General features: G+C 72.0%; 40 protein-coding genes and 1 tRNA gene. 21 read left to right on the forward strand and 20 right to left on the reverse strand.

Features of this window, described 5'->3' with window-relative positions; genetic code table 11:
• Positions 1–63 precede the first annotated feature (63 nt).
• The 3 genes from ACG2DA_RS02875 (at position 64) to ACG2DA_RS02885 (ending at position 4740) form a co-directional block, all read left to right on the forward strand.
• Complete coding sequence (locus ACG2DA_RS02875; RefSeq protein ID WP_395253959.1) at positions 64–2133, forward strand: hypothetical protein; 2070 nt, start codon at positions 64–66, stop codon at positions 2131–2133.
• A gap of 117 nt (positions 2134–2250) precedes the next feature.
• Positions 2251–2901: a (d)CMP kinase gene (gene cmk / locus ACG2DA_RS02880; protein WP_395253960.1), complete on the forward strand. Its 651-nt coding sequence runs from the start codon at positions 2251–2253 to the stop codon at positions 2899–2901.
• Between the two features lie 63 nt (positions 2902–2964).
• Positions 2965–4740, forward strand: a complete 1776-nt coding sequence (locus ACG2DA_RS02885; RefSeq protein ID WP_395253961.1) for a hypothetical protein — start codon at positions 2965–2967, stop codon at positions 4738–4740.
• 142 nt (positions 4741–4882) lie between these two features.
• On the opposite strand, the gene ACG2DA_RS02890 is transcribed toward ACG2DA_RS02885, so the two are convergent.
• Positions 4883–7915 carry a hypothetical protein gene (locus ACG2DA_RS02890; RefSeq protein WP_395253962.1) on the reverse strand — a complete coding sequence of 1011 codons (3033 nt, stop codon included), beginning with the start codon at positions 7913–7915 and terminating at the stop codon, positions 4883–4885.
• A 296-nt stretch (positions 7916–8211) separates the two neighbouring features.
• Between ACG2DA_RS02890 and ACG2DA_RS02895 the strand changes: the two genes are divergently transcribed.
• Positions 8212–10722 (forward strand): cytochrome c biogenesis protein CcdA, encoded by a 2511-nt coding sequence (locus ACG2DA_RS02895; RefSeq protein ID WP_395253963.1) that lies wholly within the window; start codon positions 8212–8214, stop codon positions 10720–10722.
• Between the two features lie 244 nt (positions 10723–10966).
• Here ACG2DA_RS02895 and ACG2DA_RS02900 read toward each other — a convergent pair whose 3' ends face one another.
• From ACG2DA_RS02900 to ACG2DA_RS02915, 4 genes are all read right to left on the reverse strand, one after another.
• Positions 10967–12730: a beta-galactosidase gene (locus ACG2DA_RS02900; protein ID WP_395253964.1), complete on the reverse strand. Its 1764-nt coding sequence runs from the start codon at positions 12728–12730 to the stop codon at positions 10967–10969.
• Positions 12731–12798: 68 nt separating this feature from the next.
• A complete protein-coding gene (locus tag ACG2DA_RS02905) occupies positions 12799–13662 on the reverse strand; it encodes a hypothetical protein (protein WP_395253965.1) in 864 nt (287 codons plus the stop codon).
• A 33-nt stretch (positions 13663–13695) separates the two neighbouring features.
• The gene (locus tag ACG2DA_RS02910; RefSeq protein WP_395253966.1) at positions 13696–13935 is read right to left on the reverse strand and encodes a hypothetical protein; all 240 of its coding nucleotides are present in this window, start codon (positions 13933–13935) and stop codon (positions 13696–13698) included.
• Complete coding sequence (locus ACG2DA_RS02915; protein WP_395253967.1) at positions 13932–14873, reverse strand: hypothetical protein; 942 nt, start codon at positions 14871–14873, stop codon at positions 13932–13934. Before ACG2DA_RS02915 ends, ACG2DA_RS02910 begins: the two co-directional genes overlap by 4 nt.
• Positions 14874–15010: 137 nt before the next feature.
• Here ACG2DA_RS02915 and ACG2DA_RS02920 point away from each other — a divergent pair, with 137 nt between their 5' ends.
• Positions 15011–15925: an alpha/beta fold hydrolase gene (locus ACG2DA_RS02920; RefSeq protein WP_395253968.1), complete on the forward strand. Its 915-nt coding sequence runs from the start codon at positions 15011–15013 to the stop codon at positions 15923–15925.
• Between the two features lie 65 nt (positions 15926–15990).
• On the opposite strand, the gene ACG2DA_RS02925 is transcribed toward ACG2DA_RS02920, so the two are convergent.
• The gene (locus ACG2DA_RS02925) at positions 15991–16770 is read right to left on the reverse strand and encodes a class I SAM-dependent DNA methyltransferase (protein WP_395253969.1); all 780 of its coding nucleotides are present in this window, start codon (positions 16768–16770) and stop codon (positions 15991–15993) included.
• 409 nt (positions 16771–17179) lie between these two features.
• Between ACG2DA_RS02925 and ACG2DA_RS02930 the strand changes: the two genes are divergently transcribed.
• The gene (locus ACG2DA_RS02930; RefSeq protein WP_395253970.1) at positions 17180–17605 is read left to right on the forward strand and encodes a hypothetical protein; all 426 of its coding nucleotides are present in this window, start codon (positions 17180–17182) and stop codon (positions 17603–17605) included.
• A gap of 85 nt (positions 17606–17690) precedes the next feature.
• On the forward strand, positions 17691–18503 hold the full coding sequence (locus ACG2DA_RS02935) for a hypothetical protein (protein ID WP_395253971.1): 813 nt from the start codon (positions 17691–17693) through the stop codon (positions 18501–18503).
• 154 nt (positions 18504–18657) lie between these two features.
• On the opposite strand, the gene ACG2DA_RS02940 is transcribed toward ACG2DA_RS02935, so the two are convergent.
• The 6 genes from ACG2DA_RS02940 to ACG2DA_RS02965 form a co-directional block, all read right to left on the reverse strand.
• Complete coding sequence (locus ACG2DA_RS02940; protein ID WP_395253972.1) at positions 18658–20040, reverse strand: AAA family ATPase; 1383 nt, start codon at positions 20038–20040, stop codon at positions 18658–18660.
• Between the two features lie 357 nt (positions 20041–20397).
• Positions 20398–21345, reverse strand: a complete 948-nt coding sequence (locus ACG2DA_RS02945; protein ID WP_395253973.1) for a DUF5996 family protein — start codon at positions 21343–21345, stop codon at positions 20398–20400.
• 338 nt (positions 21346–21683) lie between these two features.
• Positions 21684–22355 (reverse strand): hypothetical protein, encoded by a 672-nt coding sequence (locus tag ACG2DA_RS02950; protein WP_395253974.1) that lies wholly within the window; start codon positions 22353–22355, stop codon positions 21684–21686.
• 6 nt (positions 22356–22361) lie between these two features.
• On the reverse strand, positions 22362–23381 hold the full coding sequence (locus tag ACG2DA_RS02955; RefSeq protein WP_395253975.1) for a hypothetical protein: 1020 nt from the start codon (positions 23379–23381) through the stop codon (positions 22362–22364).
• A gap of 154 nt (positions 23382–23535) precedes the next feature.
• The gene (locus tag ACG2DA_RS02960) at positions 23536–24837 is read right to left on the reverse strand and encodes a M16 family metallopeptidase (protein ID WP_395253976.1); all 1302 of its coding nucleotides are present in this window, start codon (positions 24835–24837) and stop codon (positions 23536–23538) included.
• Between the two features lie 125 nt (positions 24838–24962).
• Positions 24963–25529: a GNAT family N-acetyltransferase gene (locus tag ACG2DA_RS02965; protein ID WP_395253977.1), complete on the reverse strand. Its 567-nt coding sequence runs from the start codon at positions 25527–25529 to the stop codon at positions 24963–24965.
• A 205-nt stretch (positions 25530–25734) separates the two neighbouring features.
• Here ACG2DA_RS02965 and ACG2DA_RS02970 point away from each other — a divergent pair.
• Positions 25735–25807: transfer RNA gene (locus tag ACG2DA_RS02970), tRNA-Met, on the forward strand.
• Positions 25808–25814: 7 nt separating this feature from the next.
• Here ACG2DA_RS02970 and ACG2DA_RS02975 read toward each other — a convergent pair.
• Positions 25815–28640, reverse strand: coding sequence for an MMPL family transporter (locus tag ACG2DA_RS02975; RefSeq protein ID WP_395253978.1), 2826 nt, complete (start codon positions 28638–28640; stop codon positions 25815–25817).
• A 405-nt stretch (positions 28641–29045) separates the two neighbouring features.
• Here ACG2DA_RS02975 and ACG2DA_RS02980 point away from each other — a divergent pair, with 405 nt between their 5' ends.
• Complete coding sequence (locus ACG2DA_RS02980) at positions 29046–30035, forward strand: N-acetylmuramoyl-L-alanine amidase (RefSeq protein ID WP_395253979.1); 990 nt, start codon at positions 29046–29048, stop codon at positions 30033–30035.
• Between the two features lie 65 nt (positions 30036–30100).
• Positions 30101–30868, forward strand: coding sequence for a hypothetical protein (locus ACG2DA_RS02985; protein ID WP_395253980.1), 768 nt, complete (start codon positions 30101–30103; stop codon positions 30866–30868).
• Between the two features lie 21 nt (positions 30869–30889).
• Here the strand turns inward: ACG2DA_RS02985 and ACG2DA_RS02990 are convergent, their stop codons facing one another.
• Positions 30890–31246 (reverse strand): hypothetical protein, encoded by a 357-nt coding sequence (locus tag ACG2DA_RS02990; RefSeq protein ID WP_395253981.1) that lies wholly within the window; start codon positions 31244–31246, stop codon positions 30890–30892.
• Positions 31247–31250: 4 nt separating this feature from the next.
• Entirely contained in the window at positions 31251–33800 is a 2550-nt protein-coding gene (locus tag ACG2DA_RS02995; protein ID WP_395253982.1) for an FG-GAP repeat domain-containing protein, read from the reverse strand.
• A gap of 97 nt (positions 33801–33897) precedes the next feature.
• Here ACG2DA_RS02995 and ACG2DA_RS03000 point away from each other — a divergent pair, with 97 nt between their 5' ends.
• Together ACG2DA_RS03000 and ACG2DA_RS03005 are read left to right on the forward strand one after the other, a co-directional pair.
• Complete coding sequence (locus ACG2DA_RS03000) at positions 33898–34296, forward strand: DUF5658 family protein (RefSeq protein WP_395253983.1); 399 nt, start codon at positions 33898–33900, stop codon at positions 34294–34296.
• A 133-nt stretch (positions 34297–34429) separates the two neighbouring features.
• The gene (locus ACG2DA_RS03005) at positions 34430–34618 is read left to right on the forward strand and encodes a hypothetical protein (RefSeq protein WP_395253984.1); all 189 of its coding nucleotides are present in this window, start codon (positions 34430–34432) and stop codon (positions 34616–34618) included.
• Between the two features lie 29 nt (positions 34619–34647).
• On the opposite strand, the gene ACG2DA_RS03010 is transcribed toward ACG2DA_RS03005, so the two are convergent.
• Positions 34648–35505, reverse strand: coding sequence for a pirin family protein (locus ACG2DA_RS03010; protein ID WP_395253985.1), 858 nt, complete (start codon positions 35503–35505; stop codon positions 34648–34650).
• Between the two features lie 196 nt (positions 35506–35701).
• Between ACG2DA_RS03010 and ACG2DA_RS03015 the strand changes: the two genes are divergently transcribed.
• From ACG2DA_RS03015 to egtB, 3 genes are all read left to right on the forward strand, one after another.
• Positions 35702–37144, forward strand: coding sequence for a UTP--glucose-1-phosphate uridylyltransferase (locus ACG2DA_RS03015; RefSeq protein ID WP_395253986.1), 1443 nt, complete (start codon positions 35702–35704; stop codon positions 37142–37144).
• 72 nt (positions 37145–37216) lie between these two features.
• On the forward strand, positions 37217–38050 hold the full coding sequence (locus ACG2DA_RS03020) for a lipopolysaccharide kinase InaA family protein (protein WP_395253987.1): 834 nt from the start codon (positions 37217–37219) through the stop codon (positions 38048–38050).
• A gap of 144 nt (positions 38051–38194) precedes the next feature.
• Positions 38195–39577 carry an ergothioneine biosynthesis protein EgtB gene (gene egtB, locus ACG2DA_RS03025; RefSeq protein WP_395253988.1) on the forward strand — a complete coding sequence of 461 codons (1383 nt, stop codon included), beginning with the start codon at positions 38195–38197 and terminating at the stop codon, positions 39575–39577.
• Here egtB and folB read toward each other — a convergent pair.
• Positions 39552–39950 carry a dihydroneopterin aldolase gene (gene folB, locus ACG2DA_RS03030; protein WP_395253989.1) on the reverse strand — a complete coding sequence of 133 codons (399 nt, stop codon included), beginning with the start codon at positions 39948–39950 and terminating at the stop codon, positions 39552–39554. The genes egtB and folB overlap by 26 nt on opposite strands.
• Positions 39951–40074: 124 nt before the next feature.
• Entirely contained in the window at positions 40075–40815 is a 741-nt protein-coding gene (locus tag ACG2DA_RS03035) for an SDR family NAD(P)-dependent oxidoreductase (RefSeq protein ID WP_395253990.1), read from the reverse strand.
• A 326-nt stretch (positions 40816–41141) separates the two neighbouring features.
• Between ACG2DA_RS03035 and crtI the strand changes: the two genes are divergently transcribed.
• The 6 genes from crtI (at position 41142) to ACG2DA_RS03065 (ending at position 51244) form a co-directional block, all read left to right on the forward strand.
• Entirely contained in the window at positions 41142–42683 is a 1542-nt protein-coding gene (gene crtI / locus ACG2DA_RS03040; RefSeq protein WP_395254000.1) for a phytoene desaturase family protein, read from the forward strand.
• Positions 42680–44254 carry an aldehyde dehydrogenase family protein gene (locus ACG2DA_RS03045; RefSeq protein WP_395253991.1) on the forward strand — a complete coding sequence of 525 codons (1575 nt, stop codon included), beginning with the start codon at positions 42680–42682 and terminating at the stop codon, positions 44252–44254. The genes crtI and ACG2DA_RS03045 overlap by 4 nt, the downstream gene beginning before the upstream one ends.
• A gap of 52 nt (positions 44255–44306) precedes the next feature.
• Positions 44307–45881: a phytoene desaturase family protein gene (locus tag ACG2DA_RS03050; protein WP_395253992.1), complete on the forward strand. Its 1575-nt coding sequence runs from the start codon at positions 44307–44309 to the stop codon at positions 45879–45881.
• 285 nt (positions 45882–46166) lie between these two features.
• Positions 46167–47984: a protein kinase gene (locus tag ACG2DA_RS03055; RefSeq protein WP_395253993.1), complete on the forward strand. Its 1818-nt coding sequence runs from the start codon at positions 46167–46169 to the stop codon at positions 47982–47984.
• A gap of 217 nt (positions 47985–48201) precedes the next feature.
• Positions 48202–50004, forward strand: a complete 1803-nt coding sequence (gene lepA / locus ACG2DA_RS03060) for a translation elongation factor 4 (RefSeq protein ID WP_395253994.1) — start codon at positions 48202–48204, stop codon at positions 50002–50004.
• Positions 50005–50095: 91 nt separating this feature from the next.
• The gene (locus ACG2DA_RS03065; protein WP_395253995.1) at positions 50096–51244 is read left to right on the forward strand and encodes a hypothetical protein; all 1149 of its coding nucleotides are present in this window, start codon (positions 50096–50098) and stop codon (positions 51242–51244) included.
• Positions 51245–51316: 72 nt separating this feature from the next.
• Here ACG2DA_RS03065 and ACG2DA_RS03070 read toward each other — a convergent pair whose 3' ends face one another.
• A complete protein-coding gene (locus ACG2DA_RS03070) occupies positions 51317–53728 on the reverse strand; it encodes an RND family transporter (protein WP_395253996.1) in 2412 nt (803 codons plus the stop codon).
• A 98-nt stretch (positions 53729–53826) separates the two neighbouring features.
• A complete protein-coding gene (locus tag ACG2DA_RS03075; RefSeq protein ID WP_395253997.1) occupies positions 53827–57600 on the reverse strand; it encodes a protein kinase in 3774 nt (1257 codons plus the stop codon).
• Positions 57601–57671 lie beyond the last annotated feature (71 nt).

Genomic DNA, 57671 nt, shown 5'->3' on the forward strand with positions numbered 1-57671 from the left:
GGGGCGCGGCCCCCGGCGTTCCCGCATTTCCCCCGTCGTCACCGCCCCCCGCCGCAGAGTCCCATGAAGTTTTCGCTCGACGGACTGAAAAACGCGAACTGGAAGCAGCTCGCCGCGGACCACGCGGAGAAGGCCGGTCTGGTCGTCGCCGTGCTCGTGGCGGGGCTCGTCCTCTACTCCGGCGTCTCGAAGGGACGCTACACGGAGAAGGACCCCAACGACGTGATGCAGGACCTGGACGCCCAGCGGCGGGCGTTGCAGGTCAGCTCCTGGACGGCGGAGCGGCGGGCGGAGGACATTCCGGAGTTCGACGTCGCCGCCGAGGCCGAACGCGTCATGGAGACGATGAACCCGGGCGAGACGGCCTGGCCGAAGTCCTTCCTGGTCCCGCTCTATCCGATCCAAGAAAAGGGCAGCGAACCGACCTGGCTGCCGGTCGAGGACGTGATCGTCGACTACCTCGCCCTGCCGGTGCGTCTGGTGCCGGAGGACGAGTTAAACGACCCGACCTCCGAGGACGGCAGCCTGCTGGACGGCGAAGAGGAGGAGCCGGGCGAGTTCGAACTGAACCTCAGCGGCGCCGGCGGGGTTCCCCGGGGCTTCGGCGGGTTCGATTTCGAAGGGTCGTCCAGTGAGGGGTACGGGGAAGAGCGGGATGGGTCGTACGGGGAAGAGCGGGATGGGTCGTCGGCGCAATACGGCGAGGGCGGATACGGCCGCGGGAGAGGCATGTTCGGCAGCGAAATGGATATGGAGAGCGGCATGCCGTTCTCCGGCGAGGAGGGCGAGTACGGCAACCCCGCCACGATCAACGCCCGCGGCAAGGGCGTGAAGATGGCGGCGGTCCGCGGCGTGTTCCCCTTCCGCCGTCAGGTGCAGGAAATGGCCCGCTCCATGAATATTTCCATCACCGAAGCGAAGGCCCGGTTGGAGTTCCTCGACCTGCAGGTCGAGCGGCAGCGGATTTCCTCCGGCGCCAACCCCTACAGCGAAGACTGGGAACCCGTCGACCGCGAGGCCGCGCTGGAACTGCTCGGCGAGGATCTTTACGCCTCCACGGGGCAGCCGATCGAGGTGGTCTCCCCCGCGCTGACGGACCCGTCGCTGACGATGCCGCTGTTCACCCCGGCCTACGGCACCTGGGATAAACGGCCGGCCTCGCACCCCCGCCTCAAGGAGTTCGACCTCACCCGCGAGGACCCGGTCCTGCGGCAAAAGATTGAGGAACGGCTCCGCGAGGAGGCCGTCGTGCAGGAAGAGGTGCAGGCCGCCGCCGGCCCGGAAAAACGCAGTTGGATTCCGCAGCGGGCCCAGCGTTACGACCGCGGCGCCGCGATGCGGGCGATCGTCGACCGCGGCCCGGCCGAAGGCGAGGAGAAGGACCCGGTGCGGGCGGCGCTGGAGCGGCTGAGCGCCGCCGACGTGCTGTTGCTCACCCGGTTCTTCGACGTCGCCGTCGAACCCGGGCAGGCCTACCGCTACCGGATGCGGGTGCAGGTCGCCAACCCGAACTTCGGCCTCGGCGCCGCGGACGTCTCCGACCCCTCCGCGCTGGAGGGCGAAACCCGCTGGACCCCCTGGAGCGAGCCCAGCGCGGTCGTCTCCATCCCGCCGGACGAACTGGCCTACCTCACCGCGGTCTACCCCAACGAGAACGGCGTCCTGCCGGAGGCCCGGCTGGAGGTGACGGAGTACTCCCGCGAGTACGGCACGCTCGTCGCCAAGGACACCCGCGTGGACGCCGGCGACCTGCTGGTGTTCGAGGAGCGCAACACCTACACGCTGGACCCGTTCAAGCAGGAGAAGAACGAGAAGGCGACCTACCCGTTCGTCACCGAGCACGTGGTGATCGGCGTGGACGCCCTGCCGGACGGAGCCGCCGCGTTCCACCCGGACCTGAACCTCGGCAACCGCAACCTGCCGCCGGGCCGCGTCCTGCTGATGCTCGACACCGGCTCCGTCCGGGAGATCGACGCCGGCCTGGAACTCCAGCGGCAGGCGGTGGCGAAAAGCGTGGCCCAGGAACGGGAGGGCTTGGGACCGCAGATGACCGACGTCAACGCCCCCAAACCGGATCCGGCCGACGAGTACCGAGAATTCGGCGAGTCGTACTTCCGCGGGTCAAGCGACTGAGGCGGTTGGGCGTCGGCGGGATCCCGTCCGGCCTGGGCGCTCGAGGACCGGGCGGACTCGGGTTTCGGGCGGATTCCGGTAAGCTTTCGCCCCGGATTCCGTTCCCGCGCTTCGCCCATGATCATCACCCTCGACGGCCCGGCCGGCTCCGGCAAAAGCACCGTCGCCCGCCGGCTGGCCGACGAACTGGGCTTCCGGTTCCTCAACACCGGGGCGATGTATCGGGCCGTCGGGCTGTTGTGCGAACGGGCCGGGACCGATCTGAGCGACGGCGAAGCCTGCGGTCGCACCGCGGCGGCGGCCCGGCTGGAGCAGACCGGCGACCGCCTGTCGGTCGACGGGGAGGACTGGACCGAACTGGTCCGCACCCCCGCCGCCGGCGCCGCGGCCAGCGCCGTGGCGGTGCACCCGCCGGTGCGGGCCGCGTTGGTCGCCCTGCAGCGAAAGGTCGGCGAGGCGGGCGACACCGTCACCGAGGGCCGTGATCAGGGCACGGTCGTGTTCCCGCATGCCGCTCTGAAGGTGTTCCTCACCGCCGACGCCGAGGCCCGGGCGGAGCGCCGCCGGTTGGAGCTGCTCGCCGCGGGTCGGGACGTGCCGCTCGCCGAGGTGCTGGCGGAGGTGACGGGCCGGGACGAGAAAGACGAACGGCGGGCCGCCGCCCCGCTGAAGCCGGCCGCGGACGCGGTGCGATACGACACGACGGACAAACCGCTGGAGGCGGTCGTGGCGGACCTGGTCGCCCTGGCCCGCCGGCGCGGCGCCTGATCCCCCGCGGCGCCTGATCCCCCGCGGCGCCTGATCCCCCGTGCTCCCGGTCGGAAGGCCGCCATGAACCGCCGTCAGTTCGCCCGCCGCTCGGCCGGCCTCGCCGCGCTGCTCGCTGCGTCCGGCCGCGGTTTCGCCCAGGACCCGCTCGCCCGGGGCGCGGAGGCCGAAGACCCGTTCGCCCCGGGGGCCGACCCGTTCTCCCCGGAGCCGGTCACGGGGGCGATCGTTCTGCCGGCCAGCCCCGCCGCGGCCTTCCGCCGGCCGGACGTGAAGCCGTTCCCGGCGGACGACCCGGACGAGGACGACCCGGCGGGCGACGAACCGGTCGCGACGCTGCCGCCGGACGATCTGCCGTCCGGCGGGCGGGCGCCGTTCGGCTGGCCGGCGTTCGCCGCCTATCCGGCGGGGCCGCGGGTTCCCGGCTGGGGCACGACGACGCTGCGGTTCCCCCCGCTGCCGGAGGGGCGCCGGACGACCGACGTCGCCGCGGTCCGGTTCGCCCTGGCGATGGGCGCCCCGGCCGCGGGCGCCGTCGGCGTGCATTCGCCGGTCACGGGCTCGCTGCGGGGCGCCGTCGACGTGCGGTTCGCCCCGCCGCTGCAACTGTTCTCGGTGCCGCTCTCCTCCGTTGGCGGAGAGGCGGCCCTCCGCGAGGGGCTGGCCCTGCGGGTCGTCGGCGGCCCGGAGACGCTGTGGGTCCTCGGCGCCGAGTACGACAGCGTGGAGATCGAGGCCGCCGTCGAGGAGGCGGACGCCGGGGCGCTCCACGTGCCGCTCGAATTGCGGCCGCACCTGCTCGTGCTCGGGGCGGACGACGCGTGGACGGAGTTCTTCCGTCGGCTGGACTCGCTGGCCACGTTGCAGCCGTTCGGATGGCGGGAGGGCGCCGTGCTGGACGGGCTGCTGGACCTCGCCGCGCTCCCGGAGCGGGCCGCGCTGCGGGAAACGGCCCGCCGTCATCTGGCGCTGTTCCTCACCGGCGGACCGGGCACCGCCGCCGTGCCCCCGCCCGGCCCGCTGGCGCCGCCGGGGGCCACCCTCGCGGACGCCCCGGACGCCGCTCCCTTCGCGGCCCTGGCCCGCCTCGCCCCGGACCACCCGCTGCTGGACGCCCTGCGGCAGCGCTGGCTCGCCGGCCCGCCGGTCGGCCCGACGCCGCCGGCCGGTCCGGTCCCGCCGGGAGCGGCCGAGACGTCCGCCGCCGCGGGGCTCCTCGCCGTCGCCTATCCGATGGCGGCGTTGGGGCGGGCGCGGGGAAATGAGGAACTGACGGCGGCGGCCCTGCGGGCACTGCGCAGTCGCCTCGCCGACCCTGAGGGGGGCGACGAGGACGACCCGGCGCCGCTCCGCGTCCGCCGCCGGATGCTCCGTCTGTTGGGGGCTGCCCGCACGCTCGCGGCCGTGGGCGAGAGGGAAGACGCCGCCGATCTGGTCGCCGCGTTCCGTCGGCTCGCTGACGCGGCGCTGAACCGTTTCATGTCGGAAGAGCCGTTCTCCGCCGAGCCGGCGGACGGTTCCAAACCGGCGCCGGGGCCGGGGCTGACGAACGCCGTGGGGGTCGCGGCGGCGTGGGCGATCGGCGTGAAGGCGGGGTGGCTGGGCGAGGAGCACGCCGCCGCCGCGGACGCCGTGCGGGAGGCGCTGACGGACCGCCTCACCCCGGACGGATTCCTGTTCGAATCCCCGCCGCCGGGCGGTCCGGGGGGCGTGGCGCTCGACACGACCGCGATGGGCCTCGCCGCCCAACTGATCGCCGCCCGGGAAACGACGCCCGCCGCCGCCCCGGCGCCGGTCCCCCTCACCGAGCCCGCCCCGGCCCCGCTGCCGTTGGATTGAGTGGCGAAAGAACGGTGCGGTTCGCCGCGGATTCCCTCCCATACCAGCCCGGAGCGCAAGCTCCGGCCGTGCGTCCGCCGAGGGCCTGACGGCCGATACTTGCGCATCGGGTTGGGAGACAGAGTCCGCAGGACCGCCGGCCCTACCGGCAGACGACTGCGGGGCGAACGGTCAGGGGGGAGGTCACCGCGGCTTTGAGGCCGCCGCGGGCGGTGACGGTCAGCTCCGGCCGGGCGGGGCCGGGGTCGACGGCCCGGGCGATGAAGGAGGCGGTCCGCACCTCGCCCGGTTCCAGTTCGCCCAGCAGACACCGCACGACCTTGCCGTGCGGATGCCGCAGGCGGTCGGGCACCGGGCAGTCGATCGCGACCGCCTCCGCGGGGCCGGCGCCCTCGTTGGTGACGGTGACGGTCAGCCGCACGTCCTCCCCGGCCCGCACGCCGCGGGGGCCGGCCAACACGACCCGCAGGCGGGGGGCCGCGGCGGTCGGTTCCGGCTCGGCGGGCGCCGCGGCCGGCTCGGGTTCGAGGGCGGGCTCCGGCTCGTCTTCGGGCTCCGGCTCGGGGCGGAGGATCTGGGCGGGCTGGATTGCCGGATCCGGCAGCGGCTGCGGTTCCCAAGCCGGTTCCTCGATCGGTTCTTCGAGGGCGGGTTCGTCGAGCGGCTCCTCCGGCGGGAGGTCGGCCGGTTCGGCGGGGAAGTCGAAGTCGTCCACCACCGGCGGGTCGGAGGGCCAGTCCGGCTCCCAGCGATCGACCGGCTCCGGCTCCGGCTCCGGTTCCGGTTCCGGTTCCGGGGGGGCCATGACGACGGTCGTCCCGGCGACGGCCCAGCGGCCGGTCACGCGGGCGTCGGTGGTGAAGGCGACCTCCTCGCCGTGCTCCCCGGCGCCCGCCCCGGGCAGCGGGTGCACGGTGACGGTCAGCTGCCGGACGGCCCCCGGCGGCAGCGAGGCGAGTTCCCAGGTGAGAATCCCCCCGCCGAGGCCGGGGCCGGCGGCGAGGTCGGCGGCCCCGTCGGCGGCCCCGTCGGCGCCGGGGAGGAAGGAGGCGGGAGGCGCGGCGTCGGTGACGCGGACGCCAGGGCCGACGGCCTCCTCCAGCACGGCGGTCGCGGGGGCGTCGCCCTCGTTCTTCACCCACAAATCATAGGTGTAGGGAGCGCCGAGCGTCGCCGTCCCGGGGGCCGACCGGGTGACGGTCAGCCCGGCGCCCGCCGCGGCGGGCACGCCGTCGGCCGGCAGGTCGGGGTCGGTGGGCTCCGCGCCGGCCGGCAGGCTGGCGGCGCCCCAGCGGTCGCCGGACGGGGCGTCGGCGGGGACATCGCCGAAATCGTCCGGGAAGCCGGGGTCGAACGAGGGATCGCTCGCCCCGCTATCGGCAGGGAGCGAACCGGGGGGCACGCCGATGTACTCCGGCGGCAGAGCGGGGGCGGCCGGTTCGCTGCGGCGGCGTTCCTCGTCCCACCCGCCGGGGTCGGCGGGCAGCGGGGTGCGGACCGGGGCGGCGACGGCCTCGGAGGGCGTCTCGTCGTCCGGGGGCTCGTAGCCGGGCAGGTCGTCGCCGAAGTCCGGCTCGGCCCGTCGCAGGTCGATCGTCAGCGCCGGCAGCGGGCGGACGTAGCTCTCCGGGGCCGGCTCGTGGGCGAACTCGCCCATCTCGTCGAGCCCCGCGAGCGGGTTGGGCAGGCCGCCGAACAGGTCGGCGTCGCTCTGTTGCGTGGGGTCGGACTGGCCGCGGGCGATCCGGGTGGCGTCCGGGTCCTCCGCCGCCGACGGGTCGCCGCCGAACAACTCCGCATCGAACAGCTCGTCGGCGGGGTCGTCGAAGTCGTCCCGCTCCGGTTCGAGGGCGGCGTCGGGCACGGGGGAGAGGGCCCGCTCGCCGGATTCCACCGTCTTCGGACCGAGGGAGGCGACCGGGCTGACCTCCGCGACGGCCGGTTCGTCCCATAGAAACAGCAGCGAGGTGAGGAACAGCCCGCACATCCCGGTGCCGATCCCGAACCACCAGGCGCGGTCGTCGTTGCGGCCGGTGGGGCGGAACAGGCTGTCGAACCGCGTCGCCTGGGCCTGCGTCCAGGCCAGGCCGCGACCGGTGCGGTCGCCGACGGCGGACAACTCCGCGGCGAACTCCTCCTTCGCCCCGGCGACCGCCGCCCCCGCGCCGGCGGCGGCGAGGGCCAGGGCGCTCCGCCAGTCGTTGCGGAACTCGCGGACCCAGGTCCGCACCGACGGCCACCGCCAGATCGGGTTGAGGTCCGCACAGGTCGGCACCGTGAAGGCGACGTGCGGGCTGAGGACCTCGGCGGCGCTGAACGGGATCCGCGTCGGCCGGCTCCGCAGGTCGCGGAACGTCAGCGTGACGGCCCGGGTCGCGCGGTAGTCGACGTGGCTGATCCACATCCCGACCAGGCGCGGGAAATCGACCAGCCAGAGCAGCGCCGGCTTGCTGTCCGTCGCGGCGTTCGGCCCGACGGTGTTGTACCGGTGCCCGTACGCCGTGAGGTTCTGCCGCAACTGGCGGCGGAACCGGCGGTAGCCCCGCAGGGCCCAGGCGACGGGGCCGTCCCGCCGGACCTCCCGCGGCGTCCGCAGGGAGTACCCGCGGCGGGCCTCGGCCGCGTCCAGGGCGGAGCGGGCGGCGACCGTCGGCGTCCGCCCGGCCGGAGCCGCGACGGGGGCCGCGGCGGGGCGGGGCGTGCGGGGGGCGGGGGCGTCTTCGTCCTCGTCCGGTTCGTACGCCGCCGCGGCCAGCGCGGGGTTCATCCGGGGCGTGCCGAGCCCCCGCCGGGCCGGAGAGATCCCGCGACCGGGGCTCGCGGGCTCGTCGTCCTCGTTGTCGTCGTCCCAGGCGGCGTCGGCGTCTGTCTCCCAACGCTCCTCGGGCCAGTCCCGTTCCTCCTCCGGCTCCGCGACCGGCGCCTCGTCGCGATCCCGGCGGCGGGCGCGGATCAGCTCGTCGCGGCGGCGCTCGTACTCGGCGAGGGCGTCCGCGAGGGTGCCGCCGTCGACCGGCTCCTCCGACGGGGCCGAGGCGGCGTCCCGGTCGGCGCGGGATTCGTATTCCGCCCACGGCTCCCGATCGTCGCGGGGCGGTTCCGGAACGTTCCGGGGGACGTCTTGCGGGCGCTCGGACCCGCCGGGGCGGCGACGGCGGCGGCGGCGGTCGGACACGGGCGGTCGTCCTTGACCGGGAGGAAAGCACGCCGCCGGTGAGGGCGACGCGGGGCGGTTCGACGGGCGGGTTCCTTCGCCCACGAACCGTTTCCATACCACATCCCCCCCGCCCGCGGAAGGGGGTCGTCTCGGGAGCCCGGGGCGGACGACGGCGGCGACCCGTCCCACGTCCGGGCGGGGGGCGACGTAGGAACGGACGCGTCGTCGTGCGGGGCGATCGGTCGTGACCGTCCGGGGCCGGCGATCTACACTGCGGTCCGCCCCCCTCGCCCCGGCTCTCCGGACGAAGTCCCATGCCCGCTCGCTCGCTCGTCGCGGTCGCCCCCCGGTTGCTGTCCGCCGTCCTCGTGCTCTGCGGCCTCGCGGTGGGCGCCTCGCCCGCGGTCGGGCAGAGCCTCAGCGACGTCTTCGACCTGCCGACCGCGAAGCAGGAACGGCTGAAGATCTCCGCGGAGTTCGTCGACGCCGACGGCGACGCCCTCGCCGAGGCCCCCGCGGCCGGGGAGACCGTCACGCTGGCGATCACCGCCCGCATCCCCGAGGGCTTCTACCTGCTCAGCCAGACGAGCCCGGCCGGCATGCCGGCGAAGTTCCGGCTGACGGAGACGGCCGGCCTCGAACCGGCCGGCGACGGCTTCACGCCGGGCCGCGAACCGAAAAGCGAACTCGACCCCGGCTACGGCGGGGTGGTGGAGAAGTTCACTGAGGAGGTCACCTGGACGCGGCCGTTCGCGGTCGCGGAGGACGCCGCCGGCACCCTGCGGATCGCGGGGGAACTGCGGGGCTCCTATTGCAGCGCCGGCGTCGGCGGGGCGTGCATCCTGCTGGGCAAGGGGGACGCGGCGTTCGAGGCGGAACTGTCCGCCGCCGAGATGACGCCCGGCGAGAACGAACCGGTCGCCGCCGCCGAGCCGGCCGCCCAGCCGGACTCCGCCGTCGAGTCCGGTGACGCCGAGGAGACGTTTGCGTTCGCGGAGATCCCGCAGGTTCGCGGCAAGGACGGGCCGGTCGCGCTGCACGCCTTCCTGCCGGCCGGCGCCGCGGTCGGGGAGACGGTCGACCTGACCGTCACGCTGACGATCGACGAGGCGTACCACGTCTACGCGATGACGGATCCCGGCTCCGTCGCTCTGCCGACGACCGTGGAGGTCGACGCCGCCGGATTGGCGCCGCGGGGCGAGTTCGCCCCCTCCGAGCCCGCCGAGACCGTGGAGCGGGCCGGCGGCGTCACGCTGCGGGAGCACCACGGCGAAATCACGTTCACCCGCCCCTACGAGGTGACCGACGCCGCCTACGGCCTGCGCGCTGCGGTCCAGTATCAGGCCTGCACCGATCAGACCTGTCTGCCGCCGAAGACCGTGCCGTTCACGCTCGGCGCTGCGCCGGCGGAGACGGACGGCGACGCGGCCGTCGCCGGGCCGCCCGCGGTCGTTCCGCCGGCGGGGCCCGCCGGGGACGTGGAAGCGGGCGAGGCGTTGGCTGATTCGTTTGTGTTGGAAAAGAGCTGGATCGAAGAGGCCGGCGTGTGGTGGGCGCTGCCCTGGGCCTTCCTGGGCGGGCTGATCCTGAACTTCATGCCCTGCGTGCTGCCGGTGATCGCGTTGAAGGCGATGAGCTTCGCCAAGCAGGCGGGCGAGAGTCGGGCGCGAGTGCTGGCGTTGAACCTCTGGTATTCCGCCGGCGTGCTGTGCGTGTTCCTGGTGTTCGCCCTGCTGACGCTGGGGCTCGGGGCGTTCATGAACGTCGAATCGTTCGGCTGGGGCGATCAGGTGAACTCCAACACGGGCAAGGTGATCTCGCTCACGCTGGTGTTCGCGCTGGGGCTGTCGATGCTGGGGCTGTACGAGATTCCCGTGCCCGGCCTGGTGGGCACCGCCGCCGGGGCGAGCGGACATCGGGAGGGCGCCCTCGGGGCCGTGTTGGGCGGCGTGTTCACCACCCTGCTGGCGACGCCCTGCACCGGGCCGTTCATCGGCGTCGTGGGCGCCTTCGCCGTGTCGCTGGCGGATTCCAACCCGCTCGGCAGCGTGGCGTTGTGGCTGGCGATCGGCCTCGGCTTCGCCAGTCCGTACCTGCTGATCGCCGCGGTACCCAGCGCCACCAAGCTCCTGCCCCGGCCGGGCGACTGGATGGTGCGGTTCAAAGAGTTCGGCGGCTTGCTGCTGCTCGGCACGGCCCTGTGGTTGCTCCAGGGCGTGCGGCCGCTGGAATTGTGGCTGCCGATCCTCGTCGGCCTGCTGGGCCTGGCGATGGGGTTGTGGATCGTCGGCCGGCTGATCCGGCACAACGACTCCTTCAACCGCAAATACGGCATGCGGATCGTCGCCGCCGGGGTGACGGCGGCGGTCGTTTATCTCGCCGTGCAGATCGCCCCGGAGGGCGGCCTCAACGCGACCGCCGTGGCGGAGCGCGAGGAGGGTTGGGAAGAATTCGACGTGGAGCGCCTGAACGAACTGCGGGCCGCCGGCCGCACGGTGCTGGTCGACTTCCGCAGCACGATCTGCCCGAACTGCGACATCAACGAGGCGACTGCGATCGACACCGTCGCGGCTCACGAGGCCTACCGCGAATTGGACATCGTGCCGATGAAGGGCTGGATCGACCTGTCGCCGGAAGCCTACGAGTGGATGAACAAGCTCGGCGGCATCGGCGTGCCGCACCTCGCCGTTTTCCCCGGCGACCGGCCGAACGACCCGGCGGTGTATAACGGCGTCATCACCCAGCAGGCGTTCCTCGACATGCTGGAGGAAGCGGCCGGCAAAAAGTTGCCGGGCGACCCCGTCCGCACCGCGGCCGCGAAGTAGCGGCCGAGGGAAGGAATTATTTATCCCGACTTCTTCCCGGTCCTCCCCTCTCCCTTGAGGGAGAGGGGCCGGGGGTGAGGGTGACGCACGGTTCGCCCGCTGCCGCTCTCTGCGGTGAGGTGTCTGACGGAGAGTCGGCGGACTGTGAACAGCGTTCGGGCATCACTGCCCCCTCACCCCCGACCCCTCTCCCCCAAAAGGGGGCGAGGGGGGACGAGCGGGTTGATGGCGTACGCGGCGGGCCTTACTGGTCCAGTTTCCGCACGGACACCCGGCGGATCAGGTACTTGTTATAAACGTCGCCGTCCGACTCCAAAATGAAGTTGAAGCCCCAGTAGTTCACGAACTGCGGGTCGTCGATCCGCCAGGTTTTCGTGTGCCATTGCGTGTTGTCCGGCACCGTGTACCAGCCGCCGGCGGTTTTGAAGCCGTCGGGAGATTCGTAGACGAGTTTGAAGCCGGAATTCACGTTCTCCGGGTTCCGCCGCACCTCGACGGTGATTTCGATCGGCGTCGACTCGTAGGAGAGGAAGTGCGGATCGACGATGAACACGTTCCCGCCCGGCACGTTGCCGGCCCGGGCGGAGCCGCCGTAGGCAACGACCGCCTCGGTGAGGCCGGCGGCGGAGCGGGTGTGCAGGCCGCGTTCGACGACCTCCTCGCCGAACTCCAGGAACACCTCGTCTGCCGCCGCGTACTCGGCCGGGCTGCCGGGGTCGTTCCCGCCCCAGGGGAAGGGCTCGCCGCGGTTCGCCTTCGCCCGGTCGATCAGGGCCGGCGGCGGGTCCAGCACGAGGGCGGGGGCCGTCGTCAGCTCCAACGAACGCTGCGTCGTCATGTGCCCGGTCAGCGGATCGACGACCCGGACGTCCCGGCCGAAGTCGTAGCGGTCGGACACGCCGGCGTCGCCCCAGGTGGCGAGGACCGGGCCGTCGGCGCCGTCGAACAGGAAGGCATGGTGGCGGTCGTTTAAGAGGACCCACCCGAGCGGTTGCGGGCGTTGGCCGAGTCGGTCGATGAGCGTGGCGAGCGCCGTATACGCCGGGCGGGCGACGCCGTTGCGGTCCAGCAGGCCCATCGGCCCGCTGTCGCCGTCGCGGCCCTCGAACCATTGAATGCACTCCACGCCGGAGGCGATCCCCATCACGTAGGCTTTGACCAGCGCATGGGCCTGGACGTCTGCCCCCTTATTCTCCGCGTTGACGCCGAGTTCGGTATAGACGATCGGCACGTCCGCCTTCGCCGGGTTCTGAGCGGCGAGCATCTTGCGCACGACCGGGACGACGTTCATGAACACCGCCTCCGTGCCGGCGTTTTCGGCGACGCCGTCCAGCGCCTCGTAGGGGTGCAGGACGATATAGTCGAAGTGGTCCTTCGCCCCCGCGAGAATCACTTGTTCCAGGTAGTTGATATGGGCCGACTTGGCCGCCAATCCGATTTGGCAGTCCGGGTCGACGGCCTTCGCGGCGTCGTGGGCGGCGACGACCAGTTTGGCGTAGTCGGCGGGCGTCTGGTCTTCGCCGGTGAAGTTCGGCGGTTCGTTCCAGACTTCGTAGCGCCGCACCCGGCCCTTCAGGCGCCTCGCTAATTGGGTGACGTAGTTCGACCAGCCCGCCACGTTGTTGACCGGCAGATGCCCCGGCGGGTCGGCCTCGTTCCAGCGGGGATTGCCGAGCAGCAGGGCGCCGTATTGAAAGCCCCGCTTGTCCAGATACTCCATCTGGGCGTCCAGCGCCGTCCAATCGAAGACGCCCGGCTCCGGCTCGACGGCGTTCCAACTCGTGTGGGGCGTGCGGTAGACGTGCAGGTCGATCGCCGCCATCTGCGGCATCCAGCGGGCAAGGTCCTCCGCCGACCGGCCGTTGACGTGGCAGGACCCAATCCCGAAGGGGCTCCACCCCACCGCGGCCCCGGCGGGCGGGGCCGCCGGGGCGGGGCGGTCGTCAATCACGCCGACGGCGGCGAGCAGTACGGTCGCGACGAGTCCCGCGGGACGGCGGCGGGGCATCACAATCTCCGGGCGAGGCGGAACGGGCGAGAGCTTCGACCCGTCATTCTATCCGCCCCCCCGCCGCGTTACCCGGCCGGGGCGTCGGGCCACAGGCGGCCGCTGAGGCGGTCGCAATGCCGCACGAGTTCCCGCAGCTCCGGGGTGTCCGGGGAGTCGCTTTGATAGAAGGCGACGCCGGGCATCTGGGGATAACGGTCTTTGATCTCCTCCGCCCGCTCCGTGAGCTGCTCCGGGGAGAGCCGCTGGCCATGGATGTGAGGCTCGTCGGTGATGTGGCCGAAGCTGAAGATCGTATTGTCCAGCGTGCCCGCCGCCGCGGCCTCCTCGCAGCGTCGCAGGCAGGTCGTCCAGGCGAGGTAGGCCCCCGGGCCGAAGCGTTCCGGCGTGTGGGTGTAACCCTCCACGATCGCCAGATCGACGACGCCGTCTTTGATTAATTTGACCAGCGGCTCGCGGAGGTCCGTGTACCAGACGCAGAGGAACAGGTCCGGGTCGGCCTCCTTGGCGGCCCGGAGTCCGTCGGCGAGGTACTGCTCCACCCCGGGCCGCTGCGGCGGGACCCATTCGTCGATCGCCACGCCGGGGCCGACGAATGGTTGCCCGAGGTGCGAGGAGGTGCGGGCCGGCGGGGCGAGTTCCGTCGTCCAATAATCGGAGTTCTCCGCGAACGGGTTTTGCGTGCCGTAGACCCAGCGGAGGCCGGTGCGACCGGTCAGTTCGCACAGGGCCGGGTCGAGCCAGCCGCTGGCGTCGATCGTCATGTGCCGGTACAGGCTCATGTCGCGGTGGAACTGCCGGGGCTGGAACCAGACCCGGTACGGCGGCCGCGGCCGCTGGGCGGGGCGGAGTTCCGAGGCGCGGGCGGCGCCGAGCCCCCCGAGGGTCAGGGCGCCGGCGGAGAGGCCGAGCAGGTCGCGACGATCGAGCATGGAAGTTCCGGGAGCGGACGGCGGGCGGAGAGGTTAGCGAACGGGAGCCTCCGGCGCCGCGATGCAGCGCAGGGCGTCGGCGGGCCGCAGGGACAGCCGGCCGTCGACCGCGGCCGGGCTGGCCCGGACCAGGCCGGGCGTTTCGTTGCGGACCTGAACCGCCAGATCGTCCCGGGACGCGGCCCGGTCGACGACGTGCGTCGCGCCGCTTTCGGCCGGGGCGGAGACCCGCCCGCCGGATTTGGGGGGCGCAGCGGGGCGAACGTCGGTCACCCGCCGGGGGGAAGGCCGCGGGCGAGGGCGGCCGTCGCCCAGGCGGCGCCCCAGTAGGAGGCCGTCTCCGTCACCCGGCCGCGGCCCTTCTCCTTCGTCCCCCGGACCGCCCAACTGCCGTCCGGCCGCTGCGAATCGACGAGGAACCGGCGGGCGGCGAGGGCGGCCGGGTCGCCCGGCGGCACGCCGGCTTCGAGCAGGGCGAACAGGGCGAGGCCGGTCCCCAGGGCGTCGCTCTGTTCGTCCGTCAGCCAGCCCCAACCGCCGTCGGGCCGCTGGTTGGTTTTCAGGTCGGCGATCAGGCGGTCCCGCGCCGCCGGCTCGTCGCGGGCGGCGGCGAGCAGCAGGCGGGCGGCGAGCGGTTCGACGCTGACGGGCGTCGGGGCCGCGTCGGCGAACGCGGCGGCCCGATCGACCGCCGGGTCGGCGGCGTCCGCCCCGTGCAGGGCGAGGGCGATCCAGAGGGCGGAGGCGACTTCGGTTTCCGCCTTCGGCCGCTTCTGCATGGGCAGTTGTCCGCCGGCGTCCCAGCCGCCGTCCTCCCGCTGGCCGTCCCGCAGCAGGGCGACCAGCGCCGCCCGCTGTTCGGCGTCCGGCACGGCGCCGGGGGCCAGCAGCAGTTGGGCGACGCCCTCCCGGTTGCCGGCGCCGGCGGGCGGGCCGTCGTCGGTCTCGGCGAGCGACGCCATCGCCGCCCACGCGGCCCGCTCCTCGAACCGCCCGTCCCCGGCCGCTCCGCTCTGGGCGGCGACCCCCAAGGCCCACAGCTGATTGCCGACGCGGTGGCAGGAGACGCAGTCCTTCTGCTCGATCCAGCGGTCCCCGGCCGTTTGCAGGTACGGGACGGCCCGCTCCACGGCGGCCCGGGCGGCGGCGGCGTCCGCGGGGGCCGATTCGTCGGGCAGAACAGCGGTCAGGGCGAGGAGGGCGGCGAGCACGGCGGAACCTCGGCGGAAACGGGCGGCGCCGCCTCATGATATCCGATCCCCAACCCCGGCGCGGCGCCGGGTGCGGTGGTGCGGCCGGGCGCGGATGGGAACGATGGGGTCGCCCGCCCGCTTTCCCCGGTCTTCCGATGCCGCGCTCGCCGCTCCCGACCTTCGTTCTGCTCTCGGCCCTGCTGGCCGGGGCGTCCCCCGCCCTCGCCGACGGGCCCGCCGTTCCCCCCGCCGGCTGGACGCAGGGCCGCGTGCTGACCGACGACGGCGCCCGCCTGAACTACTGGCGGACCGGCGGCGACAAACCGCCCCTGGTCCTGCTGCACGGCTTCTCCGACGACGGCCTGTGCTGGACGGAGGTCGCCTCCAAGCTGGAGGCGGACTTCGACGTGATCATGACCGACGCCCGCGGCCACGGCCTCTCCGACCCGCCGGCCGCCGACGACCCGATGGCCGCCCAGGTGCGGGATATCGGGACCGTCATCGAGGCGTTGGGACTGAAGGACCCGATCGTGATGGGGCACTCGATGGGCAGCGCCTCCGCGGCGGCGTTCGCCGCCGCCTCGCCGGACGTGCCGCGGGCCGTCGTGCTGGTCGACCCCCGCCTGACCCCCTGGCCGCAACGCCGCGGCGGCGGGAACGACGACGGCGACGCCGCCGACCGCGAACGCCGGGCGATGCGGCAAATCCTCGACCGCAACAACACGCCCTACGAGGACCTGCTCGCCCAGTGCCAGCGGCAATCCCCGGGCTGGTCGCGGACGGAGTGCGAATACTGGGCCCGCTCCAAGCGGCTCTACCACCCGCACCTGGCAAGGCGGAGCGGGGGCGAGCGGAAGTCGATGGGCGAGTTGTTCCAGACGATCACGGCCCCCACGCTCATCCTCAAAGCCGACGCCTCCGCCGAGGAACGGGCCGAACATCAGGCGGTCGCCGACGCCCTCGCCGCCGGCCGTCTGGTGCACATCCCGAACGCCGGCCACAGCGTGCACCGCGACGAACTGGAGCGGTTCCTGGCGGAACTCGACGCGTTCCTCGACGGGCTGAAATAGGCCCGAGCACGAAGCGTCCCGGACCCTCCGAGAAGCCGGGACGCCGGCGGCGCCGGATGCGGGGCTCAGTCGTCGTCGCCGTTGCCGGCGAAGCCGCTCAGCGGGCTGCTGCCGCGTTTGCGGGCGACGATCGCGTAGTAGTGCAGCGGCGTGCCCTCCATCGACAGCCGGTGCTGGTAGCGTTCGAGGTGGTGCACGTCGAGCCGCCCGGAGGCGATCAGCCGGCGGACGCACCGCGAGAAGCCGGAGCGGTCCGAATTGTCGAGGAACGTCTCCTTGATATTGAACGCCGCCCAACCGTCCGGCTTCACAAAGTCCAGCGCCCGCAGGAAGGCCTCCGGCGGGATGTCCCCGAAGCCCAGCGCCGCCACGGTGGTCAGGCAGTCGATCGACCACGCGTCGATCGCGTCGGCGGTCTCCTGGGGGAGGTTCGTGAAGTCGGCGACGAAGTAGTCGTCGTACAGCCCCGGCCGGTCGCGGTAGCAGGCCTCGCGGGCTTCGGGGATGATGTCCGCCCCGACCAGCCGGGCGACGCCGGAGGTCTTCAGCACGTCGCCCATCATCCCGTTGCCGGCGCCGAGGTCGAGCACCCGCAGCTCGGTCACGTTCCGCCCCACCGCCGCGAGGGTCTGGCGGAGCAGGTCGCCCACCTTCGCCGGGGAGCAGCACCGCAGCCGGTCGTAGAAGACCTGCTCGTACAGGCCGGGCCGGCGGTAGATCTCGTCGTAGTCGTGAAAGCGGAGCCGCACCGGCCGATCGCCCTCGACGACCTCGAACCGGACCTCGTCCTGGGCGAGATCGTCCGCGCTGGCGGAGGGGAAACGAACGTGATGACGTTGCGGCATAGCGTCGGACGGCGGCGGCTCGGCGCCGACGGCGCCGGAACCCTGCGGGCGCCGAGGGGGGAAAAGGCGTGAACGGGCGAGCCCCGACCTTACCGACCCCGGCCCGCATCCCAAACCCGCCCGCTCCGTCGGGTCCGACGCCTCCCCCCGCGGCCCGCGGGACCGGCGAGGCGTCCACAACAATTTCCCCACAGAGGCGTCTGGGACGGCCCCGCCGGCCGGCGGGGAGCCGGCCCAAGCGACGCTGGGCGTTTCTGCGGGGCGCGCAGATTATTTCACCCGTCACATTCGGGGGTCGAGCGGTCGCGGCCTGCCGTTGATAGGGGCGATCGGTCCCCTCCCGGCGGCCCGCGCCGTCACCAGTTCTTTCTCTCAAAAGGAGACTTCGATGAACTCCGGACATTCACGGATGCGAACGCTGTTAATCGCCGCCGCGGCCTTCGCCGGCGCGGCCCTGCTGCCGACCGCGGCGAACGCGCAACTCGGTTACGGCTACAACTCCGGCCTCCTGGGCAACCAATACGGCGCGGGATATAACTCCGGCCTCCTCGCCAACCAATACGGCGGCCTCGGCTATAACTACGGGGGTCTTGGATATAACTACGGCGGCCTCGGTTACGGGGGCTACGGCTACAACCCGTATGCGTCCTACGGCTACAACCCCTACGGGTTCGGCGCCTACGACGCCGGCGGTCTTTACGACAACGACTGGTACTACGACTACTACGACGGCCTCGGCTACGGCGGCTACGGCGGTTTCGGCGGCTACGGCGGCTTCCGCGACGACGACGTCTACGGCGGCTACTTCGACAGCCCGGAATCCTTCGACTTCTGAGAAGGACTGCGGCCTCTTTTGAGGCCCGCCTCACGCCCCGAAACCCGCACTTTCTCGAGAGCGCTCCCACACCAAGGCTTTCCCCATGATCTTGCAACACCGACTCGCCCGCTGGACCCTCGGCCTGAGCGTCGCCGCCTTCGCCGCGGCACCGCTCGCCGCCCAGGACGACGACCGGCCCTCCCGCGATCGCGACCAACCCCGCGTCCAACGCGACGGGGACCGCCCGGACCGCCCCGGCCGCCAGCGCGACGGCGAACGACGTGACGGCGAACGGACCGCGGAGCGGGAGGAGGCGATGACCCACTTCCTCGCCGGCTACTACGCCGGGTACGCCGACGGCTACGACGACGGCTCCGACGACTGGGTCCTCTACGTCACGGAGCGGCAGCGGCGCCAGCAGGAGCAACGCAAGTCCGCCGGCCGCGACCCGCAGCGGATGCAGGAAGGACGCAAACGTCTCCGCGAACGGCAGCGGGACCGCATGCGGTCCGAAGCCCGGGGCGTCCGCACCGTCACCGTCGAGGGCGAAATTATCGGAACCAAGACCGTTCCGATCCGCGGCACCGACGTCGAGCACCGCGTCGTGCGGATCGAAACCGAATTCGGCGACCGCCGCGTCGCCGACCTCGGGCCGGCCGACGCCACCGCCGACCTGGACCTCGCCGAAGGCGACACGGTCGAGGTGACCGGCCACCCGATCGCCGCCCGCGGCATGCTGGTCGTCGCGGCCCGGAAGGTGACCGCCGGCGACCGGACGGTCGAAATCGAATACCGCCGCCCCAACCGCCGCGACGACGGCGAATCGCGCGACGACGGCGAACTCCGCGACGACGGTGAAGACGCCGAGCGGACCGACCGCCCCCGCCGCCGCGGGAACCGTCCCGACCGGCGTTGATCCCGCCCGACGCGCGGCCGCTCCTCAGGTGAGGACGCCGCCGACGACGTGCGAACCCGCCCGTCCCCCGCACGGGGGCGGGCGGTTTTTCTTGTTGATGGGGGAGATTGGAAAACAGGCCGCCCGCCCCGGCGGGCAGCGCACGGCCGACCGCTCACGCCGCGTCCCGCGGGTCCTGCCCCGGCAGCGCCCAGACCCAGTAGGCCCCCGTGGCCCGCTGCGTCGGGTCGGAGGCGTCGCCGCGGGGGCCGTGGAACCGGTGTTTCCCCAGCCCCAGATCGCGGCGGGCCAGCTTCAGCGTGCTCCGCCCGATCCCCGCGGCCAAGCCGTCCCGCATCGCGTCGGAGGCCCGCTTCGGGCCGTCGGCCAGATAGTTCCGAATCCACTCCGTCGCCCGCTCCCGCTGGCTGGCCGCCGGGCCGGGCGGGCGCCGGCGGACGGCGCCGTACCGCACCGCGCCGCCCTCGACCCGGAAGGGAACCGCGGCCCGGTCCGGCGACAGGTTCGCCTTCGCCGACCGCAGCAACCGGCCGGCGGGGTCGGCCGGGTCGGCGGAGGCCAGCAGCACGCTGCGGGCCACGGCGGTCTGGGCGATGCTGCCGATCGGCCCCAGCACCTCCGGCCCGCGGCGGTCTTTGCGCAGATGCAGCACGGCGACGACCGCCGCCCCGGACTCCGCCGCGAGGGCCGCCAGCGGGTCCAGCGCCGCCCGCACGGCCCGCTCCCCGTTCCGATCCACCGACGCCGTGAACGCCGCCAGCGGGTCGATCACCGCCAGCCCCGCCGGCCGACCGGCCGCGGCGAGGGCCTCCAGCTTGGCCCGCACCCGCGGCAGATCCGCGGCGAGATCGAACCCCCGCCCCCCGGCGACCTCCCCGGCCACGGCGATCCGCTCCAAATCCGCCCCCGCCGCCTCCAACCGCGGCCGCACCGTGTCCGCGGGGTCGTCTTCGCCGCAGAACAACAAAACGTCGCGGGGCGACGGAATGTCGAATGTTGAATGACGAATGTCGAAACGCTCTGACGCCGCCCCCGTTTCGTCATTCCTCATTCGACATTCTTCATTCGTCATTCCCCCCTCCGTCACTCCCCCCGGGAACCCGCGGCCCGCGCTCACCCGCGCCGCCCAATCGAGAACGAGAAAGGACTTCCCCGTGCCCGGATCGCCGGCGAGGATCGTCAGCTTGCCGGCGGGGATGAGGCCGGGCCAGAGCCAGCGGACCGGCCGCGGGGGGATCGCCGTCAGCGTCGTCCACTCCCCGGCCGGGTCGGGGGGAACGACGGGGGCGGAGTCCGCGGCGGGGCGGCGTTTCCAGGGCGGGCCGTCGCCGGGCGGCCACTCGGCCTGCGGGACGAGGCTGTCGATCAGTTCCCAATCGACCCCGTCCCCGGTGGTCCCGGCGGTCCCGGCCCGCGGCGCCGCGTCCGGCAGCCCGGCCCGCAGGACGCGGCGGGTCGCGTCGTGCAGAAACGGCTCCAGCGCCGCCAACGCCGCCCCCACCTCCGGCGTGTTTGAAGTGTGCTCCCCGTCGTGCATCACGTCCTCACAGAACGAACCCGAAACGGTCCGATTCTGAACCCCGTTCGCGGGGCCTGATAGAGGAACCGAGCCGTTTTGAACCCGGCCCCGCGAAATGTTTGAGAACGCGGTGCCGGCGGTTTTTTCGGGTCTGATCGAGGCCGCCCGAAACGCCCGGGGCGGCGAAAAGTCGTCGCCGGCGCCTTGCCCCCGTCGTGTGCCACTGGCTCCGCCAGTGCCGGAGTGACGTGCGAGAACTGCGGCCCGGCCCGAGCCCTCGGCCGCCGCACGCACTGGCAAAGCCAGTGGCGCCCGAAAGGGCAAGGCGCCGGCGGACCGGCGCCAGCGCCACCCGCCGCCCAGCGCCGCCCGCCGTTACGAAGCGGCGGGCGGCGGCGCCGCCGTTCGCTCCAGCCCGTCCCGGTCCCAGTCGGCGAGGTCGGCGGCGGCCTCGTACGTGCTTTGCAGGAAGGCGAGCAGCTCCGCGTCGGGGTCGGGGGCCTCCCGGACGGCCCGGTAGGGCAGGACGAACTCGCCGAGGTCCTGGTGAAAAGAGGCCGCGGCCGGTTCGACGGGGCGGTCCCGGAACCCGTCCGGCTCCGGATAGGCGTAGGCGTAGAAGGCCGCCTCGCCCAAGCCCGCCCCGGGCCAGAACCCCGCGCTGGAGAGCGCTTTCGAATACGCCTCCTCCATGACCCAGTCGGCGCAGTTCGGGGCGCCGCCGGGGTGCTTGGGGGCGTCGCGGCCGGAGAACCGCGTGACCGCAAGGTCGAACGCCCCCCAGAAGAAGTGCACCGGGCTCGCCTTGCCGACGAAGCGGGCCCGGAATTCCTTCATCACGCGGTCGGCCTGCACGAGCGCCTGCCAATACCGATGCACGGCGTCGGCGTCGTAGCTGGCGTGCCCGGTATCCTCCGCGAACGGGATCGCAGTCTCGACCTCGACCGGCCGGGCCAGAATGTTCGCCTCAATGCCGAGGTCGCTCAGGGCCTCCATGGTTTTGCCGTAGAACGCCGCGACGGACATCGGTTCGAGGTCGAAGGCCCGTTCGCCGCCGTCGGAGGTCGTGATCCGCAGCGCGTGGGCGACGAAGTCGAAGTCGACGGCGAACGTCCGCCCCCGGTGCGGGACGGGCGAGGTGGTGAGCCCCCGCGTGGTGACGTACAGCGTGGAGCCCCAGGAGTGATTCAGCCACGGCCCGCCGGCCAGCCGGAGTTTGCCGACGATCTGGCTCCACATGTGGAGCGTCTCGAAGGTCTCCCGCCAGTCCTCCAGCGCCGGCAGTTCGGGCCAGGGATTGGCGGGGGGCGAATCGGTCGACATGGCGTGGCCGTGTGCGGGGCGGGCGGCCGCCCGCGGCGGGCGCCGCCGGGGTTGCGCCCGTGCAGCGTGACGCGGCGCCCCCGCCGACGCTATCCCCCGCCACGGCCGCGGCGTCCCCCTCCCTGCTCACCCCGCGGCGGGCCGGGCCGGACCGCTGAGCGGGGCCAAGTCCCCGGCGCCGCGGTGAGAGCATGCCGCCCGGCCGAAACGCCGGGGGCGCCGGCGGACCCGCACCAGTGCCACTCGCCGGGCAGTCAGGTCACCCCGGCCACCCGCCGCCTGAAATGGGATGCAAAGGGGCGAGCCGCCCCGGACACTCGGCACCCAAGTTGAGGTGACTAAACTTCATTGCACGAGGCGAGGTGTGCAAGATGAGGCACCGGCGGTGTCGCATCCTCGAATAGGTCGGCTTGGTCAAAAAAACTGGACCTCCTGCTCAGTTGCTGGCATAGCCGAGAAATTAGAGAAAACCTATCTCCTGATGGGATTTGGCCGACATCTTCGGGTTCGATATTGAAGCCGACAAGCCTGGAGAGGACTCCGCCTCTTAGGCTCTCCGCCAACATGTTGTGATTTCTCCCGCGAGGCGGAGGATACTCAACGAGCGAGGTGCAGGAGGCTTTGAAGTGCCCCAAGCTATGTAGCATTACGCGTCGCATGCTTTCCATGTACGGCCCCCTTGTTCCATCGAAGATCGTCAAATGCGGGCGATAACCGAAGTCGCTCTTGTCCCACACTTTTTTGAGAGCGTCGCATTCACACTCGAGGTGGAGGTTGATCTTTCGGCCAATTACAAACTCCCCAATGGGGCCAAACTGAAGGATCTCACCTTTTACTAACTGTCCAAGACTATCGATCCTCTCGGCGGAGAGTGATGATTCATAGGGGCCGCGGACAGTCACATGCGCGAGTTTGTTCTCTCGCGGGTCGCAAAGAAGGCGGATCGCGTTAAGGTGATGCCGGATATAGGGCTCTGCCGGCTCGACGAAATAGAAGATGCGGTTTGCCATTGCGATTCAAACGAGTAGGTAGCGGACGGTCTCTGTATCCTCGGAAGCTCTAAGGATTAAGTCGTACATGTCTCGGCCAAACTTCCTCCCGCGTTCAAATGCGGCATCTCGTTTCTCCTTGTCAGAGATCCATTCCTTCACTTCTTCGTCATTACGCCCTGTCATCTCGAGGAACCAGCAGTACTCCTCCTGAATTTGACGAACGAGAGCTGCGGCACCCTTTACGTCCCCTCCAACCAGATCCAATCGACCCATTGGCGTGCGAAGTACTTGAGACGCGAGCAAATCAGGAGTTGCGACGAGATCACTTCGCACCAAGACGGCAACCGTCGAGAAACATGTAAGCATGCGGCTGAACTTGAGCTTCAAGTTTCTGATGCGGTGCTTGAGCTTTTTGTCTTCGTCTTCGGACATACGATTTCGCCGATGCTCGTAGTTCAGGCAAAGCGTCTTCCAGAACCTGACGATGTCATTTGTTAAGAAGAGCGGCTTGAATCCGTCTCGATGATCATGAAAATCTCGATAGTAACTTTGGATGACTTCCGAGATGACCTCTTTGTACACGTCCTCATTGTAGATCCAGTCGCTCTCCAGTAAGAGCAGCATTCGAGCGGTAAACAGGTTGTCGAAATCGTCCGCCGGGCCCCCCATTTTCGACTTCATGTCATCGAGGTAGTGGATGGAGAGGTACTCTCCGTCATTCGAAAAAGGGGGGAACTCGAGCTTCTCGGTGAGGTCAATAAGCTCAGCGTCAATTCGAGTCTTGAGGAGATTTGGGAGCGGCGTCTCAGAGCCGCCAAGATGCATGAAGAAGAGGTCGATGTCCGACTGGTTGGATGCTTCTTTCCTACCGAACGAGCCGGTGGTGTACACACACATCCCTTCTGCCTTCGGAAGGTGCTTCAGGTTCGCAACCTCACTGCGAAACTGATCGACCCTCTGGATGGAGTACATCTTTCGATCATTCAGAATCCTTGGTAGAGGCACTTCTGCCGCGGTTTCCTCAACTTGGTCACTGTCGGTCATCGGGGCACGCTTGAAGAAGCACTGGCTGGTGGATCGGCAATTCGCCAGTGGAGGGTGACATTGCCTTCAGTTGAACGCCAGTCCTGTCAGCGGTGTTGTTCAGAGAGGCAGGGTGCCAGTGGCACACGCCAGCCGCACACGCGGGGCGACCATTCTACTCAGGCCAGTCCAATGCCGCGGGGCCGAGGGTGAGGGCGGTCGGGGGGGCGGGGGGGCGGTCGGCGAGGTATTCGCTGACGCTTTCGGCGGTGAGGGCGTTCACGGCGTCGAGGGTTTCCGACAGCGGTTGCACGCGGCCGAGGTGGCGCCAGTCTCTCGCTAACCCGTTCGCGCGGGCGGTCGTGCTTTCCTGGCTCATCACCAGGCCCGACTTCGCCCGGGCCACGCAGCGGGTCAGTTCGTCCGCCGTCACGCCCTCCCGCAGGCGCCACAGTTCCTCCATCAACACGTCGAGCGTTTGCTGGGCCCGCTCCGCGGTGGTGCCGGCGTAGCAGAACAGCCGGCCCTCCTTCCCCCCGTCCGGGCCCGGGCCGGTTTTCAACCCGCTCAAGCTCGCCGAGACGCTGTAGCACAGACCCCGCTTCTCCCGGACCTCCGTGAACAGCCGGCTGCTCATCCCGCCGCCGAGGATCGCCGCGGCCGCCCACGCCTCGTAATACCCCGCGTCCCCGTACGCCGCGGCGGGCAGCGCCAGGGCGATGTGCGTCTGGGCGCCCTCGTGGTTCAGATGGTCCCGGGCCGGGCCGCGGGGGCCGGGGGCGATCGCCGGGTCCGGTTTTTCTTCCCAGTCTTCGAAGCACTCGGCGGCGAGGTCGAACCAGGCCTCCGGGTCCACGTGCCCGGCGACGGCGAGGACCGCGTGGTTCGGGCGGACGCAGGCGGCGTGGTGGGCCACGACGTCGGCGTGCGTGCAGGCGTCCAGGCCGGAGAGGGTGCCGTCGGTCGGCAGGCCCCAGGGGGCCGGGTAGGTGCGGCGGCGGAGCTCCAGCATCACCCGGTGGGCCGGTTCGTCCTCCACCGCCCGCAGGCTCTGGCGGAGGCCGTCCGCGGCGGGGGCGAACTCCTCCTCCGGCAGGTGGGGACGGCGGAACAGGTCCCGGTAGAGGCGGAGGGCCTTCGGAAGATTCTCCGCGACGGTGGCGGCGGAGACGGAGAGGTGGCCGGCGCCGACGGACTCGCCGCGGTTCACGCCGAGGTCGTCCAGGGCGTGGGTGAAGCCGCGGTTGTCCAGCTCGCCGCTGCCGCGGGTGAGCAGGTCGCACAGCAGGGCGGCGCAGGCGTTTTTGCCGGGCGGATCGTAGGCGCTGCCGGCGGGGACCATCAGGGAGAACGCGGCGCTGCGGACGCGCGGCATCGGCTCGACGAGCACCGTGAGGCCGTTCTTCAGCGTGCGCTGCTGCGTGACGGACCGGGCCGAGGCGGTGGGGGCGGGCAGAGACGGCGACGGAGCGGGCATGCGAGCGAGTGTCCGGTCGCCGGGCAGGCCGGGCAACCGCGGGGGGCGTTCGCCGGTGAGGGGGAAGGGGGGATGAGGGAGGGGGGCACGGCGAGCGTGACTCCTCCCTCCTTCCCCCTCCCTCCTCACCCCGCGGCGACGGGTTCGCCCTGGAGCGGTTTGTACAGCGTCCGCACCGGGCGGAAGCCGACGTTGCGGTACAGGGCGAGGGCGCGGGCGTTGTCGGCGGTGACTTCGAGGTAGACCCGCCGATACCCCCGCTGGGCGAAGCCGTACAGCGACCGCACCAGCAGCGCCCGGCCCAGCCCGAGGCCGCGGCACTCCGGGACGACGCCGACGTTCTGGATCGCCCCCACGCCCCGCCCCCCGCCGAGCCCCTGAATCGTCCCCACCGCCGCCCCGCCGGCGGGTTCATCGAACAGATCGCTGCGTCGGACGGCCAGCCAGGTGGCCTCCGGCAGGAAGAGCGGTTGGCGGGCGATGTCCGCCATCAACGCCCGACACCCCCGGGCGGTGGCGAGGGCGGGGAAGAGCAGGCTGTCCGGCTCGTCGGCGAACGCGTCCCGCTTGGCGGCGGCGTGGTCGTCGATCAACTCGTCCCGCCACGGCACGAGCCGAAACTCCGCCGGCAGTTCCGGCGCCGGCAGACGGCCCAGCAGGGCCTCCATGCGAACCCGACGGACGAACTGCATGGCGCGACGCGGGGTAGGGTAGGGGGACGTTCTTCAGTGTACCCGCGCCTCATGAGCCGCGGCGGCCTGACGAAAAATCCTCCGCCCGGCGCCGAAAACCGCGAACCGACGCCCTCTGGCCCGTTTCCCTTCCGGCGGCGGATCGGTATCATCCCGCCCCCGATCGAGCCGGGCGTCCCTCAGGACGGGCGGTTCGGCGGAACCCGGCGGAGTAGCTCAGGGGTTAGAGCGGCGGATTCATAAGCCGTAGGTCGTGGGTTCGAATCCCACCTCCGCTATTAGCCGTCAGCCCGGCTCGCGTGTGGCGAGGGGCTCGGCGTCCGGGCGACGGGATGCGGGTTGGGATGGGGTGTAGTGAACGGGCGTCGAGTTCGTCAAGGGCGATTTCGGCGGATTCTCCGAGTCGTCGCTCACGGCCCCGAGCCAGGGGCCGAGACGGCCGAACCGTCCGCTGTGCAGCAGGGTGAGGTACGCCGGGACCAGCACCGGGCGGATCAGGAAGGTGTCCAACAGCACGCCGGTCGCCAGGGCGGCGCCGAGCTGCACCATCCCGGTGAGTTCCCCGAAGATCATCGAGGCGAACGTTCCCGCCATGATCAGCCCGCAGGCGCTGATGATCGCCCCGGTGCGGGCCAGCGCCGCCCGCACGCCGCGGACCGCCGCCTGAGACTCGCTCACGCCGGGGCCGCGGGCGGCGGCGTGCTCCTCGTCCACCCGGGTGACGAGGTAGATGTTGTAGTCCTCCCCCACCGCCACCAGGATCGTGAACAGCAGCGTGGGCACCTTCCAGTCCAGCCCGGCGAAGCCGCCCGGCGTGTCGACCCACCAGGCCCACAGGTGCGACAGGGCGATGATCGCCCCCAGCGTCGTCAGGTAGCCCAGCGCCACGGTGGCGATCAGGTACGCCGACAGCGCCAGCCGGCGGAGCAGCGCCACGAGCACCACGTACACGCCCAGCAACACCAGCAGGTTGATCCGCGTCTGGTCGCGGCCGGTGACGGCGGCGAGGTCCGCCAGGCTGGCCGTCGCCCCCAGCACCGCGATCTCCGCTCCGGCTAATTCCTCCGGCAGTTCCTCCGTCATCGCGGTCCGCAGACCTTCCAGACGTTCGATCGAACCGCGGGTGAACGGGTCCTCCTCGAAGATCACGTCGAACCGCACCGTCCGTCCGTCCGCGGCGTCGGCGCCGGCGATGTAGTAATCGCGGACGCCCGTCGCGGCCGCCGCCCGGCGGAGCACCGCCCCGAACCCGCCGCCGAGATCGCCCTCGCCCTCGACGGTCAGTTCGGGGGCGTCCGCGGCGGCGCCAAGCGGGGCGGACAGGCTCCGCACCGACGCCAGCCCCAGTTCCTCCCGCCGGGCCCACAGGCGCTGGGTCAGTTCGTCGACCCACCGGCGGCCGTCGGCGTCGCGGTCGCGGAAGTCCAGGGCCGTGCCGTCAGGGCGGATCGGACTGGTCAGCAGCACGGTGGCGGGACCGGTCTCGCCGGGGGGGAAGTGCCGCTGCACCCCCTCGGCGCCGCGGACGCCGGGGGCGTTCTCCGGCAGTTCGCTCAGCAGGCCGTAGGTGAGGCGGTCCTGCCCGAGGGCCCCCACCACGGCGAAGGGCGCCATCGCGGCCAGCGCCCCCAGCAGCCAGCGGCCGGGGCGGTCGCAGACGCGGTCGGCCAGGGTCTTCCAGAAGAGTCGCAGCCGGCGGTGCCGGGCGGAGCGGGACCCGGCCGGCAGCCAACCGCCCTCCGCGGCCGGGGCCCCGTGCGGGATCTTCGGCCAGAAGGCCCACGGCCCCAGCAGGGCCAGCAGGGCCGGGGCGAGCGTCAGCGAGGCGGCCGTCACGCAGGCCAGCCCCGTCACGATGCCCCAAGCCGCCTGCTGGAATTTTTCGAACTCGGCAAAGCCCATCATCCCGATCCCGACGATCGTCGTGCCGGCGCTGGCCGCCAGCGCCGGGCCGACCTTTGTGAGGGCGGCGCCGAGGGCGTCGGACCACCCTTCGGCCCGCCGCAGCTGCCCGCCGGCGCCGCGGCCGGCGGGGACCAGCGAGCCGGGCGTCGCGGCGTCCAGTTCCTCCCGGAACCGGGCGGTGAGGAACATGCAGTAATCGACGCCCGCCCCGTAGGCGACCACGGTCACGTACACCTCCAGCCCCATGAAGGGGGAGAACCAGCCCCGCCCGGCGGCCAACGCCAGCAGGCTGAGGGCCACCTCCACGCCGACCACCACGGTGATCAGCGGGACCGCGGCCAGCAGCGGGGCCCGGTAGATCGCCAGCAGCAGGCCGACGACCAACACCAGCGAGGCGACGTGCGTGGCGGCGCCGCTGCGTTCGGTCGCTTCCCGCAGGTCGCGGCCGACCACCGCGGTGCCGCTGACGGCCAGTTCCAGCCCGGCCGGCAGGACGCCGCTGAAGTGCAGGTCCCGGGCGAGGTTCTCCACCGCCGTGACCAGCGGGGCGTTGCGGGTCTCGCCGAACTCGGTCCGCAGCCCGAGCACGATCAGCGCCGCCTGCCCGTCGCGGCTCTCGAACAGCGGCCCCACGACCCGGTCCCGCGGGGTGAGGACCGCCGCGACGAGGAACCGGTCCTCCGGCGCCTCGGCGTCGTTCCGGTCGATCAGCAGGCGGGCGCTTGGCTTCGACGGGGCGGGGGAGGCCCGCCGCGGCCTCGCCTCTTCCTCCGCCTCATCCGCCGCCGTCTTCTCCGGCGTCTCCTCCGCCTCCAGGTGGCCGAACGGCAGGGCGGGGGAGGCGAAGCCGCGGGAGACCAGCATTCGCCGCAGCGCCGGCAACAGCGTCTCGGCGAGAAACTGTTCGTCGTGGGCGTCGGGATCGTCCGCCGGGGCGTCCTCCGGGCCGGTGAGGCCGCCGGCCCGGGCCGGCCGGCTGACGACCAGCACGATCGTGCTTTGCAGCAGGTCTTTTCCGTAACGCTCCCGAAACTGCCGCTCCGCGGCGAGGCTGGGGGAGTCTTCCGGCAGGAAGGCGAATTCGCCGTCGGCGGTGACTGAACTCCACTCCGGCCGGGTCGCCCACACCCCCGCCCAGACCAGCGCCCACACGACCAGAACGACCGCCCACCCCCGCGTCGCGCTTCGGCCGAGACGCTCGAACATCGGCGGGGGCGGAATCCGGAACGGGAGGGGAAGCGCCGGGAGGTCGTCCCGGGCGGGGCGGCCAGCGTGCCCACGGAGACGGGGGACGCTCCAGAATACGGGCGTCGAACCCCTACCGCCCCCCCCGGCAGCGCCACTGCTTCGGTCGCCCAGTAAAGTCGCGGAGGCCGGTCGGACTTGCCGGATCGGCGGGCCGGGACGAGTTTGCGGCCGCCTTTTTGCCCGCAAGGTCCGCCGACGGTCCCCATCCCCACCCCCCGGCGGAGCACCGGAATCGCCGCACGCTTCGGGCGCGAAACTGCACGTTGACCCCCCCCGAGGGCGCTTTTAGAGTCCCGCCCCCGTCAGAGATTCCGCAGTCGTCGACCCCGCCGACCGCACCCCGTTCGCCAGTCCGCCCCGCCTGTGCCCGTCGTCGTTCCCGCTCCGCTGCGCATTGTGACGGCGGCGCTGGGCATCACGGCGACGGGGCTGTTCGTCGAACCGATCTCCGCCGCCCCGCCCTCGGCGTTTCGCGTCTCCCCGCGGGTGATGCAACGCTTGCGGGGCGCCCCGGCCCCGAAGCCGGAGGCGGCCCCCGAACCGGCGCCCGAGAAGGCCGCCACGGTCGAGCCGGCTCCCGCCCCCGTCGGTCCCGCGGCCCCCGCGGAACCCGAGGCGGCCGCCGCGCCCGCCCCGCCGTCGAGCGAACCGGCTCCCCTGCCCGCGGCTCCGGCGGTTCCCGCCGCTGACGACGCCTCCACCTTCGCCTCCGCCGCCGATGACGACTGGGCGCCGGGGGAGGACGTGGAGGAGCGTCCCTGGCGCTGGATCGTCGTGCATCACACCGCGACGGAGGCCGGCAGCGTGGAGGCGATTCACCGAGCCCACCGCCGCCGCCGCGACGCGGCCGGCAACCCGTGGCGGGGCATCGGCTACCACTTCCTCATCGGCAACGGGGACGGCATGAGCGACGGCGCCGTCGAACCCACCTTCCGCTGGCGGGACCAACTCGCCGGCGCCCACGCCGGGCGGCGGGCGGAGAACGAACGCGGCGTCGGCGTCTGTCTGGTCGGCGACTTCGAATCCGCCGACCCCACCCCCGCCCAACGGAACGCCGCCCGCCGGCTGATCGCCTTCCTGCGGGACCGTTACGACATCCCCGCCGACCGCGTGCTGCCGCACGACGCCGTCTCCGCCACCGCCTGCCCCGGCAAGAACCTGACGGTGGAGACGCTGCTCGAACCCGCGGCCTCGTCGGGCCCCACGGCGCCCGCTGCGGAACCGGCTTCCCCGCCCGCCCCGCCGGAGGGCTGGGACGACGAGGACTATCTGCCGACCGGTCTGTCGGCGCCCGAGGCGCCGGCCGGGCCGTCGCTGACTCTCCCGCGGATCAGGTCGCAGGACGCTCCCTGACCGCCCGCCGCCCCGGCGCCTTCGCCGGGGCTGGTTTCCCCCCTCACCCCCGCCTGGAAGCGACCGTGCCCCTTTCCCGTCTCACCGCCGCCGTTTCGCCCCCCTTCGCCCAACCGGCGACGCGGGCGTCGGTCGACCCGCTGACGGCGGCCCTGGCGAGCCGGTTCGGCCGGGTGGGGAGCGATATGCCGTTCGTCTCCGCCGATCCGCTGCGGGACCGCCGCCTGCCCAGCGCCGTGGCCGTGCCGGAGGGATACGAAGCCGGCTATGCCTACCCGCTGGTCGTCTGGCTGCACGACACCGGCTCCAGCGAGCACACCCTGCACGCGGTGATGCGGGGCGTGAGCGACCGCAACTACCTCGGCCTGTCCGTCCGCGGGGCCGCCTGCGGGGCGGCCGGGGGCACCGGGTTCGGCTGGTCCGACCGGGCCGTCTGCGACGTGGCCGACCGCCTGCCGGCGCTAGTCGCCGCGGTGAAGGCCGAGTGGAACGTGCACACGGAGCGCGTCTACCTGGCCGGCCTGGGCAGCGGGGCGGACGCCGCCGCGGCTCTGCTGAGCGCCCGGCCGGAGTGGTTCGCCGGCGCCGCCCTGCTGGCCGGCGGCACGCTGCCGCCCTCGAACCTGCCCGCCGACGCCCTCGCCGGCAAACGGCTGCTGCTGTGCGGGGAAGACGGCCGCCGCAGCGCCCCGTCGGTGCTGGCCGCCGCCGCCGGCTGGCGGGAGACCGGCGCCCGGGCCGAAGTCCGCCTGACCGCCGACGCCCCGCTGTCGACGAACAGCCTGCGGGCTCTCGACCGCTGGCTGATGGCCGGGGTGGCGGTCGGCGTGTGAGCCCGGAACGCAAGCTCCGGCCTACCGGTCCATCAAGTCTTGCGTCACGTAGACGTCCCGCGGGCCGTCGGTCATTTCGGCCGCCGACAGGGATGAGAACTCTTCACCGGTCATCCCGCCGAGGCACCAACGGTGGATCGGCGTGAACGCGGCGTGCAGCGCCGGCGAGACCTCCCGCCCGCCGGCGAACGCGTGAAATTGGTGCGTGCAGCTCACGGAGCCGCGCTCAGGGTGCACCACGAACATCGAAACCCAGTAGGACCGCCGCAGGCAGACGAATGCCGTGACGTACGGCCCGAGTAACACCGCCAGCACGCCGCCGGCGATCCAGAGACCGCGGCGGCGGCGGACGTGAGCGGCGAACCGGCCGCGGGTCATCAGGTCACTCCGCCCCCACGCCGATTTCGCTCTTCTCCTCCTCCGGGCCGACGCCGTCGTCCTGCGGGTAGATCAGCACGCGGTCGTGCACCAGCAGGATCAGGTCGGCCCGGCCGTCGCCGGTCACGTCGGCGATCGCGCCCTCGCGCGGTTGCAGGCCGCCGCCGCCCTCGCCGTCGAAGTTTTTCTCCTCGAACAGCTTCCAGTACAGGGCCCGTTCCACGTCGGACTCCGTCGGGCGGAGGATTTCAACGAAGTGGCTGCGGACGTCCAGCACGGCGACGTCCGGCCGGTCGTCGCCGTTCAGGTCGCCGACGAGGCTGTCGGCGAGGAAGGTGCGGTCGAGGTCGGTTTCGTAGTTCGCCAACTCCGTCAGCTCCGGGTCGGTGCGGCCGGCGTAGAGCACGGCGAAGCGGCCCTCGCCGAACAGCAGCAGATCGTCCCGGGCGTCGCCGTCGAGGTCCGCCACCGCGGCGTCGATGTAGTCCAGGGCGCCGGTTTCGATCTCCCCCGCCGGGGCGAATTGGGAGCCGTCCCGCTTGTAGATGCGGAGCTTGTCCACGCCGGAGTCGATCAGGACCACCTCGTTGCCGGGCTCGTCGTCCAGGTCGAGGGTGACGGCGCCGGCGATCCTGGCGGCGGCCTCGCCGGCGTTGAACTGGTCGCGGACGCTCCACCGCAGCGTGGGCGTGCCCTCGCCGGCTTCGGCCTCCGGGGAGCCCGGCGTCACGCCGGTGCGGCCGGCCCGGGCGGTGAGGTCCCGGGCGAGGTTGTCGCGGGCGTTGAGGATCGTCGGCACGTCCGCCGCCGGGGCGGCGTCCTCGTCCCCCTCCGCCTCCGTCGGTTCAGGCGGCAGGAAGCCGGCGAAGAAGGCGCCGGGGGTCGTTTCGCCGGGGCCGAGGCCCTCGTTCCTCAGCGGGATCGGCGTGCCGTCGCCGCCGATGCCGAAGACCTGCAACTCCTTGCCGCGGCCGGGGAACAGCACGAGCTCCCCGGCGCCGTTGCCGTCCACGTCGGCGACCTCCAGCCGGTCCGGGTCGCTGGAGAGGTCCAGTTTGATCGACTTCTCCGGCGCCCCGACCAGGCCGAGCGAATAGTCCCGGCGGCCGTTCTCCGTGACCACGAAGGCGCCCGCCCGTTTGGCGCCGGGCGGGGTGATCAGGGTGAAGGCGACGGGGTTCTCCACGCCGTTGACCGGCGTGGGGAAGGTCAGACGGTCGTCCTCCCAGACGCTGCGGCCGAGCGTTTCCTCGGTGTCGCTGAGTACGAACAGGTCGCCCGCCCCGTCGCCGTCGGCGTCGCCAATTCGCACCTGCGAGATGCCCGCCAGCGACGGGTACGCCGTGCCGAGGTCCAGCCCGCCGGCGGCGGTTTGGCGGAACAGGATCACGCGGGCACCCGCCGGATCGGAGACAACCACGTCCGCCAGGCCGTCGCCGTCGAGATCGCCGACGGCGAAGTCCCGGTCGCCGCGGCCGCCGAAGCCGTACTGCGTCAGCTTGCGGCCGGCGAGCCCGCCGTCCGTGACGGCCGCGGCGTCGCCCAGCTTGGGCCGACGCACCTTGCGGATCGTCAGCCGGCCGGTGGCGCCGGTGATCGCCAGCACCTCGGCGCCGTCCTCCTCGGGGAAGACCTCGCCCAGCGTGACGCTGCGGGGGTCCGTCAGGTCGAACCGCAGTTCCGGGCCGAGGGCGTTGCGGACCTCCTCCTCCGCGTCGTCGGCGTCCCCGCCGCGGGACCGGGGGGCCGGCTCCTGTAGACGGGCGGCGAGCACGCGGTCGTCGCCGACGCGGGCGGTGTAGGAAAGGTCCGCCAGCCCGTCGCCGTCCAGGTCCGCGATCTGGGCCAGCGAGAGGTCGTCGGAGGTGTTGCGGATCTCCGTCGCCCCCTCCAGCGTGCCGGCCGCGGTGGCGGGCAGCAGGTACGTCACCCGCTGGCCCAGCGCCACGAGGTCCGGCCGGCCGTCGCCGGTCAGGTCGCCGGCGGCGAGCAGGCCGCTGCCCGATTGCAGGTCCGGCAGGCGGCGTTCGCGGCGGTCCAGCTCCGCGGTGGCGGTCCAGTCGGAGCTGCCGGGCGTCTCGCCCTCCGGGGCGACGACGAGGATCAGCCGGTCCGGATCGCCGACGTAGGCGATATCCGTGCGGCCGTCGCCGGTGAAGTCGGCGGCGACGAGCCCGAGAACCGCCCGGTCCACCGACAGCTTGACGTGTTCGAACCGGGCGGAGTCCGGCAGGGCGTTCACGTCGGCGGCGTCGGCGCCCTCCTCCTTGCCGGCCTCCTCGGCTTCGGATTCGTTCCGCTGCAGGAACAGATCCAGCCGGCTGTTCGAGTCGTCGGAGAGCAGAATGTCCGTCAGCCCGTCGCCGTTCAAATCGGCGGTGCGGAGCAGTTCGCTGCGATCCTCGACCTTGAGAATGTCCAATTCGCCGAACCCGTAGTGGGCGCTGAGCGGATCGGCGTCCTCCTGGGCCCGCACCGCGGGCGGGGCCGCGATGGACAGCGTCAGGGCGACCGCGAGCGAACCGAGGAGCGACGGCGGGGCGGGGCGGGGCATCGGCGGAACCGGGCAACGACGGGAACAATCGGTCCGGCGATGATAGCCGCGGCCCGCCCGGTTCTCCCCCGAGGGCGGACCGGACTACACTCACGGCGTGAGCGACCCCGAACCCGACGCGCCGAACCGGCCCCCACCGCCCCCGGACGAACCGTCCTCCGGCTGGCGCTCGAAGCTGCCGCTGGGCGAGTTGCCGTTGGAGTCGGAGACGACGGCGTTCCTGCTGACGGCATTCCTGGACATCCTGCTGACCTATCTGCTGCTCGCCAGCGGACAGTTCCGGGAGAGCAACGCCGTCGCCGACTACTTCATCGCCGGCTGGGGGGTGAAGGGGATGGTCTGGTTCAAGATGGGCCTGGCGGCCTTCATCTGCACGCTGGCCCAGATCATCGCCAAGAAGAACCTGCGGCTGGGCCGGTTCGTCCTGCTGCTCGGCACGGCGGTGACGGGGGCGGTGGTGATCTACAGTCTGACGCTCGCCGTGCGCTACCTCTGAACCTCTGACAAGCCTCCCGATTCGCCGTCGCCGTGAGGCGGCGCGTCCCCGGGAGCGTGCGGAAAGCGGATTGCGGCCGGCGTACCGTGACGTAGCGTTGCCGGCTCCGCTTCCCGTTCCGACCCGCCCGGCAATGTCCCCCGAACCCTGGCAGTGCCTGTTCTTCGCCGCCCTCGGGGCGTGGCTGGCGGCGGGGGCCGTGCGGCCGACGGAGGACCGCCCGCACGAAACCGCCCTGGGACGGTGGAGCCTGGCGGTCGTCGGGACCACGCTACTGGTCAGCGCCGTCGCCGCCACCTGGGGCGACCTGCCGACGGGGTGAGGCGGGCCGGGACGTTCCGCGGGCCGGGCTCAGTCCAGCGCGCCCATCTTGCCGGTCTGAAAGTCGCGGATCGCCTGCCGGATCTCCTCGCGGGTGTTCATCACGAACGGGCCCTGGCCGACGACCGGTTCGCCCAGCGGCTCCCCGGTGAGGAACAGTCCGCGGGCCGGACCGTCCGCGGCCAGCGTGACGCCCTCGCCCTCCCGCTCGAAGCGGACCAATTCGCCGGTCCGCAGCGCCGTCCCGTTCGCCGACGGCTCGCCCCGCTGCACGACGAGCGCCGCCGTGTGCCCCGCCGGCGCCGGCAGTTCCGCCGCGCCGCCGGCGTTCAGCTGCACGTCCCAGACGTTCAACGGGGTGAACGTCTCGGCCGGGCCGCGGGCGCCGTCGAACTCCCCCGCGATCACGCGAACGGTGCCGGCGTCGTTCGGCAGATCGACCTGCGGGAACTGCCCGGCCCGGAGGTCCTGATACCGCGGCGGGGCCGACTTGTGCTTCGCCGGCAGGTTCACCCAGAGTTGAACCATCTCCAGCGTCCCGCCCTCGCGGGTGAATTCGTCGCTGTGAAATTCCTCGTGGACGACGCCGGCCCCGGCGGTCATCCACTGGACGTCGCCGGGGCCGAGCGTCCCGCTGCCGCCGCTGGAGTCCCGGTGGGCCAGCCCGCCCTGGTACAGGATCGTGACGGTCTCGAATCCCTTGTGCGGGTGCACGTCCACCCCCCGCTTGCCGGCGGCGGGGGCGAACTCCGCCGGCCCGGCGTAGTCGAGCAGCAGGAAGGGGGCGTACGCCTCCCCCTCGGCGTAGGAGAACAGGCTGCGGACCGGAAAGCCGTCCCCCACCCAGTGCTGCGGCACGTTGCGGACGACGCGGGCGACCTTCTTCATCACGCAGCTTTCGGGACGGTCGGGACGGAAACGCAACGGAGACCCAAGGGTCCGGCAGGGCGGTCGTTCCGGCAAGGGTCGCCGCGGAGGTGAAGGTGGGGTGAAACCCCGGGCCGGCCCCTTTCGCGGCTCCGGGAGGTTCGGGACACTCCCGGGCGGATCGTCCGTGTTTCGCTTCGCCCCGTCACCCCGCCCGATGCCGACCGCTCCCCCGCCGGACCTCGTCGCCCGCCTGAACGCCACCGGGGACGCACACCTGCTGCGCTTCTGGGACGAACTGGACGACGCCGGCCGCGAGAAGCTGGCGAGCCAGTTGGCCGAGCTGGACCTCGCGGCCGCCCATCGGCTCTACGAGGCGAAAACCGGCGGCCGGGACGACTCCGGCGACGCCGCCGCCGCGGCCGCCAAAGCGGCCCCGCCCTCGGCCGTGGTGCGGCTGGCGACCTCCGAGCAGGACGTCGCCGACCGGCAGGCGGCGACCGCGGTCGGCGAGGAACTGCTGAAAAGTGGGGCCGTCGGCGCGATCCTCGTCGCCGGCGGGCAGGGCACGCGGTTGGGGTTCGACAAGCCCAAGGGCATGTTCCCGGTCGGCCCGGTCAGTGGGGCCACGCTGTTCGAACTGCTCGCCGGTCAGTTGAAGGCCCGCGGCCAGGCGGCCGGCGTGTCGATCCCGCTGTACGTGATGACCAGCCCCGCCACCGACGCCCCCACCCGGGAGGAGTTCGCCGCCCAAGACTACTACGGCCTCGGCGAGGAGAACGTCGTCTTCTTCCGCCAGGGGACCATGCCCGCAGTCGACGACGCCACCGGCCGGGCGCTGCTGGCTGCGAAGGACGAGGTCGCCGTCAGCCCGGACGGCCACGGCGGACTGGTCGCGGCGTTGAAGAACCGCGGCGTGCTGGAGCACATGCGGAACCGCGGCGTCGCCACGCTGTATTACCACCAGGTCGACAACCCGACGGCGATCGTCTGCGACCCGGCCTTCCTCGGCTTCCACAAGCGGCTCGGCGGACAGGTCAGCACGAAGGTCGTCGCGAAGGTCGGCCCGGCGGAGAAAATGGGCGTGGTCTGCGACGTCGACGGCGTGACCCAGATCATCGAATACAGCGACCTGCCCGACGACGTCGCCGCCAGGACCGACGCCGACGGCGGCCTGCTGCTCTGGGCCGGCAACACCGCGATCCACTGCTTCGAACGGTCGTTCCTGGAACGGCTGGCCGACGAGGGCCAGCGTTTTGATGAGACGGGCAGCGGCGCCGGGCTGCCGTTCCACGTCGCTCATAAAAAGGTTCCGCACCTGAACGACGCCGGGGAGCCCGTCGAGCCGTCCGAGCCGAACGCCTATAAGTTCGAACGTTTTATCTTCGACGCCCTCCCGCTGGCGGACGTGGCCCCGGTCGTGGAGACGGATCGGGCCCGGGAGTTCAACCCGGTCAAGAACGCCGAGGGCTCCGACAGCCCCGCGACCGCGAAGGCGGCGCTAACGGCCCTGCACCGCGGCTGGCTCGAGGCGGCCGGGGCGACCGTCGCCGAGGGGACGACCGTGGAGATCCTGCCCTCCTTCGCCCTCGACGAGGCCGGGGTGAAGGCGAAGGTGACCCCCGGCACGCGGTTCGATCGGGACGCCGTGCTGGCGTAACGGAGAGGCGCGGCGAGGACGGGCCGGCGTTCATGGCTCGCACCGCCGCCGCCGCTCTTCTAGAACCGGCGTATGTTCGCCCCGTCCGTCGCCGACGCCCCGGTCCGCCTCGTCACCGAGCGCGGTCGCGGCTGGGCGGTGGAGGGATTCGGGACGGACCGCCTCGCCGTCCTCATCGCCGCCGACGAGTGCCCCGACCCCGACGCGGTCCTGCAAAAGGCGGGCAACACCGCGGTGGTGCTGCGGGGGGAACTGAGCTTTCCGGACGGCCCGGCGCCGGTCTGCTGGAAGCGGGTGCGCCGCAAAACCCGCCTGAAACGCTGGGCGACCTTCGTTCGCACCCGGCGGACGGTGCTGACCTACGTCTACGCCGCCCGCCTGCGGGCCGCCGGGGTGGACACCCCCCGCCCGCTGGCCTGCACGGCCCCGCACCGCTGGCAGACGGAACGTCCGGCCTGGCTGCTGACGGACTGGATCGAGGGCACGGAGGATCTGGCGATCGCCGACCGTCGCCTCGCAGACCTGCCGGAGGCGGACCGGCTGCGGATCGCCGGGCGCTACGCCGCGGCCGTCGGGGAGACGCTCGGCAGGCTGCACGCCGCCGGGGCGAGCCACCGGGACCTCAAACCGAACAACGTGCTCGTCACCCGCCTCGCCCCGGCCGGCGGGGCGGGGCGGGGCGCCGGGCGGGAGGAACCGGTGCGGGCCTGGGTGATCGATCTGGACGCGGTGTCGTTCCCCCCCCGGCTGACCGAACGCCGCCGTCGGCGGGACCTGGCCCGCTTGCGGCGGGGCCTGCCAAACGTGCCTCGCATCGCCCTGGTGCGGTTCCTGAAGGCCTACGCCGCGGCGGCGGACCCGGGCTCCCCAGGCCGCTGGCGGGAGCTCGCCGCGACGCCGCACTGAGGGCCGGCCCCGGGCCCGACGCCGGCAGGCGGGGCGGGAGATTGGGGATTCGCCCCGTGGGATCGGGGGCAGGCGTTCGTAGAGTGCGGAGGCCGTCGAACGGGCCGTCCCCTCAAGCGGCCGTCCGCCCCGCAGGATCCGCCCATGTCCGCTGCCCCCGCGTCCTCCCTGTCCGCCCCGGCGGCGCCCGCCGTCGCTCCGACGCCCCTGATGGGCGCGGCGCTGGCCGAACGCTTCGCCGAGGTGCGGGCCTTCACGGAGCGGCTGGTCGAACCGCTCAGTCCGGAGGACTGCGTCGTCCAGCCGATGCCGGACGCCAGCCCGGCGAAGTGGCATCTCGCCCACACCACCTGGTTCTTCGAGGCGTTCCTGCTCAAGCCGTATCTGTCGAAGTATCAGGTCTTCCACCCGAAATTCGGCTTCCTGTTCAATTCCTATTACAACGCCCTCGGCCCCCGGCACGCCCGGGCCGCCCGGGGAATGCTGACCCGGCCGTCGTTGGAGGAGGTGTTCGACTACCGGGCCCACGTCGATCGGCATATGGCCGAACTGCTGGATCAAAACGAAAGCGCCGAGACCGCCCGACTGATCGAGGTCGGCCTGAACCACGAACAGCAACACCAGGAATTGTTACTGACGGACATTAAATATACTCTCTGGCGGAACCCGCTGCGTCCGGCGTATCGGGAAGGAATGTCGAATGACGAATGTCGAATGACGAATGTCGAAGGGGGCGGTGATAAACCTCCTTCGTCATTCGTCATTCGTCATTCCTCATTCACCCAATTCGACGAGGGCCTCTATCACGTCGGCCGCGACACCGGCGTTTTCTGTTACGACAACGAACAGCCGCGGCACCGCGTCTGGCGGGAGGCGTTCGAGCTGGCCGATCGTCCCGTCACCTGCGGGGAGTGGGCCGCCTTTATCGAGGACGGCGGGTATCGGCGGGCGGAATTGTGGCTCTCCGCCGGTTGGGCGGCGGTGCAGCGGGAGGGGTGGGAGGCCCCGCTGTATTGGGAGCGGAATAAAGACGGCGAATGGCGGACCTTCACCCTGGCCGGCATGGCCCCGATCGATCCGGCGGAGCCGGTGTGTCACGTGAATTATTACGAGGCGGACGCCTTCGCCCGCTGGGCGGCGCTGTCCGAGCCGGGCCTGCGGCTGCCGACCGAGCAGGAGTGGGAGATCGCCGCGGACGCCGCCGGCTTCGACCCCGCCGCCGGCGACGTGGCGGACCGCGGCCGCTTCCACCCGTCCGCCCCGGCCCCCGGCTCCGGTTCCGACGGCGGTCCGCGGGGGTTGGCCGGCGGGGTGTGGGAATGGACCGCCAGCCCCTACGTCGCCTACCCCGGCTACGCCCCGCCGGCCGGGGCCCTGGGCGAGTACAACGGCAAGTTCATGTGCGATCAGTGGGTGCTCCGGGGCGGCTCCTGCGCGACCTCCGCGACCCACCTGCGGGCCACCTACCGCAACTTCTTCCCCGCCGACGCCCGCTGGCAGTTCAGCGGTCTGCGGCTGGCGCGATGAACTCCCGGGTCTCGTCGTCCGGCTGCTCCCGCCGGATCGTCACGCCCACGCCGGCGGCGTCCGGCAGGGCGTCCGGCTTCTCGACGCTCACCTCGCAGGCCCGCACCCGCGGGTCCTCCAGGCAGGCGGCGGCCAGCCAGTCGCACAGCGTTTCCACGAGCTGAAAGCCGCCCGTCTCCACCAACGTCCGGGCCCGGTCGGCGACGGCGCTGTAGTCGACGGCGTCCTCGATCCGCTCCGACGCCGCCGCCGGGCGGGTGTCCGTCTCCAATGTCAGGCTCACTTTCACCGCCTGCGGCGTGACGCGTTCCTCAGGATGAATCCCGAGGATGCCGCGGCAAAGCAAGTCACGAACGATGACGCGGTCGGGCATGGGAACGTCGGATGTCGGATGTCGGATGTCGGATGTCGGATTTTATGGGGTGAGCTGTCGGCAAGACGATCAAGCGGCCGTCGGTACGTTACATCCGAAATCCGACATCCCACCTCCGACACCGTCACAGATGGTCGCCGCCGGTGACGTGGAGCACCTCGCCGGTGACGTACTCGGCTTCGCAGAGGTAGCGGACGGCCCCGGCGACCGGGTCGGCGCCGCCGACGCGGTCCAGCGGGACGGCGGCCCGCACCCGGCTTTCCCACTCCTCCGGCGTCTCCCCCCGGCCGGCGGGCGGCAGCATCTCTCCGGGGGCGACGCCGTTGACGCGGATCGCCGGCGCCAGCCGCAGGGCGAGCCCCTTCGTCAGCGCCAGCAGGCCGGCCTTTGCCGCGGTGTAGGGAAGGTCCTCGGCCGTCGGCCGCGTCGCCCGGCGGCAGAGGATGTTGACGAGGCTGCCGCCGTCGCCCTCGAACTGCTCCGCGAACCGCTGGGCGAGGAAGAACGGCGCCTTGAGGTTCAGCCCGAGGTGGCGGTCCCAGTGGTCCTCCGTAATGGTGCCGAAGTCGCCTGGCTCGTAGATCGCGGCGTTGTTGACCAGCACGTCGGCCCGGCCGAACCGCTCCCGCACGGCGGCGAACAGCGTGGCGGCGCCGCGGACCGGATCGCGCAGATCGGCGTGCACGGCCACCGCCCGGCGGCCGGTGTCGTCGCAAATCCGGCGGACGACGGCGTCGGCTTCCTCGGCGTGCGACCCGTAGTGCACGACGACGTCGCAGCCGGCGGCGGCCAATTCCAGCGCGATCGCCCGCCCCAGTCGGACGGCGGCCCCGGTGACGACGGCGGTCTTTCCCGTGAGTTCCACGCCCCCGTTGTACCGTTTTGGCCGGGCGATCCCACCGCCGAAAGGTCGGGCGAACCCGCGAATCCGCCGTCTCGACGGAGTTCGTACGTCGCACGGGGCGACATCATGGGTGTCGAATCGAGGGCGGCGCCAATACTACCCGGTCCGCCCGCCTCGCCCCGCCTGCGCCCGCCATGCTTCGAACCGCCCGCACCGCGTCCCCCCGGCGGTCCCTGGGCGGCGGGCCCTCCGATCGCTCCGCAGGCCAGACCCACGGGAGCCGGAACCGCGGGAGCGGGCCTGAGGTGGTGATCGTGGGCGCCGGTCCCGGCGGGCTGGCCTCCGCCATGTTGCTGGCCCACGCGGGGGCGCGGGTCACGGTGCTGGAACGCCGCGACCGCCCCGGCGGACGCACCAGCGCCATCGAGGCGGAGACGGCGGAGGGCCGTTTTCGATTCGACACCGGGCCCACCTTCTTCCTCTACCCCCGCGTGCTGGGCGAGATCTTCGCCGCCGTCGGCCGGGACCTGATGACGGAGGTTCCGATGACGCGGCTGGACCCGCAGTATCGGTTGGAGTTCGGCTCCGGCGGCCGGCTGGACGCCACCCCGAACGTCGCCGAGATGGAACGGCAGATCGCCGCGATTAATCCCGCCGACGCCGGCCGCTTCGCGGACTTCCTCGCCGAGAACCGGGTCAAACTCGCCAAGTTCCGCCCGATTCTGGAGAATCCCTTTTGCAGCTGGAAGGACCTCGCCAGCCCCACGCTGGCAAAGATGCTGCCGCTGGTCCGGCCCTGGCTGAGCCTCGACGGGGAATTAAAGCGCCACTTTTCCGACCCCCGACTGCGGGTGGCGTTCAGCTTTCAAAGTAAATATCTGGGGATGAGCCCGTTCCGCTGCCCGTCGCTGTTCAGCATCCTTAGTTTTTTAGAGTACGAGCACGGCGTCTGGCACCCGACCGGCGGTTGCGCCGCGGTCAGCGAACGGATGGCGGAGATCGCCGTGGAATTGGGCGTCGACCTGCAACTCGACAGGGAAGTGACGGGGCTGCAATTCAAGGGGAAGAAGCCGGTCGCCGTGGAGACTGCCGACGGCGAGACGCACCGCTGCGACGCGCTGGTGATCAACGCCGATTTCGGTCGGGCGATGACCCGGTTGGTGCCGGACCGGCTGCGGAAGAACTGGACGGACGCCAAAATCGGCAAGAAGAAATTCAGCTGTTCGACCTATATGCTGTACCTCGGGGTCGAGGGGCTGGAGGACGAACTGCCGCACCACACGATCTATATCGCCGAGGACTACGAACGCAATCTGCGGGAGATCGAAACGGACCGCGTCCTCTCCGACGACCCCAGCGTGTACGTGCAGAACGCCTGCGTGACGGACCGGTCGCTGGCGCCGCCGGGCTGCTCAACCCTCTACGTGCTGGCCCCCGTGACGCACGAGTCGCCCCACGTCGACTGGGACCGCGACGCCCCCGCCTTCCGTGAGCGGGTGCTGGATCAGGTCGAATCGAAGTTCGGCGTGAAGAACCTCCGCGATCGCATCCGTTTTGAAAAGCAGATCACACCCGCGGACTGGGACGGCGGATACGAGATTCATAAGGGGGCGACGTTCAACCTCGCTCACAACCTCACCCAGATGTTGCACCTCCGGCCGCGGAACCGGTTCGAGGACTTGGACGGCACCTATCTCGTCGGCGGGGGCACGCATCCGGGGAGCGGATTGCCGGTGATTTACGAGTCGGCCCGCATCTCCTCCCGGCTGCTCGCCAAGGACTACGGGCTGCCGGAGGTACCCACGGCGACGCTGCCGTCGCCCGCTTCGGAGGAACCCGTCGCAGAGCCGGCGGTCGTCGAACCGCAGACCGTGGAGGCGTCCGTATGAACGTCGCCGACGTTGAACCGCCCGCGACGGCGGAGCGGGCTTCCACGCGGACCCCGCGGATCATCGGCGGCCGCAGCGTCGGCGTGCCGGCCGGGCAGGTGGCGCGGTACGCCGTGCAGAAACTCCGCACCGCCCAACCGGCCTGGGCCGCGACGCCGCCTAACGACCGGCTGGAGGTGATCGAACGTTTCCGTCGGCTCGTCGCCAAGAACCCCGACCGCCTGACCGCCGCGGTGACCTCCCCCGTGCGGCGGGACGCGGCGGAGACGCTGTCGGCGGAGGTGCTTCCGCTGTGCGAGGCCTGCCGGTTCCTTGAACGCAACGCCGAGGAGCTGCTCGAACCGAAACGTCGCGGCAACCGCGGCCGGCCAGCGTGGCTGTACGGCGTCAAGCTGACGGATCGCCGCGAGCCGCACGGCGTGGTGTTGGTGCTGGGAACGTGGAACTACCCGCTGTTCCTCACCGGCACGCAGACGCTCCAGGCCCTCGTCGCCGGCAACGCCGTGCTGGTCAAACCGGGCCGCGGCAGTCGGGCCGCTGCCGCGGTGTTGCGGGACCTGCTGTTGGAAGCCGGTTTGCCGCCGGGCGTGCTGGCGGTCCTGGGCGAGGAGCCCGAGGCCGGGCGAGCGGCCGTCAACGCCGGGGTGAACAAGGTCGTGCTGACCGGTTCCGCCTCCACCGGGCGGGCCGTGCTGGCGGACTGCGCCGACAGCCTGACCCCCGCGGCGATGGAGCTGTCCGGCTGCGACGCCGCCTTCGTGTTGGAGGGGGCCGACGTGACGCTCGCCGCCAAATGTCTTGCCCTGAGCCTCACCTGGAACGGCTCCGCCACCTGCGTGGCCGCCCGACGGGTATTCGTCCACCGCTCCCTCGCCGACGAGCTACGGGGCGAACTGGTCGAACGCGTCTCCACCGTCGCCCCCGTCCCCTGCGAACGCAACGCGGCGGCGACCGCGGAGGAGCTGATCGAAGAGGCGTTGAACCTCGGCGCCACGCGGCTGTGCGGCACGATCGACCACCGCCCCGACCCGCCCCGGGCGATGCCGGTCGTGCTGGCCGACGTGCCGGGGCGGGCGTCGATCCTCAAAACGGATCTGTTCGCCCCCGTGCTGTCGCTAATCGAGGTCGGCGGCGAGGACGAGGCTCGGGCCCGGGACAACTGCTGCCCGTACGCCCTCGGCGCCACGGTCTTCGGCCCGCCCCGGGCGGCCCGACGGTTGGCGGAGAAATTGGACGCCGGCTGCGTGGTCATCAACGACTTCCTCATTCCCACCGCCGATCCGCGGGTGAGCTTCGGCGGCCGCGGCGAGAGCGGCTTCGGCGTCACCCGCGGCCCGGCCGGCCTGCTGGAGATGACCCGCCCCAAGGCCGTGCTCGAACAGGTTTCCTCCTGGCGCCCGCACCTTGATCCCCCCGAGGGCGATCAGGCCGAATTCTTTAAAACCTACCTGCTCGCCGCCCACGCGGACGGGCTGGGGAATCGTCTGAAGCACGGCTGGGCGTTCGTGAAAGAATGCTTCGCCCGCAACCGCAACGCGTCCGCCGGCGCCACGAACGTCCCGGACGCTTGAGGCGTCCGAGCGTACCCGCTCACTCACCCCCGTTCCGCCCGCTGATCCCCCGATGATCGCCCCCGTCACCGCCGCCCCGCCCGCCCCGCCGCAGACGGGGAAGAAGCCGGACGCCCCGATCGCCGTGATCGGCGGCGGCTTGGGGGGCCTGGCCGCCGCGGCGACGCTGGCCGCCCGGGGGTACAAGGTCACGCTGTTCGATAAGAACCCCTGGCTGGGCGGGAAAGCGGCCGTCTACGAGGACGGCGGCTACCGGTTCGATATGGGGCCGACGATCCTCACCCTGCCGACGGTACTCAAGCGCATCTTCGCCGAGGCCGGGAAAGACCTCGCCGATTATTGCGAGATCGTCCCCCTGGACCCCCAGTGGCGCTGCTTCTTCGACGAAAAGGCCGGCGGGGGCGTGCTGGACCTCACCGCCGATCAGGCGGCGATGAAGAAGAACCTCGACGAGTTTACCGGGGCGGAAGACTCCTCGGAGGGCTACGCCGCCTTTCTGAAATACGCCAAGCGGCTCAACGACGTCTCGGACCGGTTCTTCTTCTATAAGAACGTCGGCGGGATCCGGGACACGCTCAAGCTCGGCGGGATGTTTAATTTGGAAACGCTCGGCGATTTGCGGGCGTTGAAGATGGGCAAGAGCGTCGCCGACACCGTCCGCAGCTACGTGCCGGACGCCCGCGTCGCCCAGATGGTCGACCACTACACCCAGTACGTCGGCAGCGCCCCGGATCAGAGCCCCGCGGTGCTCTGCGGGATCGCCGATATGCAGACGACCGGCGGCGTCTGGTATCCCATGGGCGGCACCCGGGCCGTGCCGGAGGCGTTGATGAAGTTGGGGGAAGAATTAGGCGTCGAGTATCGGCCCGGCACGCACGTGACCGAGATTACTCGAGAGAACGGCCGGGTGACGGGGCTTAGAACCGCCGACGGACAGACGCACCGCTTCGCCGCGGTCGTCTCCAATTCCGACACCGTCCGCACCCACCGGGAGCTGCTGGACGGTCCGGACGCCGAGAAGTTCCTCAAAAAGGACCGCGAACCGGCGTGCAGCGGCGTGGTGCTGTATCTCGGTCTCAAGAAAAAATACGACCACATTCTGCACCACAACTTCGTGTTCAGCCGGGACCCGCACGAGGAGTTCGAATATATTTACCGCAAGGGCGAGCCGGCCCCGGACCCGACGGCGTACGTCTGTGCCCCGTCCGTCACCGAGCCCGCCGTCGCCCCGGAGGGGGGCGAGGCCCTGTACGTGCTGGTCCACACCCCCTACCTGCGGCCCGGCCAGGACTGGCGGGCGATGTTCCCGGAGTACCGCCGGACGATCCTCGAAAAGCTCAAGTCGACCGCGGGGATGGAGGACCTGGAGGACCGGATCGAGGTGGAGCACCACCTCACGCCGCAGGATATCCACGACCGGTATCACGTCCTCAACGGGGCGATCTACGGCCTCGCCAGCCACGGGACCTACTTCGGCGCCTTCAAGCCGGCCAACCGCAGCCCGCGGGTGCCGGGGTTGTACTTTGCCGGCGGCAGCGCCCACCCCGGGCCCGGCATGCCGATGGTGATGATGAGCGGCTGGACCGCCGCCGACACCCTCGACCGCGACGGGGTGGTCCGCGCGTGACCTCCGCTCCCGCTCCCCCGCGTCAACGGCGGGTTTCCTTTCAGGGAATATATTGATGGAGGCGTGAAGACCTCCGGCGTCGATTCGCCGGATTAGGACGTTCCTCCCAGCCGAATCAGGCGTGCGTCGCTGTTGCAACAGGGGCGTTCCGGGGGCGGCGGGGTCGATTCTTTACGGGGAACTTACGGTTTTTTCTTCAACGTCGAGGGCGAGTCGGGCATACTGAACTCGTCCGGCGGCGACGGAGCGACCCGGCCGACGGCCTTCCCCCTCCCCCGCCCTTCCGTGTCTTCCTCGCCGTCCCCGTCCCCCTCGCAGCTGGCCCCGCGGTCCGGGCGGCCCGCTCCCGTTGAACCCGGCGCCGAGTCGCGGTGGGGTCGGCTGGAACGGCTGGCCGACCGGTTCGAGGAAACCTGGGGCCGGCCGGGGGCGAAGTCGATCGAGGCGACGCTCGCCGTCGTCTCGGCGGAGGACCGGCTGGAATTGCTGCACGCGCTGATCGCCGTGGAGGCGGAACAGCGCCGGCAGGCCGGCGAGCGGCCGCACCCGGCGGACTACCTCGGCCGGTTCGACGACCTGTTGGACTCGGGGCGAGACGAGCGGAAGCCGGCGCTGACGGAGGAGGAGGTTCGCGGGCTGCTCACGCCGCACCTGCCGACGACGCTCTGTCCGCACGACCGGACGATGAACGAGGGCAGCTTCGGCGCCGCGGTCCGCGTCGGCCGCCGGGCCGAGGACCCGCCGTCGCTGCCGCCGCACCTGCAAATCGAGACCGGGTACGGCTCCGGGGGGCTGCTGGGCCGCGGGGGCATGGGCGCCGTCTGGGCCGCCCGCGACTTCCGTCAGCTGACGGAGGGCCGGCGGCCGCGGCCGGGACGAATCGTCGCGGTGAAGGCGCTGTTGCCGGGCGCCGCCGCGAACTCCCAGTTGCTGGCCCGGTTCGCCCGGGAAGCGGCGATCCTCCACGCCTTCGGCGACCCGGCGGTGCCGAAGTTCTACGAGTACCGCCCCCCCTCCGCCCAGGCGGACGCCCACATCATCACGGATCTGGTCGTCGGCGAAACGTTCGAGTCGCTGCTCGAATCGCGGCGCCGGTCGGGACGCGCCGGCTGCGACGCCCGCGGGACCGGCAACGGCCGGCTGCGGATGTTCCGCAAGGCCGTCGCGGCGGTCGCCCGCGGCCACGCGATCGGTCTGATCCACCGGGACCTGAAGCCGTCCAACATGATGGTGCGGGTCTCCGACGAGCAGGGCCGCCGCCGGGTGTTCCTGCTGGACTTCGGGATGGCTTTCATGCCGGGGCTGCCGCCGGACCCCTGCGACGAGTACGGCCGCCTCGCCGCGGCCGCCCTTGAGGACGGGACCGACGACTCCGAGTTCCTGCACACCCCTGCCCGGAAGCTGAACGCCCCGTCGACGTCGCAGATCGAGACGGACACTGTGGGCTTCACGGTCTTCGACGAGGCGACCGTGCCGCCGCCCCCCGACGCGGTCGCCGGCGACGGCTCGGGCGACTTCGTGGAGGCGCCTCCGGCCCCGCCCGGCCGCCCGCTGGGCGCCACCCGGGCCCTGGACGGCCGCACGGCGACCCGCACGCTGATCGGCAGTCTGCCGTACATGGCGCCGGAGCAGGCCCGCCGCCACCGGGTCGGCCCGACCGCGGACGTCTACAGCCTCGGCCTGATCCTCGTAGAGATTCTCACCGGCGAGCAGGCCCGGGACGTGTCCGAGGCCGATGCGGTGATCGAAAAGGCCCGCAAAGGCGACATCGACGCGGCGATCGATCGTTTGGGCCTGTGCGCCGCCCGTTCGGAGCTGATCGAACTGGCGTTGCGCTGCGTCCGCTACGACCCCCGACGCCGCCCCGCCGACGCGGGCGAACTGCTGGCGGAGCTGGACGCCCTCAGCGTGCGGGACCCCAAGTCCGGCGCCCGCGCCTGGGACCCCCGCACGGTGGCTCGCTGCCGCGGGCGCCGCAACTTCGTCACGGGCTCCCGCGGACGACTTCGCGCCGCGGTCGGCTCCGCCGCCCCCGCCTCGCCCGGCGCCTGGCTCAAGGCGGCGGCCGAAACGCTGTTCAGACCGCCCCGGCGTCCCGCCTGAGCGTCGCCGCCGTCGATTTCTTCGGACGAACCGGGGCCCGGGGGCGCCCCCGCGTCCCAGCGGCGGGCGGCGGGGGTCTCGACCGCACGGTCGCCCCTCGATACAGTCCCGGGCCGCGCCCGCGTCGCCCGCGGCGCTGGAACCCCGCCGGAATCCCGCCGCCCCGGAGGTTCGCTCCGCGCGTCGCCCCCCCTTCCGTTTCGCACCGACCCGTCCGATGGACCCGCGTTTCATCCGCAACTTTTCCATCGTGGCTCATATCGACCACGGCAAAAGCACGCTGGCCGACCAACTGCTCCTCAAAACCGGGGCGATCACGGAGCGGGAATTCAAAGAACAGCTGCTCGACGACCTGGACGTCGAAAAAGAGCGGGGCATCACCGTCAAGGCCCGCACCGTCGCGCTGAAGTACAAGCATACCGACGGCGAAATCTACGAACTGAACCTGATCGACACCCCCGGGCACGTCGATTTCCATTACGAGGTCTCCCGCAGCCTCGCCGCCTGCGAGGGGGCGCTGCTGTTGGTCGACGCCTTCCAGGGCGTGCAGGCCCAGACCGTCGCCAACGCCTACGCCGCGATCGATCAAAACCTGGAGATCATCCCGGTCGTCAACAAGATCGACCTGCCGGTCACCCGCATCGACGACGTGCTGGAGGAGGTGGAAAGCGTCCTCGGGCTCGACCCGTTCGGCGCCGTCCGCGTCAGCGCCAAGAAGGGGCTGAACATCGAAGACTGCCTCGCCGCGATCGTGGAGCGGATTCCCGCCCCCCAGGGCGACCCCGCCGATCCCCTGCGGGCGCTGGTGTTTGACAGTAAGTACGACTCCTACAAGGGCGTGTTCACCTACATTCGGGTGAAGGAGGGCACGGTCAAGAAGGGGGACAAGATCCGCTTTATGAAGGGCGGGGACGAGCACGACATTATCGAGATCGGCCAGTTCGCCCCGCTCCGCAAGGAGTGCAAGCAGCTCGGCCCGGGGCAGGTGGGCTACCTGCTGACCGGCATTAAAGAGCTGGACAAGGTCACCATCGGCGACACCGTTACCCACGCCGAACGCCCGGCCAAGGAGGCGCTGCCGGGCTATCAGAAGCCCAAGCAGATGGTCTTCTGCGGCATGTACCCGATCGACGGCCGGGACTTCGAAAAGCTGCGGGACGAGATGCAGAAGCTCGCTCTCAACGACAGCAGCTTCTCCTATACGCCGGAGACCTCCGACGCCCTCGGCTTCGGCTTCCGCTGCGGCTTTCTGGGGATGCTCCACATGGAGATCATCCAGCAGCGCCTGGAGAGCGAGCAGGACGTCGACCTGATCCAGACGGCTCCCAACGTCACCTACGAGATTGAGGAGCGCTCCGGGGAAGTCTACAAAATCGACAACCCGCAGGACGTGCCCGACGCCGGCGTGATCGAGGAGTTCCGCGAGCCGATCGCCCGCGTGAACTTTATCCTCTCCAAGGAGCATATCGGCCCGATCATGCAGCTCTGCGCGGAGCGCCGGGGCGAATACAAAACGACCGAGTATCTCGGCCCGGACCGGGCTCAGCTGACGTACGAACTCCCGCTGGCGGAGATCGTCTACGACATGTACGACAAGCTGAAGTCCGTCACCAGCGGCTACGGCACGATGGACTACGAGGTGATGGGCTTTAAGCCGGCCGACTTGGTCAAGATGGACATTCTCGTCAAGGGCGAGCGGGTCGACGCCCTCGCCACCATCGTCCATAAAATGAACGCGGACACCCGCGGCCGGCAGCTGTGCAAGCGGCTCAAAAAGGAGATCAGCAAGCACCAGTTCGAAATCCCGATCCAGGCGGCGATCGGCGGCCGTATTATCGCTCGGGAAACGATCAGCGCCCTGCGGAAGAACGTGACGGCCAAGTGCTACGGCGGCGACATCACGCGGAAGCGCAAGCTGCTCCAAAAGCAAAAGGAGGGCAAAAAGCGGATGCGCCAGTTCGGCAGCGTGGAGATTCCCCAGAAAGCCTTCCTCAGCGTGCTGAGCACGGATGAGGATTGACCTCGGCGGCGGATCCGGGGCATGTTGAGCAGCGCCGTTCTGCGGTACAGCATGAGAAGCGTTCGCCCCGCCCTTTCTCCGCCTAGCACCCGTGCCGCTGTATAGAATCGCTGACGACCGCTTCGACGGCCTGACCCGCACCACTTTTGCGGAGGCCGGCGTCACCGAGCGAGGGCATCTGCAACGGTTCCTGCGGGAGCGGGCCGACGTGTTCGACCCGGACCTCCTGCTGCTCGCCGAGGAGTTCAGCGATTGGGCGGACAGCCAACGTCGGGTCGATCTGTTGGGCGTCGACCGCGACGGCACCTTGGTCGTAATTGAGTTGAAACGCGGCGCCGGGGAGCACATGGAACTTCAAGCGTTGCGGTATGCTGCAATGGTGTCCGACATGACGCTGGACCGGGCGGTCCGGGCGTTCGCCGCCGGCCTCGGCCCAAACGACGAGGCCGACGCCCGCGAGGCCCTGATGACTCACCTCGAGAGTGATCGCGAGGAAGATTTTGCCGGAGACGTGAGGATCGTTCTGGCTAGCGAGACGTTCGAGACGGAAATCACCACGACGGTGCTTTGGCTCAACGCACAGGGGTTGGACCTGCGGTGCGTGGAGATGACAGCGTATGACGACCCGTCGGGCGGGGTGCTGCTGGACGTCCGACAGGTGATCCCGCTGCCGAGCGAAGAGCGGTATCGGGTGCGGGCGAAGGCGAAGCGGGCCGCCGAGCGGGCGGATCGGGCCGGACTAACCGAGGCCGAAGAGCGACGCCGAAGGTTCTGGCAGCGGGTCATCGAACACGCGAACGAGCGGGAAGCGATCCCCTCGCTGTTCATGACGAAGGGCGGGACGCCGAAGCGGCCGAACCGGGGCTCGCAGCTCTCGCACAAGCCGGGCACGGTCGCGGGACTGGATTGCTGGGTCGGCTTGGAAGTCGACGGGAGTTCGGCCGTTTACCCGCGGGCTTTCGTCAGTGACGCGGCGGACGAGACGCCCGCCGCGTTCGATCAACTGACGCGGGCGGCCGACCAGATCGAGGCTGCGTTCGGCGAGCCGCTCGGTTGGGATCCGAAAGACGGAAAACGAGACTGCATCGTCGCCGGCCCGAAGGTGTCGGGGTCTGCGGAGGTACAAGCTGACTGGGACGATTTGATCCCGGCCGCGGTCGACGCCCTCGTCAGATTTCACGCGGCCCTTCTGCCGCATCTAGATAGTGCGGTTGAGAGTGCGGACCGCTCGGGGGGCTAACGTCCCGCGATCTCTTGCACGACAGCGTGTCGGACCGGCGGATACAACTCCGGCGTCGCTGTCAGCGCACCGTCATCCCGACACGTCCCGACGCTTCCAGAACAACGTCAGGGCCGCAGGCAACAGCACGAGGTCGCCGATCAGGGCTGCGAACAGGGTGACGCACGTCAGTTCCGCGAAGCGGCGGGTGGGGACGAATTCGCTCCACAGTAAGACTGAGAGGCCGGCGAGGATCAGGCCGCTGGTCAGCACGATCGCCCGGCCGCTGGCGGCCAGGGCCCCGGCGACGGACTCCGACACGGAACGGCCCGCGGTCCGTTCCTCCCGGAAGCGGGCGAGGAAGTGGATCGTGTCGTCCACCGCCACGCCCAGACCCACGGCGAACACGATCGCGTTGCCGGCGTTCAGGTCGAGCCCCCGCAGCCGCATGTAGCCCAGCGTGAGGATCAGCGGGGTGAGGTTCGGGATCATCGCGATCAGCCCCGCCCGCACGCTGCGGAACAGCAGGCCGATCACCGCGAAGATCACCCCCGTCGCCCCCGTCAGCCCCCACAGGAAGTCGCGGATGAAGCGGTTCATGCCGACAGCGTTCACGTAGCCGTCCCCCGTCAGCCGCCAGGAGATCCCGTGTGGGTTGCGGACCGGGTCGTCCGGCGGGAACCGCTCGTTCAGCAGGGTGCCCAGCCGCTCCGAGAGCCGCAGCGTCGCCGCAGTGCCGACGTCCGCGACCCGCACCACCACCCGGCCGGCGGAGGCGTCTGCATTGAGGAAGGGGGCGAGCGAGCCGGGCGCCGCCCGCTCCAGCAGAGCGCCGGCCTGCCGCAGGCGTTCCGCGGCGTCGGGACCGGCGGGGGCCTCGGCGAGAACCGTCGCGTCCCGGGCCACCCCGGCGAGCGTCCGCTGGTACAGGTCCGGGTAGCCCCGCACGCTGAGGACCCCCGGCAGCGTGCGGGCCTCGGCGGCGAAGCTCAACACGTCGGCGTAGACCGCCGGGGCCAGCAGCTCGCCGGGGCCGTTCCCGTTCTCCGCCTTCGCTTCCTCCTCGGCGGCGAACAGCAGGACCTCGACGGCGATCACCCCGCCCAGATCGCGTTCCACCCGACGGACGACGCGGGCGGCGGGGTGGGCCTCGTCGTAAGTTTCCAGCATCCGCGAATCGACCGACAACCCCCGCCAGCCGACGCCCCCCGGCAGCGGGAGCCCGGCCGACCCCAGCGCCCCCAGGCCGGACGCGACGACCGCCGCGGCGCCGAGGCCCAGGGCGACGGCGGGGTGACGGGCCGCCCACCCGCCGACCGGAACGGCCGGGTTCCAGGCGAGCCGATCCCCGGCCGGCCGCGGCGGTCGGCAGCGCCGGGCCAGCGCCCCGAACGCCGCCAGCGTGGAGAAGCCGAGGCAGACCAGCCCCGTCGCCGCCTGCACGGCGAGGGCCCGCACGGCGTCGCTGTTGGCGGTCAGCAAGGAGCCGAAGCCGATCGCCGTGGTGCCCAGCGTCAGGCCGACGGCGGGGGCCATCGCGACGAACGTTCGCTTCGCCGCGACGGCCCGGGCGGGGCGCCGTTGGGCGAGCGGGGCGGCGGCCCGCTCCGGGGTTTCGGCCGCTTCCTCCGCGTACCGGGCGAGCAGGTGCACCGCGGCGGCGAACCCCACGACGGTCAGCAGCACCGGGAGCACGTTCGCCAGGATGCCGAACGTCGTGCCCCCGACGGCCAGCAGCCCCGCCGCCCAGCTCAGCCCGCAGGCGACGCCCAGCAGCGGCACGACGACGCCGATCGTACGGCGGAAGGCGAGGGCGAGGGCGAGCAGGAACAGCCCGCCCGACAGCGGGAACAGCCACTCGGCGTCCCGCTCCAGCCCGTCGACGATCGCCAGCCGCAGCGCCGGCATGCCGCCGACCTCCGCCGAGAGCCCGGCCGGCGGGGGATCGGCCCGCAGGCGGGCGTTCACCGCGTTCACCGCCTCCCGCGTCTGCGGGGCGGCGCGGGCCTCCGGGGCGAGGATCGCCAGCACGGCGGCGGTGCGGCGGTCCGGGGAGACCAGACCCTCCGCCCGGCCGTCGGCGAGCTGCTCCCGCACCCAGGCGGCCTCCAGCGGGGTCGGCGGCACGTCCGCCCCGCCCGGCACGAGGGGCACCGTTTCGTACTCGCCGAAGTTCGCCAGGCTCAGCCGGCCGGTTTGCAGCGTGGGCAGGCCGGCCACGTCGACGACGTGCGGCAGCTTGGGGAGGGCCGCGACGAGCCGTTGCTGCCAGGCGAGGGCTTCGGCGCTGAGCACCCCGGGGGCGTCGTCGGCGGAGGCGCCGGGCGGGCGGGGGCGGTCGTCCTTGAGGAGGACCAGCAGCACGGCGTCCTCGGCGCCGAACCGTTCCCGGGCGGCCTCCATGTCCGCGGCGAGGTCGTCCCGGCCGGCGAGCACGCTTTGCGGGGAGAAGTCCGCGTTCGCCCCCGTCGCCGCCCAGCCCCCGACCGCGGCGAGCAGCAGCATCGCCGCCGTCGTCCAGGCGGGCCGGGCGGCCAGCCGGTCGTAGATCCGACCCAGCCAACCCTCCCCGAGCGCGTCTCCCGAGTCCTGCCCCGCCCCGCTCAAAAATTCGGCCCCGTCGCGGGTCGGGGGGCGTTGCCGCGGGGCGTCGCGGGCTTCGAGCCGACCGGCAGACCGGCGACGGCGACCTCCTCGCCGGGGCCGAGGTCGACTCCGGCGCCCAGCCCGTCGGTCGCCGCGGCGGAGCCGGCGGCGGGGGCGAGGTCGGCGGCGTCGACGACCTTCCAGTCCGGCACCCGGGGCCGTTCCAGCACGACGGCGGAGGAGCCGGTCCGGGCGTCCCGCTCCCCGCCGGCCGGGCCGGGGGGGCCGTCGCCGAGCGTCGGCGGCGGGGCGTAGGCGGTGGCGAAGGCGTTGGCCGCGCCCCAGACCGTCGCCCCGCCGGCGGTCAGGGCCACCCGACCCGGCCCGCCGGGCGGGGGCGGCAGGAACAGGCAGCGCTCCGTCAGGGCGACCGCCGCGGGGGCGTTCCCGTCCCCGCCGGAGGCGTCGAATACCGGGCCGCCGGCGGAGATCGTGCAGCGGGTCAGGGCGACGGCGCCGCCGCCCTCCGGGGCGAACCGCACGGCCGGCTCCGGCGTGACCAGCCCGCAGTTCGTCAGGGCGATCCCGCCGCCGTCCGCCTCCAACAGCCCCGCGGCCCCCTCGCCGAGCAGCAGCGTGCCGGTCAAAACCGCCGCCCCGCCGCGGACCCGCACCGCCGCGGCGTCGCCGGAGCCGGCCCGCAACTCGCACCGCCGGACCACCGCCAGCGCCGAGGGGCCGTCCGCGGCGATCAGCGGACCGGCGCCGGTGCGGTCCTCGCGGGCCTCCAGGGTGAGGTTGATCAGTTCCAGCCGGCCGTCCTCCACGGCGAGGGTGGGGGCCCTGCCGGCGGCCGTGGAGGCGGTGATCAGCGGCGTGTCGCCGTCCTCCTCGGCCCTCCCGACGATCCGCAGCGAACGGCCGACGATTTTCGCCGGTCGCAGCCGCACCCGCCGGCCGCCGGTCACCAGCAGCGTCGTGCCGTCCGGGTGGTTCTTCGCCAGTTCGTCGTCGAGGCGGAGGGCGGTCGTCTCCACGACGGGGGCGTCGGGAAACAGGCGGGACCACGCCGCCGGGTCGTCCGGCAGGCGGCGACCGGCCTCGCCGCGGGCCGCGACGGCCGGGGCGGGCAGGCTCCACCCCGTCGGGGCCGCACCGGGGGCGACCTCCAGTCCGGCGGGCGCGAACCGGGCGGGGTCGAGGGCGGCGAAGTTCGCGATCGGCTCCCCCTCCCAGCCGGCGGACCGGCCGGGGGCCTCCAGACTGGCCGGCGGGGCGAGCCCGGCGAGGGCGCCGCCCTGCACGGTCCACTTCACGTCGGCCTCCGGCGGGGAGAGCAGGGGGACGCCCTCCACGCCCGGCGCCGCTCCGAAGGCGCACCCGGCGAGCGTCACCGCCGGCGGACCTCCCGGTCCCGGCGGGACGACGACCGCGGCCTGTCGGAACACGCCCACACAGTTGACGAACCGGGCGGAGCGCCGGGGGGCCGACGGCTTCGCGGTCGCATGCACGCCGGCGGAGACGGCGGTGCGGTAGGCGATGAAGTGCACGGCCCCGCCGCGGGCGGCGGGCCGGTTCCGGCGGGCCGCGCCCTCGGAGGCCGTGGCGTCCGGCGGGAAGGCGACGGCCGGGCCGTCGCCGCAGGCCAGCAGGCAGTTTTCCGCGAACAGGTCCGCGGGTCCGCCGGCGAGGCTCACGCCGGTCAGGGCGTTTCCTCGGAGGATCGTTCCGTCCAACAGCACGTGCGCAGCGGTCGCACCGCCGCCGGCCGCCCGGACCGCAACCGCCGGAGCGTCGCCGCGGTCGGTCACGGAGCCGCCGCGGAGAACGGCGGTCGCCGCGGCGGCCTCGATCAGGGCGGGCGTCGGGCCGTCGCCGGCGCGTTCCGGCAAGACGATGTGCAGGTTCTCCAACGTCAGCGAGCCGCCCCGGGCCCGCAGCCAGCCGGCGGCGCCGGGCGGCAGGGCGGCGGCGTTGACGATTGGTTCGTCGCCGCCGCCGGCCCGCAGCCGGACGTCCGCCCCCTCCGGCAGGTCGAGCCGAGGGAGGGTGAACGGGCCGACGCCCCGCAGCGTCACCGTGCCGCCGGCGGCCGGCAGCTCAGCGAGGGCGGCGGCGAGGGAGGCGGCCCGGGGGGCGCCGGTCGGGTTCGGGTCGGCGGCGCCGGCGACGACGGTCACCTCCGGGCCGCGGGCGGCGGGCAGCTCCCCAACCCAGTCCGGGGCGGCGGCGGGGTCTTCCGGGACGCGCTGCGGCGCGGGGCGGTCGTCCGCTTCCCGCACCAGCGTGGCCTCCGCCTTCGGATCGTCGGGATTCGTTGCGTCCGCCGCGGCGCTCGCGGCCGCGGCGGCGGCCTCTCCGGCGCCGTCCCGCGGGCCGTCCACGACGCGGGGCGGACCGCCGAACGCCCCGCTGAACTTCGCCGCCAGTAGAACGGCCCCGATCAATAAGACCAGCACGCCGCCGCCGATCAACGCGTTGCGAATCAGCAGCGGATTCAGGCCCCTGTTGTCCCCCTTCGAAGCGCCGGCCGGCTTGCGGCGGCGGGGGGAGGAGTCGTCCTCGTCGCTGGCGGCGCTCGGATCGGCGACCGGCAGCTCGCCAGCCCGCAGGGCGGGGCGGGCCGCCGGACCTTTCGCGCCGCTGCGTTTCTTCGCCGGGCGGCGGCGGGGGCCGGAGCCGTCCTCGTCCTCCTCTTCGAGGACGTCGGCGGCGGGTCGTTCGCCGGCCGGCGCGGCCGCGCGGTCCGCTTTTTCCCGTCGCGTCCGCCGTTTCTTCCGACCGCGACGGCTGGTGGGGAGGTCCTCCGCCTCGTCCTCGTCCTCCTCGTCTCCGCCGGCGAAGCGGGCCGCGGCCTCGGCTTCGTCTTCCTGGTCGGCGAGCAGCGCTGCGACGTCCTCGTCGTCGTGGCTGTCGGCCAGGTCCTTCAGCAGGTCGCTGCTGACCGATCCCCGGCGTCTGCGGGCCAGTTCGAGGTCGTCAAGGAACTCCTGCGGCGTGGCGTAGCGGTCCGCCGGGTTCTTCGCCATCGCCCGCTGGAGCACCGCGACGTAGCTGTCCGGGATGTCGTCGTGCAGGCTCCGCGGGTCCGGGATCGGCTCATTGTCATGGGCGGACAACTTCGCCGTCAGCGAGTCCCCGGGGTAGGGGATGCGGCCGGTCAGCATGTGAAACCAGGAGCACGCCAGCGAATACAGATCGCTGCGGACGTCGGCGTTGCGGCTGTTCTTGGCCTGCTCCGGCGCCATGTAGTCCACCGTCCCCACGGTGTACCCGGCGCGGGTGATGCCGCCCTCGGCCTCCTCCTCCACCGCCCGCGCCAGCCCGAGGTCCGCCAGCACCGCGGAGCCGTCCCGTCGAACCATGATGTTCGACGGCTTGATATCCCGGTGGACGATGCCCTTTTCGTGCAGGTGGACGAGAGCCTCGCCGATCTGGCGGACGAGGTCCGTGGCCCGTTTGTGGGGAAGCCGCTCCCGGGTCTTGAGCAGGCGGTCGACGTCCTTGCCGTCGACGTACTCCAGGGCGATGTAGAGGGCCCTGTCCGTTTCCCCGCTGTCGAAAACCGTGACGATCCCGGGGTGGTGCAGGCGGGCGGCGGCCCGGGCCTCGCTGCGGAAGCGGGCGATCAGGTTGGCGGGCATGTCCGGCCGCTTGGGGAGCACCTTCAGGGCGACGGTGCGGCCCAGCTCCACGTCCTCGGCCAGATAGACCACCCCCATTCCGCCGGCCCCGAGCTTCCTGACCGGGCGGTACTTCCCGAGCTGCTTCGGCGGGGCGGCGTCTGCCATGGAGGTCTGTGGGAAGAAGGGGGACCGAACAGATTACCGCGCGGGGGCGGCCGGGGTATGCCTTGCCGGCC

It is taken from the genome of Alienimonas sp. DA493 (assembly GCF_043951915.1).
Taxonomy (GTDB): Bacteria; Planctomycetota; Planctomycetia; order Planctomycetales; family Planctomycetaceae; genus Alienimonas.

Coding starts and splice junctions, on each gene's coding strand:
- ACG2DA_RS02875 (WP_395253959.1), top strand. CDS start 64: ATGAAGTTTTCGCTCGACGGACTGAAAAACGCGAACTGGAAGCAGCTC.
- cmk (WP_395253960.1), top strand. CDS start 2,251: ATGATCATCACCCTCGACGGCCCGGCCGGCTCCGGCAAAAGCACCGTC.
- ACG2DA_RS02885 (WP_395253961.1), top strand. CDS start 2,965: ATGAACCGCCGTCAGTTCGCCCGCCGCTCGGCCGGCCTCGCCGCGCTG.
- ACG2DA_RS02895 (WP_395253963.1), top strand. CDS start 8,212: ATGCCCGCTCGCTCGCTCGTCGCGGTCGCCCCCCGGTTGCTGTCCGCC.
- ACG2DA_RS02900 (WP_395253964.1), bottom strand. CDS start 12,730: ATGCCCCGCCGCCGTCCCGCGGGACTCGTCGCGACCGTACTGCTCGCC.
- ACG2DA_RS02905 (WP_395253965.1), bottom strand. CDS start 13,662: ATGCTCGATCGTCGCGACCTGCTCGGCCTCTCCGCCGGCGCCCTGACC.
- ACG2DA_RS02920 (WP_395253968.1), top strand. CDS start 15,011: ATGCCGCGCTCGCCGCTCCCGACCTTCGTTCTGCTCTCGGCCCTGCTG.
- ACG2DA_RS02925 (WP_395253969.1), bottom strand. CDS start 16,770: ATGCCGCAACGTCATCACGTTCGTTTCCCCTCCGCCAGCGCGGACGAT.
- ACG2DA_RS02930 (WP_395253970.1), top strand. CDS start 17,180: ATGCGAACGCTGTTAATCGCCGCCGCGGCCTTCGCCGGCGCGGCCCTG.
- ACG2DA_RS02935 (WP_395253971.1), top strand. CDS start 17,691: ATGATCTTGCAACACCGACTCGCCCGCTGGACCCTCGGCCTGAGCGTC.
- ACG2DA_RS02940 (WP_395253972.1), bottom strand. CDS start 20,040: ATGCACGACGGGGAGCACACTTCAAACACGCCGGAGGTGGGGGCGGCG.
- ACG2DA_RS02945 (WP_395253973.1), bottom strand. CDS start 21,345: ATGTCGACCGATTCGCCCCCCGCCAATCCCTGGCCCGAACTGCCGGCG.
- ACG2DA_RS02950 (WP_395253974.1), bottom strand. CDS start 22,355: ATGGCAAACCGCATCTTCTATTTCGTCGAGCCGGCAGAGCCCTATATC.
- ACG2DA_RS02955 (WP_395253975.1), bottom strand. CDS start 23,381: ATGACCGACAGTGACCAAGTTGAGGAAACCGCGGCAGAAGTGCCTCTA.
- ACG2DA_RS02960 (WP_395253976.1), bottom strand. CDS start 24,837: ATGCCCGCTCCGTCGCCGTCTCTGCCCGCCCCCACCGCCTCGGCCCGG.
- ACG2DA_RS02965 (WP_395253977.1), bottom strand. CDS start 25,529: ATGCAGTTCGTCCGTCGGGTTCGCATGGAGGCCCTGCTGGGCCGTCTG.
- ACG2DA_RS02975 (WP_395253978.1), bottom strand. CDS start 28,640: ATGTTCGAGCGTCTCGGCCGAAGCGCGACGCGGGGGTGGGCGGTCGTT.
- ACG2DA_RS02990 (WP_395253981.1), bottom strand. CDS start 31,246: ATGACCCGCGGCCGGTTCGCCGCTCACGTCCGCCGCCGCCGCGGTCTC.
- ACG2DA_RS02995 (WP_395253982.1), bottom strand. CDS start 33,800: ATGCCCCGCCCCGCCCCGCCGTCGCTCCTCGGTTCGCTCGCGGTCGCC.
- ACG2DA_RS03005 (WP_395253984.1), top strand. CDS start 34,430: ATGTCCCCCGAACCCTGGCAGTGCCTGTTCTTCGCCGCCCTCGGGGCG.
- ACG2DA_RS03010 (WP_395253985.1), bottom strand. CDS start 35,505: ATGAAGAAGGTCGCCCGCGTCGTCCGCAACGTGCCGCAGCACTGGGTG.
- ACG2DA_RS03015 (WP_395253986.1), top strand. CDS start 35,702: ATGCCGACCGCTCCCCCGCCGGACCTCGTCGCCCGCCTGAACGCCACC.
- ACG2DA_RS03020 (WP_395253987.1), top strand. CDS start 37,217: ATGTTCGCCCCGTCCGTCGCCGACGCCCCGGTCCGCCTCGTCACCGAG.
- egtB (WP_395253988.1), top strand. CDS start 38,195: ATGTCCGCTGCCCCCGCGTCCTCCCTGTCCGCCCCGGCGGCGCCCGCC.
- folB (WP_395253989.1), bottom strand. CDS start 39,950: ATGCCCGACCGCGTCATCGTTCGTGACTTGCTTTGCCGCGGCATCCTC.
- crtI (WP_395254000.1), top strand. CDS start 41,142: ATGTTGCTGGCCCACGCGGGGGCGCGGGTCACGGTGCTGGAACGCCGC.
- ACG2DA_RS03045 (WP_395253991.1), top strand. CDS start 42,680: ATGAACGTCGCCGACGTTGAACCGCCCGCGACGGCGGAGCGGGCTTCC.
- ACG2DA_RS03050 (WP_395253992.1), top strand. CDS start 44,307: ATGATCGCCCCCGTCACCGCCGCCCCGCCCGCCCCGCCGCAGACGGGG.
- lepA (WP_395253994.1), top strand. CDS start 48,202: ATGGACCCGCGTTTCATCCGCAACTTTTCCATCGTGGCTCATATCGAC.
- ACG2DA_RS03070 (WP_395253996.1), bottom strand. CDS start 53,728: ATGCTGCTGCTCGCCGCGGTCGGGGGCTGGGCGGCGACGGGGGCGAAC.
- ACG2DA_RS03075 (WP_395253997.1), bottom strand. CDS start 57,600: ATGGCAGACGCCGCCCCGCCGAAGCAGCTCGGGAAGTACCGCCCGGTC.